Here is a 45,042-nt window from a genome sequence, read left to right on the forward strand (position 1 = left end):
GGGGTTCCGGGCCGCGGGGGCGCGGGGCTGCGCCCTGCCCCGCCGCCCGCCGCGCGGGGTCGCCGCGGTGTGTGGTGCGGGGTGGGGGGCGGGCTCGCCGCCCCCCGACCCCACCCGAGAATTAGCAGTACAGACGACGACATAGGGGACAGAGTGCTCGACGTCAACTTCTTCGACGAGCTGCGCATTGGTCTCGCCACCGCCGACGACATCCGTCAGTGGTCGCACGGCGAGGTCAAGAAGCCTGAGACGATCAACTACCGCACCCTGAAGCCGGAGAAGGACGGACTCTTCTGCGAGAAGATCTTCGGTCCGCAGCGGGACTGGGAGTGCTACTGCGGTAAGTACAAGCGCGTCCGGTTCAAGGGCATCATCTGTGAGCGCTGCGGCGTCGAGGTGACTCGCTCCAAGGTCCGTCGTGAGCGGATGGGGCACATCGAGCTCGCCGCTCCGGTGACCCACATCTGGTACTTCAAGGGCGTTCCGAGCCGGCTGGGTTACCTGCTGGACCTCGCCCCGAAGGACCTCGAAAAGATCATCTACTTCGCCTCGTACGTCGTGACGAGCGTGGACGCCGAGTCGCGTCACCGTGACATCTCGACGATCGAGAACGAGATCCTGGCCGAGAAGCGGCAGTCCGAGAACAGCCGCGACTCGGAGATCGAGAAGCGGGCCGCCAAGCTCGAGGCCGACCTGGCCGAGCTGGAGGCCGAGGGTGCCAAGGCGGACGTCCGGCGCAAGGTCAAGGAGGGCGGAGAGCGCGAGATGCGCCAGATCCGCGACCGGGCCCAGCGCGAGATCGACCGCCTGGACGAGGTGCTTGACACCTTCCGCAAGCTGGAGCCGAAGCAGCTGGTCACCGACGAGCTGCTCTACCGCGAGCTGCGCGACCGGTTCGGTGAGTACTTCACCGGTTCCATGGGCGCCGAGGCGATCAAGGCGCTGGTCCAGAACATGGACCTCGACGCCGAGGCTGAGAGCCTGCGGGAGACCATCCGGTCCGGCAAGGGCCAGCGGAAGATCCGGGCGCTCAAGCGGCTCAAGGTCGTGGCGGCGTTCCTGAACACCCGCAACTCGCCGCTCGGCATGGTGCTGGACTGCGTCCCGGTCATCCCGCCGGACCTGCGCCCGATGGTGCAGCTCGACGGTGGCCGCTTCGCGACCTCGGACCTGAACGACCTGTACCGCCGCGTGATCAACCGGAACAACCGCCTCAAGCGGCTGATCGACCTCGGTGCTCCCGAGATCATCGTCAACAACGAGAAGCGGATGCTCCAGGAGGCCGTCGACGCGCTGTTCGACAACGGCCGCCGCGGCCGGCCGGTCACCGGTCCGGGTAACCGCCCGCTCAAGTCGCTGTCCGACATGCTCAAGGGCAAGCAGGGGCGATTCCGCCAGAACCTGCTGGGCAAGCGCGTCGACTACTCCGGCCGTTCGGTCATCGTGGTCGGCCCGAAGCTCAAGCTGCACCAGTGTGGTCTGCCCAAGCAGATGGCGCTGGAGCTGTTCAAGCCGTTCGTGATGAAGCGGCTGGTGGACCTCAACCACGCGCAGAACATCAAGTCCGCCAAGCGGATGGTCGAGCGTCAGCGCCCGGTCGTGTGGGACGTGCTGGAAGAGGTCATCGGCGAGCACCCGGTGCTGCTCAACCGCGCGCCGACCCTGCACCGTCTGGGCATCCAGGCCTTCGAGCCGCAGCTGGTCGAGGGCAAGGCCATCCAGATCCACCCGTTGGTCTGCACCGCGTTCAACGCCGACTTCGACGGTGACCAGATGGCGGTGCACGTGCCGCTGTCCGCCGAGGCCCAGGCCGAGGCACGGATCCTGATGCTGTCGTCGAACAACATCCTCAAGCCGGCCGACGGCAAGCCGGTCACCATGCCCACGCAGGACATGGTCATCGGCCTCTACCACCTCACCCACCTCACCCCCGGTGAGAAGGGCGAGGGCCGGGCGTTCAGCTCGGACGCCGAGGCGCGGATGGCGTTCGACAACGGCGAGCTGCACCTGCAGGCGCCGGTGAAGATCCGCTTGCGCAACGTGGTCGGTGTCGACAACGGCGCTGGCGCCGAGGCGTGGACCGCCCCGGAAGGCTGGGTCGAGGGTGACCCGCTGACCGTGGAGACCACCCTGGGCCGGGTGCTGTTCAACGAGACGCTGCCGCAGGGCTACCGCTTCGTGAACTACGAGATCCGCAAGGGTCAGCTCTCCGCGATCGTCAACGACCTCGCCGAGCGCTTCCCCAAGGTGGCGCTGGCCGCCACCCTGGACGGGCTCAAGGAGGCCGGTTTCCACTGGGCCACCTGGTCCGGCGTGACGATCGGCATGGAGGACGTCATCGCTCCGCCGCGCAAGGCGGAGATCCTGGCGAAGTACGAGAAGGAAGCCGACCGGATCGACAAGCAGTACCAGCGTGGTCTGATGACCGCCGAGGAGCGTCGCGGCGAACTCATCGAGATCTGGACCAAGGCGACCAACGAGGTCGCCAAGGAGATGGACACCGCGCTGCCGCAGGAGAACCCACTGTGGAAGATGATCAACTCGGGTGCCCGCGGTAACCTGCTCCAGCTCCGGCAGATCGCGGCGATCCGTGGTCTGGTGGCCAACCCGAAGGGCGAGATCATCCCGCGGCCGATCAAGGCCAGCTACCGGGAGGGTCTGTCCGTGCTGGAGTACTTCATCTCCACGCACGGTGCCCGTAAGGGTCTCGCCGACACCGCGCTGCGGACCGCCGACTCGGGTTACCTGACCCGTCGTCTGGTGGACGTCTCCCAGGACGTGATCATCCGCGAGGAGGACTGCGGCACCGACCGGGCGATCCCGATGCAGATCGGCGAGAAGCTGGACGGCAAGCTCGTCGTCCACACCCACGCCGAGACCAGCGTGCACGCCCGGACCCTGGCCGACGACATCAAGGGGCCGGACGGCACCGTGGTCGCCGAGCGTGGCCAGGACATCAACTCCATCGGTGTCGACAAGATCGTCGCCGCCGGGGTGGAGACGGTCCGGGTGCGCAGCGTGCTCACCTGCGAGTCGAAGCTGGGCGTCTGCGCTGCCTGCTACGGCCGCTCGCTGCCGACCGGCAAGTCGGTCGACATCGGTGAGGCCGTCGGCATCATCGCCGCCCAGTCCATCGGTGAGCCCGGTACGCAGCTGACGATGCGTACCTTCCACACCGGTGGTGTCGCGGGTGAGGACATCACCCAGGGTCTGCCGCGTGTCCAGGAAATCTTCGAGGCTCGGGTCCCGAAGGGTAAGGCGCCCATCGCCGACACCCCGGGTCGGATCCGGATCGAGGACGGCGAGCGCTCGCGGAAGATCATCGTGGTGCCGGACGACGGCAGCGAAGAGATCGTCTACGACAAGATCTCGAAGCGCGTCAAGCTCCGTACCCACGACGGCGGTCACGTCGCGGTCGGCGAGAAGCTCACCGAGGGCACCATCGACCCGCACGAGCTGCTGCGGATCATGGGTCCGCGGGCGGTCCAGGTCCACCTGACCAGTGAGGTCCAGGAGGTCTACCGCTCGCAGGGCGTGCTCATCCACGACAAGCACATCGAGATCATCATCCGCCAGATGCTCAAGCGGGTGACGGTCATCGACTCCGGCTCGACGGAGTTCCTGCCGGGTGTGCTCGTCGACCGGGCGCTGTTCGAGTCGGAGAACCGCCGACTCGTGTCGGAGGGTGGCGAGCCCGCCGCCGGCCGTCCGGTGCTGATGGGTATCACCAAGGCCTCGCTGGCCACCGACTCCTGGCTCTCCGCGGCCTCCTTCCAGGAGACCACCCGGGTGCTGACCGACGCTGCGATCAACTCGCGCAGCGACTCGCTGGTCGGCCTCAAGGAGAACGTGATCATCGGTAAGCTCATCCCGGCCGGTACGGGCATCAGCAAGTACCGCAACGTCCGGGTCGAGCCGACCGAGGAGGCCAAGGCCAAGGTCTACTCGATGACCGGCTACCCGGAGACCGACTACGGGTTCGGGCCGGCCAGCGGGCAGGCTGTTCCGCTGGACGACTTCGACTTCGGGTCGTACCGCTAAGCACCGACACCGACGAGGCCCCCGGCACCTGCCGGGGGCCTCGTCGTGTCCGGACCGACCCGGCGGTCGACCGGGTTGGGCATGATGGAGGCATGACGACCGCACCCGGACAGGTGTCCGTCGCGTCCCAGGGGCTGCGCCACCCGCTGGACCCGGACCCGGCCCGTGCCACGAAGGCGCGGGCGGTCTTCGCGCTGGGGCTGCTCGGCATGCTGACCGGACTGTTCATCGGCGGGGTGGTGCCGGCGACTGTCGCGTTGCAACTGGCCCGGCAGGCCCGCCGGGAGGCGTACGCCTCGGGGGGTTTCCTGACCGGCGGTGTCTGGTTGCGCAGGGGCGAACGGTTGGCCTGGACCGGCCTGGTGCTGGTTGCGGTCAGCGTGGTCGTCGCCGTGGTGATCGGCGTGGTCCGGCTGGCCGGTGTGCCGTTCGGCCACGACTACCCGGCGAACATGGACTGACAGTTCCATCGGCCACGCCCGGCGCGGACGGCGCCGCTTTCGGCGGTAGCCTGGCCGGTGTCCGCCGCTCGGCGGCGGCGGCCCTGTCGACAGGAGGACCTCGTGACGGAACCGGCGCGGCCCCCGGCGGACGAACCGGCCGGGAATCCTGGCGCGCCGGCCGCGGGCCCGGCCCCCTCCGCGTCGAACGACTGGGCACGACCCGATCCGGACGGGCAGCCGACTGCACCCGCCGAGACCTCCGATCCGGGTACGCCGCCGTCGGGTTGGGGTACGCCGCCGTCGGGTTGGGGGGCGCCGCCGCCCGGGTGGGGTCCGCCCGCGGCCGAGGGGGGCGGGGCCGTTCCGCCCGGACAGGGCCAACCCCATCCCGCGTCCGGTGCGCCGCTGCCGCAGGGTTGGGGCCAGCCGCCATCGGGGCCTGCCCCCGCCTGGGGTCACCCGGCGTCGGGACCGGCGGCTGCCCCTGGCTGGAGCCAGCCGCCATCGGGGCCCGCGAGTGCCCCCGGTTGGGGTCAGCCGCCGGCGGGCCCCGGGGTTCCGCACGGTTGGGGTCAGCCGCCGTCCGGGCCCGGTGCGCCGGCGGGCTGGGGGCAGCCTGCTTCGGGGCCGGCCGCGCCTGGGGGTTGGGGTCAGCCGGCGGGGCCTGGTGCGCCGGCGGGCTGGGGTCAGCCGGCGTCGCCCGGGTGGGGTGTGGCTGCCGCTCGGCCGGTGCCGCCGCCCACCGACGACAAGCGGCGACCGCCGAAGCGGGTGGAGGCGGTCCCGGGCACGCCGTTCGGCGTGGTGCACCTGGACGTGGCGCCGGTCACCTCCGGCCTGGCGACCGGGGCGCTGGTGGCGGGAATCGCGTCGATCCTGGTCTCGCTCCTGGTGATCTGCTTCGGGGTGGCGTTCGGGAACGACGGCGGCGTCTGGGCCTCCGGCGCCTTCACGGTGCTGGGGGTGCTGGCGGGAGTGGCGGCGATCGTCACCGGTCTGCTCGGTCGGCGGCAGATCGGCCGGCCGGCCGCGCCGTCGGCGGTCCGGTTCACCGGGCGCGGACTGGCGGTGGCGGGCATCAGTTGCGGTGCGGCGGGTGCGCTGCTCAGCCTGCTGGGTCTGGGTCTGGCGTTGCTGATCACCCTGACGTGACGCCGCGCACCGCTTCGGCGGTGCCGGGGCGCCGGATCCGCAGTGCCTCCCTGGGGGCGACGGGTGGTCCGGCGGGGAAGCCGGTACACTTGTGTCTGTAGGTGCCCATCGCGGGCGACGAGGCGGGACGAGATCCGGCCGGCGGGTGTGAGACGGTCGCCGACCCATTCCGTTTTGACCTGGACGGCTGTGGTAGGTACTCTTTCCCCTTGTGCCCGGGCGTGCCCGGGCAACTCGTGCGTGCGCTGGATCCGGAGTCCGGACGGCGGCACGACAAGCCAGAGATCCGGGGCGGGGCAATCCGCGCGCCGGTGACAGAAAACCCCGGTACGCCTGCGAAAGCGTCCGCACCGGGACCGTGAGCTGGGCGACACGCCCGACCGCGGGTGCCGGGACCTCCGCAAGGTGGCCCTGGTCGGAATGTAGGAGAGCCGGTCATCAGGCCGGCTAACGAGCAGACGGCGCGGCCGCGTACAGCGGCCGAAGGGAGCGGAGAAACCCGGTGCCCACCATTCAGCAGCTGGTCCGAAAGGGCCGTCAGGCCAAGACGACCAAGACCAAGACCCCGGCGCTCAAGGGGTCTCCCCAGCGGCGCGGCGTGTGCACCCGCGTGTACACCACCACCCCCAAGAAGCCGAACTCCGCGCTGCGCAAGGTCGCTCGTGTGAAGCTCAGCAGCCAGATCGAGGTGACCGCCTACATCCCGGGCGTCGGTCACAACCTGCAGGAGCACTCGATCGTGCTCGTTCGCGGCGGCCGGGTGAAGGACCTCCCCGGCGTGCGTTACAAGATCGTCCGCGGCTCGCTGGACACCCAGGGTGTCCGCAACCGCAAGCAGGCGCGCAGCCGTTACGGCGCGAAGAAGGAGAAGAGCTGACATGCCGCGTAAGGGACCCGCTCCGCGGCGGCCACTGGTCGCTGACCCGGTGTACAACTCGCCGCTGGTCACCCAGCTGGTGAACAAGATCCTGCTGCGCGGCAAGCGCCAGCTCGCCGAGACCATCGTGTACGCGGCCCTCGAGGGCTGCCGCGAGAAGTCCGGCACCGACCCGGTCGTCACCCTCAAGCGGGCGATGGACAACGTCAAGCCGACCCTCGAGGTGCGTAGCCGTCGTGTCGGTGGCGCCACCTACCAGGTTCCGGTCGAGGTCCGCCCCACCCGGGCGACCACCCTGGGCCTGCGTTGGCTGGTCACCTACTCCCGCGCCCGGCGTGAGAAGACCATGGTCGAGCGGCTGATGAACGAGCTGCTGGACGCGAGCAACGGCCTCGGTGCCGCCGTCAAGCGGCGCGAGGACACGCACAAGATGGCCGAGTCCAACAAGGCCTTCGCGCACTACCGCTGGTAACACCCTGGTTCCGGCGCCCCCACCGGGCGCCGGAACCGCCGCCAGTTGAGTCGAGACGACGATAAGTAGGGATTGAAGTGGCCGCCGCAGACGCGCTCGCCAACGTACGCAACATCGGCATCATGGCGCACATCGATGCCGGTAAGACCACGACCACCGAGCGAATCCTGTTCTACACCGGCATCACGTACAAGATCGGTGAGGTCCACGAGGGCGCTGCCGTCATGGACTGGATGGAGCAGGAGCAGGAGCGTGGTATCACCATCACCTCCGCTGCTACCAAGTGTGAGTGGAAGGGCCACACGATCCAGATCATCGACACGCCCGGTCACGTCGACTTCACGGTCGAGGTCGAGCGGTCGCTGCGTGTGCTGGATGGTGCGGTCGCGGTCTACGACGGTGTCGCCGGCGTGGAGCCCCAGACCGAGAACGTCTGGCGGCAGGCCGACAAGTACAACGTCCCGCGGATGTGCTTCGTCAACAAGCTCGACCGGACCGGCGCCGACTTCTTCCGCTGCGTGCAGATGATGATCGACCGGCTGAACGCCACCCCGCTGGTGCTCCAGATCCCGATCGGGCTCGAGGGCGACCACATCGGCGTCGTCGACCTGATCGGCATGCGCGCCCTCACCTGGCGCGGGGAGACCCAGAAGGGTGAGGACTACGCGATCGAGGAGATCCCGGCCGACCTGGTCGACTCCGCGACCGAGTGGCGCGAGAAGCTGATGGAGACCCTCGCCGACGTCGACGACTCGGTGATGGAGAAGTACCTGGAGGGCGAGGAGGTCTCCCCCGAGGAGATCAAGGCCGCCATCAGGCGTGCCACCATCGCCGGCAAGGCCAACCCGGTGCTGTGCGGCTCGGCGTTCAAGAACAAGGGCGTCCAGCCCATGCTCGACGCCGTGGTCGACTTCCTGCCGTCGCCGCTGGACGTTCCGGCGATCGAGGGTACGGCCCCCGACGGCGAGACTCCGCTGCTGCGGAAGCCGTCGAACTCGGAGCCCTTCTCCGGCCTGGCCTTCAAGATCCAGACGGACAAGCACCTCGGCAAGCTCACCTACGTGCGGGTCTACTCCGGCACGCTCGATTCCGGTTCCCAGGTGGTCAACTCCACCAAGGACCGCAAGGAGCGGATCGGCAAGATCTACCAGATGCACGCCAACAAGCGGGAAGAGCGTCCGTCGGCGCGGGCCGGCGACATCATCGCCGTCCAGGGTCTCAAGCAGACCACCACCGGTGACACGCTCTCCGACCCGGCGAACCCGGTCATCCTGGAGTCGATGACCTTCCCGGAGCCGGTCATCTCGGTGGCGATCGAGCCGAAGACCAAGTCCGACCAGGAGAAGCTGGGTACGGCCATCCAGCGCCTGGCCGAGGAGGACCCGACCTTCCGCGTCCAGTTGGACGAGGAGACCGGTCAGACGGTCATCTCCGGCATGGGTGAGCTGCACCTGGACATCCTGGTCGACCGGATGCGCCGCGAGTTCAACGTCGAGGCGAACGTCGGCAAGCCCCAGGTGGCGTACCGCGAGACCATCCGCCGCAAGGTGGACAAGGTCGAGTACACCCACAAGAAGCAGACCGGTGGTTCCGGCCAGTACGCCCGCGTCATCGTGAGCGTCGAGCCGCTGCCTCTGGACAACGACTCGCCGACCTACGAGTTCGCCAACGCCGTCAGTGGCGGCCGCATCCCCCGGGAGTTCATCCCGTCGGTGGATGCCGGTGCGCAGGACGCGCTGCAGTACGGCATCCTGGCGGGCTTCCCGCTGGTCGGCGTGAAGCTGACCCTGCTGGACGGCCAGTACCACGAGGTCGACTCGTCGGAAATGGCATTCAAGATCGCCGGCTCCATGGTGATGAAGGACGCGGCCCGCAAGGCCGATCCGGCGTTGCTCGAGCCGATGATGGCCGTTGAAGTCACCACTCCTGAGGAGAACATGGGTGACGTCATCGGTGACCTCAACTCCCGCCGCGGCATCATCCAGGCGATGGAGGAGCGCAGCGGCGCCCGCATCGTCAGGGCTCTGGTGCCGTTGTCGGAGATGTTCGGCTACGTCGGCGACCTGCGGTCGAAGACCCAGGGCCGGGCTAGCTACAGCATGCAGTTCGACTCCTACGCCGAGGTTCCGCAGAGCGTCGCGAAGGAGATCATCGCCAAGGCAACGGGCGAGTAACGCCCCGAGCAGGTGATTCGTGGTCGGTCGTGGGTGGTTTCACCCGCCCGCGGCCACCACGATCGGATCGCGTGAGACCGGGCCTGTAGGCTTCATCGCCGCAGAACCCACAAAGGCTCTCCGGCCGTTCGGCCGGAAAGGCTGTCGACAGAGTCCTAAGCGCCGACCGGCGCGCCGGGCGTACGAACCAAGAAGTCCACAGGAGGACACCAGTGGCGAAGGCTAAGTTCGAGCGGACTAAGCCGCACGTCAACATCGGCACCATTGGTCACATCGACCACGGTAAGACGACGCTGACGGCGGCCATCACCAAGGTCCTGCACGACCAGTACCCGGACCTGAACCCCTACACGCCGTTCGACGAGATCGACAAGGCGCCGGAGGAGAAGGCCCGCGGCATCACGATCTCGATCGCGCACGTCGAGTACCAGACCGAGTCGCGGCACTACGCGCACGTCGACTGCCCTGGGCACGCCGACTACATCAAGAACATGATCACCGGTGCCGCGCAGATGGACGGCGCGATCCTGGTGGTCGCGGCGACCGACGGCCCGATGCCGCAGACCCGTGAGCACGTGCTGCTCGCGCGTCAGGTTGGCGTGCCGTACATCGTCGTGGCGCTCAACAAGAGCGACATGGTCGACGACGAGGAGCTCCTGGAGCTCGTCGAGCTCGAGGTCCGTGAGCTGCTCTCCTCGCAGGAGTACCCGGGTGACGACCTGCCGGTCGTTCGGGTTTCGGCGCTGAAGGCCCTCGAGGGTGACCCCGAGTGGACCGGCAAGCTCCTGGACCTGATGAACGCGGTCGACACCTCGATCCCGCAGCCGGACCGCGAGGTTGACAAGCCGTTCCTGATGCCGGTTGAGGACGTCTTCACGATCACCGGTCGTGGCACCGTCGTCACCGGTCGTGTGGAGCGCGGCGTTCTCCTGCCGAACGAGGATGTTGAGCTCGTCGGTATCAAGGAGAAGAGCTTCAAGACCAAGGTCACCGCGATCGAGATGTTCCGGAAGACCCTGGACGACGCCCGCGCAGGCGAGAACGTCGGTCTGCTGCTGCGCGGCACCAAGCGCGACGAGGTCGAGCGCGGCATGGTCGTCGTGAAGCCGGGCTCGAACACCCCGCACACGGAGTTCGAGGCGACGGTCTACATCCTCTCCAAGGAGGAGGGCGGCCGGCACACCCCGTTCTTCCAGAACTACCGCCCGCAGTTCTACTTCCGGACCACGGACGTCACCGGTGTCGTCACCCTCCCCGAGGGCACCGAGATGGTCATGCCGGGCGACAACACCACCATGTCGGTGAAGCTGATCCAGCCCATCGCCATGGAGGAGAACCTCAAGTTCGCGATCCGCGAGGGTGGCCGCACCGTCGGCGCCGGGTTCGTCACCAAGATCATCAAGTGAGCTAGGTAACCCCGATTAGACCCGCCGCCGGTCGTGCGGCATACTAGTCAGGTTGCGTAACGACAGTTCGTCGCCTGTGTTCGGCTTTCGCTGAACCTCCGGGTGGCGAGACAGTCGAGCGTAGGGTGGTTGGCGGCCCAGTCGCCAACCACCCTCGCACGGCGTTCAGGTCGCGGTAACGCGATCGGCGCCTTGACCCACCGCGCGGTCAGCACCACTCCGGAACCACGGGGCGGAGCCCGGCCCGAGGGCGCGACACGCCCGACCGCGGGGGTCGGCGAAGTGGGCCTGTGCCAGCCGGTACAGGCGCCCGCAACACAGCGGCATCGAGAGAAGGAACAGAAGCCACCATGGCGGGACAGAAGATCCGCATCCGGCTCAAGGCCTATGACCACGAGGTCGTCGACTCCTCGGCTCGGAAGATCGTCGAGACGGTGACGCGCACCGGGGCGCAGGTCGCGGGCCCGGTGCCGCTGCCCACGGAGATCAACCGTTTCTGCGTTATCCGCTCGCCGCACAAGTACAAGGACTCGCGCGAGCACTTCGAGATGCGCACGCACAAGCGGCTGATCGACATCATCGACCCGACCCCGAAGACGGTCGACTCGCTCATGCGCCTCGACCTGCCGGCTGGCGTCGACATCGAGATCAAGCTGTAGGGACCGGACAAATGGACAGGCAAGTCAAGGGGATCCTGGGCGCCAAGCTCGGCATGACCCAGGTCTGGGACAACAACCGCGTTGTTCCCGTGACCGTGGTCGAGGCCGGCCCGTGCGTCATCAGCCAGGTTCGTAGCGCCGAGAAGGACGGTTACTCCGCGGTCCAGCTCGCGTACGGCACGATCGACCCGCGCAAGGTCAAGAAGCCGGTCAGCGGGCACTACGCGAAGGCGGACGTGGCGCCGCGCCGGCACATCGTCGAGCTGCGCACCACGGACGCTGGGGAATACTCGCTCGGCCAGGAGGTCACGGTCGAGGAGTTCCCGGCCGGCCTCACGATCGACGTCACCGGCAAGACCAAGGGCAAGGGCTACGCCGGCCCGATGAAGCGGCACGGCTTCCACGGTCTGCGCGCCAGCCACGGTGTCGAGCGCAAGCACCGCTCGCCCGGTTCCATCGGCGCCTGCGCCACCCCGGGTCGTGTCTTCAAGGGCACCCGGATGGCCGGCCGCATGGGTGGCGTGCGCTACACCGTGCAGAACCTCACCGTCCAGGCGGTCGACACCGAGAACAACCTGCTGCTCGTCCGGGGTGCCATTCCTGGCCCCAAGGGCGCGTTGGTTCTGGTCCGTACCGCGGCCAAGAGCAAGGTGAAGAAGGGCGGTGCGGCCAAGTGACCACCGTTGACGTACGCACCGTCGAAGGCACCACCAGCAGCTCGGTCGAGCTGCCGGCGGACATCTTCGACGTGCAGGCCAACGTCGCGCTGATGCACCAGGTCGTGGTGGCCCAGCTCGCGGCGGCCCGACAGGGCACGCACAAGGCCAAGACCCGCGGCGAGGTCGCCGGTGGCGGCAAGAAGCCGTACAAGCAGAAGGGCACCGGTCGCGCCCGGCAGGGCTCGATCCGCGCGCCGCAGTTCGCCGGCGGTGGCGTGGTGCACGGTCCCGTGCCGCGCGACTACAGCCAGCGGACCCCGAAGAAGATGAAGGCCGCCGCGCTCCGCGGTGCCCTCTCGGACCGGGCACGCGCCGGGCAGGTGCACGTCGTCGAGGCATTCGTCTCGGGCGAGAAGCCGTCGACCAAGGCCGCGCTGGCCACGCTGACCAAGCTCACCGAGGCCCGTCGGGTTCTCGTCGTGCTGAGCAGCACCGACGAGCTGAACTGGGTGTCGCTGCGCAACGAGCCGCGCGTGCACCTGATCGAGTCCGGCCAGCTGAACACGTACGACGTGCTGGTGGCCGACGACGTGGTCTTCACCAAGGACGCCCTGGACGAGTTCCTGGGCGTGCCCGCCGAGACCACCGAGGAGGGTGGCAAGTGAGCACGATCGCCGACCCGCGCGACATCATCGTGGCGCCGGTCGTCTCGGAGAAGAGCTACAGCGAGCTGAACCGGAACTGGTACACCTTCCTGGTGCACCCGGACGCGAACAAGACCGAGATCAAGATCGCTATCCAGCAGATCTTCGACGTCCGCGTCCTGACGGTCAACACGCTCAACCGCCAGGGTAAGCGCAAGCGCACCAAGACCGGCTTCGGTCAGCGCAAGGCGACCAAGCGGGCGATCGTGAAGCTGGCTGACGGTGACCGTATCGAGGCCTTCGGCGGCCCGGTCAGCTGAGGGGTGTAGACAATGGCTATCCGTAAGTACAAGCCGACGACGCCGGGCCGACGTGGCTCCAGCGTCGCCGACTTCGCCGAGATCACCCGGTCCACGCCGGAGAAGTCGCTGCTGGCTCCGTTGCCGAAGAAGGGCGGGCGTAACGCCCACGGCCGGATCACCACGCGGCACCACGGTGGCGGTCACAAGCGCCAGTACCGTCTGATCGACTTCAAGCGGGTCGACAAGGACGGCGTGCCGGCGAAGGTCGCTCACATCGAGTACGACCCGAACCGCACGGCGCGTATCGCGCTGCTGCACTACGCCGACGGCGAGAAGCGGTACATCATCGCGCCGAAGGACATGAAGCAGGGCGACCGCGTCGAGTCCGGTCCGGGCGCCGACATCAAGCCGGGTAACAACCTGCCGCTGCGCAACATCCCGGTCGGTACCACGATCCACAACGTGGAGCTGCGTCCGGGCGGCGGGGCCAAGCTGGCCCGTTCCGCAGGCGTCGGCATCCAGCTGCTCGGCCGCGAGGGCGCGTACGCGACCCTGCGTATGCCGTCCGGCGAGATCCGGCGGGTGGACGTGCGCTGCCGCGCGAGCGTCGGCGAGATCGGCAACGCCGACCAGTCGAACATCAACTGGGGTAAGGCCGGCCGTATGCGGTGGAAGGGCAAGCGCCCGACCGTCCGTGGTGTCGCCATGAACCCGGTCGACCACCCGCACGGTGGTGGTGAGGGTAAGACCTCCGGTGGTCGCCACCCGGTCAACCCGCAGGGTAAGCCCGAGGGCCGCACCCGCCGTAAGGGCCAGCCGAGCGACAAGCTGATCGTCCGCCGCCGCTACGCCACGCGTAAGCGCGGCTGAGGGAGATAAGACATGCCTCGCAGCCTCAAGAAGGGCCCGTTCGTAGACGACCACCTGCTCAAGAAGGTGGAAGTACAGAACGACAAGGGCTCGAAGAACGTGATCAAGACCTGGTCGCGGCGCTCGACGATCATCCCGGAGATGCTCGGGCACACGATCGCCGTGCATGACGGACGCAAGCACGTCCCGGTGTTCGTGACCGAGGCGATGGTCGGGCACAAGCTCGGCGAGTTCGCGCTGACCCGCACGTTCAAGGGTCACGAGAAGGACGACCGGAAGAGCCGTCGGCGCTGACGCCGCGGGCATACGGATAGAGGGAACAAGGGGTTACAGCGATGCCAGGAAAGGGCGACGCTCCGGTGCTTCCGGGCGCGCGGGCGGTTGCGCGGCACGTGCGCATCTCGCCGATGAAGGCGCGCCGGGTGGTCAACCTCGTCCGCGGCCTGCCCGCGAAGGAGGCTCTCACGGTGCTGCAGTTCGCGCCGCAGGCTGCGAGTGAGCAGGTGTACAAGGTGCTCGCTAGCGCGATCGCGAACGCGGAGAACAACGAGCGGCTGGACCCTGACGCGCTGCTCGTCAGCGAGGCGTTCGTGGACGAGGGCCCGACGATGAAGCGGTTCCAGCCGCGGGCGCAGGGCCGGGCGTACCGGATCCGCAAGCGCACCTGCCACATCACCGTGGCAGTCGAGGCGGTCGCGCCGGCAGCGCCGAGGAAGGCCGCGGCGAAGAAGGCCGCCCCGGCCACGGAGGCCGCACCGGCCGAAGCGCAGAGCAAGACGGAGGACGCCGAGTAATGGGTCAGAAGGTTCACCCCACTGGGTTCCGGCTCGGCATCTCGACCGACTGGAAGTCCCGCTGGTTCGCAGACAAGCTCTACAAGGACTACATCGGCGAGGATGTCAAGATCCGCCGCATGATGTCCAAGGGCCTCGAGCGTGCCGGGATCTCCAAGGTCGACATCGAGCGCACCCGCGACCGCGTCCGCGTCGACATCCACACCGCCCGGCCGGGCATCGTCATCGGCCGTAAGGGTGCGGAGGCCGACCGGATCCGCGGCGAGCTCGAGAAGCTCACCGGCAAGCAGGTCCAGCTGAACATCATCGAGGTGAAGAACCCCGAGTCGGACGCTCAGCTCGTCGCGCAGGGCGTGGCCGAGCAGCTGTCCAGCCGGGTCAGCTTCCGTCGGGCGATGCGCAAGGCCATGCAGTCGGCCATGAAGAACCCGGTCTGCAAGGGCATCCGGGTTCAGGTCTCGGGTCGCCTCGGCGGCGCCGAGATGAGCCGGACCGAGTTCTACCGCGAGGGCCGGGTTCCGCTGCACACGCTGCGGGCCAACATCGAGTACGGCTTCTTCGAGGCCCGTACGACCTTCGGCCGGATCGGCGTGAAGGTCTGGATCTACAAGGGTGACGCGGTTCCGGGCCGGGAGGCTCCGGCCGAGGCCGGTCCGTCGCGCCCGCGTCGTGGTGAGCGCGGCGACCGTCCCGAGCGTCCGCGCCGTGGCCGGTCCGGTTCGTCCGGCACGACCGCTGGTGGCACCGAGGCCGGTCGGGCTGCTGCGACCACCATCGCGCAGCAGGCCGAGACGCCGAGTGGCGAGCCGGTCGACAGCGCTGCTGTCGCGGCCGCGGCTGCTCCGGCAGAAACGCAGCAGGAGGGCTGACAGATGCTGATGCCGCGCAAGCCCCCGAAGGGCTTCCGCAAGCCGCACCACCCGGACCGCAGTGGCGCGTCCAAGGGTGGTAACCGGGTGGTGTTCGGCGAGTTCGGGATCCAGGCTCTCGAGCCGGCGTACGTGACGAACCGGCAGATCGAGTCGGCACGTATCGCGATGACTCGCCACATCAAGCGTGGTGGCAAGGTCTGGATCACGATCTTCCCGGACCAGGCCCTCACCAAGAAGCCTGCCGAGACCCGGATGGGTTCCGGTAAGGGTTCGCCCGAGTGGTGGGTCGCCAACGTCAAGCCGGGGCGGGTTCTCTTCGAGATGTCCTTCCCCAACGAGCAGACCGCGCGAGAGGCTATGCGTCGCGCGATTCACAAGCTCCCGATGAAGTGCCGCATTGTTACGCGCGAAGTGGGTGAATCCTGATGGCAGCGGGCGTTAAGGCGACCGAGCTGCGTGAGCTCTCCGAAGAGGAGCTGGTCACGAAGCTGCGGGAGGCCAAGGCGGAGCTGTTCAACCTCCGCGTGCAGGCCGCAACCGGGCAGCTGGACAACAACCGGCGGTTGCAGGTCATCCGTCGGGAGATCGCCCGGATCTACACGATCATGCGTGAGCGCGAGCTGGGGCTCTCGGCCGCGCCGACTGAGGTGACTGCATCATGACCGAAGAGACCGCCACCGCCGCCGCGCGGTCGCGCCGCAAGGTCCGCGAGGGCCTGGTGATCAGCGACAAGATGGACAAGACCGTCGTCGTCGAGGTCGAGGACCGGGTTCGGCACGCGCTGTACGGCAAGATCATGCGCCGTACGGCCAAGCTGAAGGTGCACGACGAGCAGAACGCCGCTGGCACCGGTGACCGGGTTCTCATCATGGAGACCCGGCCGCTGAGCGCCACCAAGCGTTGGCGGATCGTGGAGATCCTGGAAAAGGCCAAGTAGCGAAGGCTCGAGCTCGCCCGGCGATGCGTCGGGCGTAGGTTCCGCCAGGCTCCGGCCGGCCGCGACGGCGGCCGGAGAACCGGCAGACATAGGAGATAGACGTGATTCAGCAGGAGTCGCGACTGCGCGTCGCCGACAACACGGGTGCTCGGGAGATCCTGTGCATCCGGGTTCTCGGTGGCTCCGGTCGGCGCTACGCGAGCATCGGCGACGTCATCGTGGCCACGGTCAAGGACGCGATCCCGGGTGCCGGTGTGAAGAAGGGCGACGTCGTCAAGGCAGTCGTCGTTCGCACGGCCAAGGAGAAGCGCCGGCCGGACGGCTCGTACATCCGCTTCGACGAGAACGCCGCCGTCATCATCAAGGACGGCGGGGACCCGCGTGGAACCCGCATCTTCGGCCCGGTGGGTCGGGAGCTGCGGGACAAGCGGTTCATGAAGATCATTTCCCTCGCGCCGGAGGTGTTGTGACCGTGAAGGTCAAGAAGGGCGACACGGTCGTCATCATCGCCGGCAAGGACAAGGGTGCCAAGGGCAAGGTCATCGCGGCCTACCCGCGGCAGGACAAGGTCCTGGTCGAGGGCGTGAACCGGGTCAAGAAGCACACCCGCATCAGCACCACCCAGCGTGGCGCCAAGACCGGCGGCATCGTCACTCAGGAGGCCCCGATCCACGTCTCGAACGTGCAGGTCCTGGACTCCGACGGCAAGCCGACCCGCGTCGGTTACCGCTTCGACGACAACGGCCAGAAGGTCCGCATCGCGCGTAGCACCGGTAAGGACCTGTGATGACCACGGCTACCGAAAAGACCCTGCCGCGCCTCAAGGAGCGGTACCGCAACGAGATCGTGGCCCAGCTGCGTGAGCAGAACAGCTACGGCAACCCCATGCAGGTGCCGCGGCTGGTCAAGATCGTCGTCAACATGGGTGTCGGCGAGGCTGCTCGCGACGCCAAGCTGATCGACGGCGCGGTCCGCGACCTCGCCACGATCACCGGCCAGAAGCCGCAGGTGCGGCGGGCGACCAAGTCCATCGCGCAGTTCAAGCTCCGCGAGGGCATGCCGATCGGCGCGAAGGTGACCCTCCGCGGCGACCGGATGTGGGAGTTCCTGGACCGGCTGCTGTCCATCGCGCTGCCGCGTATCCGCGACTTCCGCGGTCTGGACGGGCGCAAGCTGGACGGGCACGGCAACTACACGTTCGGTCTGACCGAGCAGTCCGTGTTCCACGAGATCGACCAGGACCGGATCGATCGCCAGCGGGGCATGGACATCACGGTGGTCACCACCGCCACGACCGACGACGAGGGCCGGGCGCTGCTCAAGCTCCTGGGCTTCCCGTTCAAGGAGAACTGAGATGGCCAAGAAGGCGCTGATCATCAAGGCGGCCGCGAAGCCGAAGTTCTCGGTTCGCGCGTACACCCGCTGCCAGCGGTGCGGGCGTCCGAAGGCGGTCTACCGCAAGTTCGGGCTCTGCCGGGTCTGCATCCGGGAGATGGCCCACCGCGGTGAGCTGCCGGGTGTGTCCAAGGCTTCCTGGTAAGGGCGACCGCGTCCCGGCTGTCAGCCGGGAACTCCTGCACCGATTAGGTATTGCTCTTCGCCGTAGGCCCGGGGCTGATGCCCCGGGAACCCCGGCGAGAAAGGCTGACGAAATCCATGACGATGACCGACCCGATCGCAGACATGCTCACGCGTCTGCGTAACGCCAACCAGGCGTACCACGATCAGGTGAAGATGCCCTACTCCAAGATCAAGGCGAACATCGCCGAGGTCCTGAAGGCCGAGGGTTACATCGCCACCTGGTCGGTCGAGGAGCCCGAGGAGGGTGCCGTCGGCAAGCGACTGGTCGTCGAGCTGAAGTACGGCCAGAACCGCGAGCGGAGCCTGGCCGGCATCAAGCGCGTGTCCAAGCCCGGTCTCCGGGTGTACGCCAAGTCGGACGGGCTCCCGCGGGTGCTCGGTGGGCTGGGCGTGGCGATCATTTCGACGTCCCAGGGGCTGCTGACCGACCGGCAGGCCCGCAAGCGGAGTGTTGGCGGGGAAGTCCTCGCCTTCGTCTGGTAACGGGAGACTGGTAGAAATGTCGCGAATTGGACGTAAGTCGATCCCGGTACCAGCCGGCGTCGACATCACGATCGACGGGCAGACCGTCAAGGTCAAGGGCCCGAAGGGCGAGCTGCAGCACACGATCGCCGACCCGATCACGGTCGAGCGCGCGGAGGACGGGCAGCTGAACGTCAACCGCCCGAACGACGAGCGCAAGGCCAAGGAGCTGCACGGCCTGAGCCGTACCCTGGTCGCCAACATGATCGTCGGCGTGACCGAGGGCTACCGCAAGAGCCTGGAGATCGCCGGCACCGGTTACCGGGTCACCGCCAAGGGTTCGGACCTCGAGTTCGCGCTCGGGTTCTCGCACCCGGTGGTCGTTCCCGCGCCGGCGGGCATCACCTTCACGGTGGAGCGGCCGACCCTGTTCCACGTGGCCGGCATCGACAAGCAGCAGGTCGGTGAGGTCGCCGCCAACATCCGGAAGATCCGTCCGCCGGAGCCCTACAAGGGCAAGGGCGTGAAGTACCAGGGCGAGGTCATCCGCCGCAAGGCTGGAAAGGCAGGTAAGAAGTGAGCGCCACGCTGCTCAAGCGCCGCCGCGGCGTCGCCGCCAAGCGCGCCGTTGGGCGTGCGCGTCGGCACTTCCGCGTCCGCAAGAACGTCACCGGTACGGCCGAGCGTCCGCGCCTGGTCGTCACCCGTTCGCTGCGGCACATGGTTGCCCAGATCGTCGACGACACCAAGGGTCACACCCTGGCGTCGGCGTCGACCCTGGACTCCTCGCTGCGCGGTACGGAGGGCGACAAGAGCGCCCTCGCCGGCAAGGTGGGCGCCCTGCTCGCCGAGCGGGCCAAGGCCGCCGGCGTCTCCAAGGTCGTCTTCGACCGCGGCGGCAACCGGTACGCGGGGCGAGTCGCCGCGCTTGCCGACGCCGCCCGCGAAGCCGGGCTCGAGTTCTAACAACCCCGTCACGAGAGATAAGGAAGGCTGCTGATGCCAGGTCAACAGCGCCGTGGCGGCGGGTCCGGTGGCAACGAGGGTGGTCGCCGCGACAACCGCCGTGAGGGCGGCCGCGGAAACGCGCCCGTCGAAAAGACCCCGCACCTTGAGCGGGTCGTCGCGATCAACCGCGTCGCCAAGGTCGTGAAGGGTGGTCGTCGCTTCAGCTTCACCGCCCTGGTGATCGTGGGCGACGGCGACGGCACGGTCGGCGTGGGCTACGGAAAGGCCAAGGAGGTGCCCGCGGCCATCGCCAAGGGTGTCGAGGAGGCCAAGAAGCACTTCTTCAAGGTTCCGCGGATCGGTCAGTCGATCCCGCACCCGGTGACGGGTGAGGACGCCGCTGGCGTCGTGCTGCTCAAGCCGGCCTCGGCCGGTACGGGTGTCATCGCCGGTGGTCCGGTGCGCGCCGTGCTGGAGTGCGCCGGGATCCACGACGTGCTCTCCAAGAGCCTCGGCTCGTCGAACCCGATCAACATCGTGCACGCCACCGTGGCGGCCCTGAAGGGGCTTGAGTCCCCCGAGCAGGTCGCGGCGCGTCGTGGCCTGCCGGTGGAGGACGTCGCGCCGGCCGCCATGCTGGCGTCGCGTGCGGGGGTGGCGCGCTGATGGCACGCCTGAAGGTCACCCAGCTCCGGTCCGGTATCGGGACCAAGCACAACCAGCGTGAGTCGCTGCGTTCGCTCGGTCTCAAGCGGATCAACGACGTGGTGGTCAAGGAGGACCGGCCCGAGATCCGCGGCATGATCTTCACTGTGAGCCACCTCGTGAAGGTCGAGGAGGTCGAGTAATGACGATCAAGGTGCATCACCTGCGCCCGGCGCCCGGTTCCAAGACCGCGAAGACCCGTGTGGGTCGTGGTGAGGGTTCCAAGGGCAAGACCGCTGGTCGCGGTACGAAGGGCTCCAAGGCCCGCAAGAACATCTCGGCGGCGTTCGAGGGTGGGCAGATGCCCATCCACATGCGCCTGCCGAAGATGAAGGGCTTCAAGAACAAGTTCAAGGTGGTCTTCCAGGTGGTCAACCTGGACCGGCTCGCCGAGCTGTTCCCGAACGGTGGCCAGGTTGGCCCGCTCGAGCTGGTCGAGGCCGGAGCGGTCCGCAAGGGCCAGCCGGTCAAGGTCCTCGGCACCGGGGACCTTGGCGGGGTGGCGCTCCAGGTGTCGGCGCACGCGTTCAGCGCGTCGGCCAAGGAGAAGATCGCCGCCGCCGGTGGCTCCGCCACCGAGCTGTAAGGCGTACGACCTCGGCGCCCGTCGGTTGTGAGCAACTGGCGGGCGCCTAGGTCTGCCTGGGCCGTGTGCGCCCGGTAATATCGGATTCGGTTTATGTAGCCGGGCACACCTGCCCGGAGCGGGACAGGGCTGTTAGAGTCCCATCCCAGCCATGGATTGCGGGCACTCGCCCGTGATCCACCCCCACCCGCCAGGGTTCACCGGCGGCCCGCCTCGCGCAGGAGGAAGAAGTTGCTGTCCGCCTTTCTCAGTGCGTTCCGTACGCCTGACCTGCGCAAGAAGCTGCTGTTCACAGTAGGCATCATCGCGGTCTACCGGCTGGGTGCCACGCTCCCCAGCCCGGGCGTCTCGTACGGCAACGTGCAGAAGTGCCTCGACTCCATCTCGGGTGACACGACGGGCCCGCTGAATCTGCTCAACCTCTTCTCCGGCGGGGCGCTGCTACAGCTCTCGGTCTTCGCGCTGGGCATCATGCCCTACATCACCGCGTCGATCATCCTGCAGCTGCTGACCGTCGTGATTCCGCGCCTGGAGCAGCTCCGCAAGGAGGGCCAGGCCGGTCAGGCGAAGATCACGCAGTACACCCGCTACCTGACCCTCGGTCTCGGCGTGCTGCAGGCCTCGGCGTTCGTGGCGCTGGCCCGCTCGGGTCAGCTGTTCCAGAACCGCTGCGACCAGTTCCCGATCATCCCCGAGAACACCGGCATCCCGGACTGGCTGACCCTGGCCGTCCTGGTGATCACCATGACCGCCGGCACCGGCATGGTCATGTGGCTCGGTGAGCTGATCACCGACCGGGGCGTCGGCAACGGCATGTCCGTGCTGATCTTCACCTCGATCGCGGCGCGGCTGCCCGGCGAGGGCTGGCAGATCAAGACCCAACAGGGCTGGGGCAAGTTCGCCCTCGTCATCGCGCTGGTTCTGGTGGTCATCACCGCGGTCACGTTCATCGAGCAGGCGCAGCGCCGGATCCCGGTGCAGTACGCCAAGCGGATGATCGGCCGGCGGATGTACGGCGGCACCTCGACCTACATCCCGCTGAAGGTCAACCAGGCGGGTGTCATCCCGGTCATCTTCGGCTCGTCGCTGCTCTACCTCCCGCAGTTGGCCCTGCAGTTCTTCGACCAGAACGATCCGGGCAAGGTCCAGGCGTGGATCCAGAACAACCTGGTCGCACCGAACAGCCCGATCTACATCTCGGTCTACTTCCTGCTGATCATCTTCTTCACGTACTTCTACGTCTCGATCACGTTCAACCCGACCGAGGTCGCGGACAACATGAAGAAGTACGGCGGGTTCGTGCCGGGTATCCGGCCGGGCAAGCCGACGGCCGACTACCTGGACTTCATCCTCAGCCGGATCACCCTGCCGGGCGCGCTCTACCTCGGCATCATCTCGATCCTGCCGAACTTCTTCTTCATCTGGCTAGACAGCCAGCAGTACCAGAACTTCCCGTTCGGTGGCACCGCTGTGCTCATCATGGTCGGCGTCGGTCTGGAGACCGTGAAGCAGATCGAGAGCCAACTCATGCAGCGGAACTACGAAGGGTTCCTGCGGTAGATGAGACTAGTTCTGGTTGGCCCGCCGGGTGCGGGTAAGGGCACGCAGGCAGAGTTCGTTGCCGCGCACCTGTCGGTACCCAAGATCTCGACCGGAGACATCTTCCGCTCGAACGTCACCCAGGGCACGCCGCTCGGCGTCGAGGCGAAGCGGTACATGGACGCAGGCGAGCTGGTTCCGGACGAGGTCACCATCAACATGGTCCGGGACCGGCTGGCCGAGCCCGACGCCAGCGAGGGCTTCCTGCTCGACGGCTTCCCGCGGACCACTCCGCAGGCCGCCGCTCTGGACAAGCTCCTCGCCGATCTGGGCACCGCCCTGGATCTGGTCCTGGAGCTGGTGGTCGACGACGACGAGGTGATCCGGCGGCTCTCCGGCCGGCGTACCTGCCGGGGTTGCGGCAAGATCTGGCACGTCGAGTTCGACGCCACCACCCGGCCGGGCATCTGTGACAGGTGTGGCGCCGAGCTGTTCCAGCGCGACGACGACAAGCCGGAGACCATCGCCACCCGCCTGCGGGAGTACAGCGAGAAGACCGCGCCCCTGGTCGACTACTACGGCGCCCAGGGCAAGCTGGTCGGGATCGACGCCACCGGCCCGGTGGAGGACGTCACCACAAGGGCCATCGACGCTCTGCGGTCGTACGGCGGCTGAGGTCCTCGCCGCACCGCGGCGGATAGAGTGCGAAGAGCGGGGTACGCGCGACGTGCCCCGCTTTTCGGCAACGAAAGGTAACCGCTCCATGCGTCGTCCCCAGCTGGACATCCAGCTGAAGACCCCTGACCAGATCGACAAGATGCGCGCGGCCGGGCTCGTGGTCGCCGAGGCTCTGCGCCGGATACGCGAGGCGGTGGCCCCCGGCGTGAGCACGGCCGATCTGGACGCCATCGCCGAGTCGACGATCCGCGAGGCGGGCGCCGTCCCGTCCTTCAAGGGCTACCACGGCTTCCCGGCGTCGATCTGCTCCTCGGTCAACGAGCAGATCGTGCACGCCATCCCGTCGCCGCAGCAGGTGCTCTCCGAGGGAGACCTCATCTCGATCGACTGCGGTGCGGTGCTCAACGGGTGGCACGGCGACTCCGCCATCACCGTCGGGGTCGGCGACGTCGACCCGGCGCTGCTCAAGATGGCCGAGGTCGCCGAGGACGCGATGTGGGCGGGCATCGCCGCCGCTGCGCGCGGTGCGGCCAGCGGCAAGGGCCGGCTCACCGACATCTCGCACGCGGTGGAGACGGCGGTCCGCAAGGGCGGCCGGTACGGCATCGTCGACGGCTACGGTGGCCACGGCATCGGCACCGAGATGCACCAGGACCCGCACGTGCTCAACCACGGTAGGCCGGGCAAGGGGCCACGTCTGGTCCCCGGCATGGCGCTCGCGATCGAGCCCATGATCACCATGGCGTCGCCGCGTACTGTCGAACTGGCCGACGGTTGGACGGTCGTCACCCGGGACGGGTCGGTCGCCGCGCACGTCGAGCACTCGATGGCGCTGCTGCCTGACGGCGTGTGGGTGCTCACGGCCTTCGACGGCGGCCGTGCCCGCCTCGGCGACCTGGTAACCGCGCGCCAACCCGCCACCACCCCCTAACCCCCACCCCCCGCTCGTCGATCATGAAGTTATTGCCCTGACACGCCGGTGAAGCTGGCAATAACTTCATGATCAACGCATGTCGGCGAGCGGGCGAGCGGGACGGGCGGGCGGGACGGGACTGGCGTGGCGGTGGCATGCTTGCCGGCATGGACGGGCGCGACGGGATGCGGGCCGCGGACGCGGACCGTGAGGTGGTTGCCGACCGGCTACGGGTCGCCCTCGGCGAGGGCCGGTTGGACCTGCACGAGTACGACGAGCGGGTGCAGCGGGCCTACGCGGCGCGCACGTACGCCGAGCTGGACGCCCTGCTCACCGATCTGCCGCCGGTGGCGCCCCCGGAGCATTCGGCCCTGCGGCCGGCCAGCGCGCCGGCCGAGCCGCCCGTCGGTCGGCCCACCCCGGTCGTGCACGGCCACGTCGGCCGTTGGCTGGCCGAGGTGTGGCTGCCGTACCTGAAGGTGGTCGCCATCGTGGTGACGATCTGGGGCGTGACCTCGCTGCTGAGCCAGGAACTGCTCTATTTCTGGCCGGGCTGGGTGGCCGGCCCGTGGGGCGCGGTGTTGGTGCTCCGGACGGTCGGCGGGCTGGCCGGGGGAGAGCCCCGCCGCCAGGCGATCCAGCGGGAGCGCCGGCGTGAGCGCAGGCGGGCCAAGCGCGAGCGCCGCCGCGAGCTGCACACCAACGACCCAGAAGACCCCAAACCCGAAACCTGACCCAGCGACCCCACCGGGCCGACCCACCTCACCGAACCACCGGTGATCATGGAGTTGACGAGGTCGGCGGCCCCGTGTGGACCCGTCAATCTCATGATCAACCGTCGATGCGGGGCGCGGTTTGCGGAGATCATCGGAGGGCCGGGCGGGGGCGCCAGGGGCGACGCGGGGATGGGGTGGGTGGCCGGTTTGGCGACGGCGCGCAGGCCGGCGTACACTTTCTGTTCGGCGCACAGCGTCCACTCCGGCATGCCCACCCTGCGCTTCGGTGGGACCTGGAGCCGCGGCTGGCGCGGTCTTCTGATTCTGATCAGATTTCCGTGTAAGACGTTGTGGGCCGCCCGGAGCAATCGACGTCAGGACAGCGGAGGACATGCCGAAAAAAGACGGAGCCATTGAGATCGAGGGTCGGGTCATCGAGCCCCTGCCGAACGCCATGTTCCGGGTGGAGCTCGCGAACGGCCACAAGGTGTTGGCTCACATCAGCGGCAAGATGCGGCAGCACTACATCCGCATCCTGCCGGAGGACCGGGTCGTCGTCGAACTCTCGCCGTACGACCTGACCCGCGGGCGCATCGTCTACCGCTACAAGTAGTCCTGACGGCGGCCGGGAAGTCCCGTGTCCGTCTTCGACGTCCGGTCTCGCGTATCGCGCGTTCCCGGGCCAGATGGGAAGTAAGGCAACCGTGAAGGTCAAGCCGAGCGTCAAGAGGATCTGCCAGAAGTGCCGGGTTATCCGCCGGCACGGCCGGGTCATGGTCATCTGCAGCGACCCGCGCCACAAGCAGCGCCAGGGCTGACTCAGCCCGTTCGGCCGTGACAACGGCCGGGTGGCGTTGGTCCGGGCAGATCCCCTGCGACACACACATCACACATGCTCGTCCCAGCCGCGAGCGGTACGCGAGACGTACTCCTACGTGGCTGACCCCCGGTCGGAGGCCGGGGCCCGCTTGGGCAGCGACCGATCCCGGTCGCCGGCGCTGACAGCGTCGGAAAGACGGGACGGCCGGTAGCGGGGTGGGACGGGTCCACACCTCCGCCACATATCACGAGGAGTACGCCCGCACATGGCACGTCTAGTCGGCGTGGATCTCCCCCGCGAGAAGCGGATGGAGATCGCGCTCACCTACATCTTCGGGGTCGGTCGCACCCGCGCCCTGGAGACACTCGCCGCCACCGGCATCTCGCCGGACAAGCGCGCTCGGGACCTCACGGACGAGGAGCTCGTGCAGCTCCGCGACCACATCGAGGGCAACTACAAGGTTGAAGGCGACCTGCGCCGCGAGGTCGCCGCTGACATCCGCCGCAAGGTCGAGATCGGCTGCTACGCCGGCATCCGGCACCGCCGGGGCCTGCCCGTGCGTGGCCAGCGGACCAAGACCAATGCACGGACCCGCAAGGGCCCGAAGCGGACCGTCGCCGGCAAGAAGAAGCCCGGCAAGAAGTAATAGGAGCGCAGAAGACTTATGCCACCGAAGGCTCGTGCCGGAGCCGCTGTCAAGAAGGTCCGGCGCAAGGAACGCAAGAACGTCGCCCACGGGCAGGCGCACATCAAGAGCACCTTCAACAACACCATCGTGTCCATCACGGACCCGACCGGTGCGGTCATCTCCTGGGCCTCCGCTGGCCAGGTGGGCTTCAAGGGCTCCCGCAAGTCGACTCCGTTCGCCGCGCAGCTGGCCGCCGAGGCTGCCGCGCGTCGCGCCATGGAGCACGGCATGCGCAAGGTCGACGTGTTCGTCAAGGGCCCCGGCTCCGGCCGGGAAACCGCCATCCGTTCGCTGCAGGCCGTGGGCCTCGAGGTCGGGCAGATCGCCGACGTCACCCCGCAGCCGCACAACGGGTGCCGTCCGCCGAAGCGTCGCCGGGTCTGAGAGGTAGAGAGAGATGGCTCGTTACACCGGTGCAGACTGCCGCCGTTGCCGGCGGGAGAAGATGAAGCTGTTCCTCAAGGGCAGCAAGTGCGATGGTCCGAAGTGCCCGTTCGAGTCCCGGCCGTTCCCGCCCGGGCAGCACGGCCGCGGCCGCACCAAGGAGACGGAGTACCTGCTCCAGCTCCGCGAGAAGCAGAAGGCCCGTCGTGTCTACGGCGTGCTGGAGAAGCAGTTCCGTGGCTACTACGAGGAAGCCGTTGGCAAGCAGGCCAAGACCGGTGAGGTCCTCCTGCAGATCCTCGAGTCGCGGCTGGACAACGTCGTTTACCGGGCCGGCTACGCCCACTCGCGGGACATGGCCCGCCAGCTGGTCAAGCACGGTCACTTCACGGTGAACGGCAAGAAGGTCGACATCCCGTCGTACCGCGTCAAGGAGCACGACATCATCGAGGTCCGGGGCAAGAGCAAGGAGCTCACCCCGTTCGTGGTGGCGCAGGCTCAGGCCGGTTCGAAGACGGTGCCGGCCTGGCTGGAGGCAATCCCCAGCCAGATGAAGGTGCTCGTGCACTCCCTCCCGGCCCGGCAGGTCATTGACACGCAGGTCCAGGAGCAGCTGATCGTCGAGCTCTACTCCAAGTAGTCGGGCTCGTTGCGGTGGTCCGCCCTCCGGGGCGGGCCACCGGAACAGTTTGTGTCGTGGACGTCAAATAGCGGGCGTCCCGGAAGAGAAGAGACAACATGCTCATCAGCCAGCGACCCTCCCTCTCCGAGGAGTCGATCAACGAGACCCGGTCGCGGTTCGCCATCGAGCCGCTCGAGCCGGGCTTCGGCTACACCCTGGGCAACTCGCTGCGGCGCACGCTGCTGTCGTCGATCCCGGGTGCGGCGGTCACCTCGATCAAGATCGACGGCGTGCTGCACGAGTTCACCACGATCCCCGGTGTCAAGGAGGACGTGGTCGAGCTCGTCATGAACATCAAGGAGCTGTGCGTCAGCTCCGAGCACGACGAGCCGGTCAGCATGTACCTGCGCAAGCAGGGCCCGGGCGACGTGACGGCGGGCGACATCCAGCCCCCGGCTGGCGTCTCGGTGCACAACCCGGACCTCAAGCTCGCGACCCTCAACGGCAAGGGCCGGCTCGACATGGAGCTGACCGTCGAGCGGGGCCGGGGCTACGTGACGGCTGCACAGAACAAGCAGTCCGGCGCCGAGATCGGCCGGATCCCTGTCGACTCGATCTACTCGCCGGTGCTGAAGGTGACGTACCGCGTCGAGGCGACCCGCGTCGAGCAGCGCACCGACTTCGACCGGCTCATCATCGACGTCGAGACCAAGCCGTCGATGGGCCCGCGTACCGCGCTGGCCTCCGCCGGTTCGACGCTTGTGGAGCTGTTCGGGCTGGCTCGTGAGCTGGACGAGACCGCCGAGGGCATCGACATCGGGCCGTCCCCGCAGGACGCCCAGCTGGCGGCGGACCTCGCTCTGCCGATCGAGGAGCTGGACCTCACCGTCCGCTCCTACAACTGCCTCAAGCGCGAGGGCATCAACTCCGTTGGTGAGCTCATCGGGCGTACCGAGGCCGACCTCCTCGACATTCGCAACTTCGGTCAGAAGTCGATCGACGAGGTCAAGATGAAGCTCGCCGGGATGGGTCTCGGGCTGAAGGACTCGGCTCCGAACTTCGACCCGGCGCACGTCGTGGACACCTTCGGCGAGGCCGACTACGACACCGACGACTACCGCGAGACCGAGCAGCTCTAGTCCGCGCTGCCGCCACAACTGAGGAGCACCAAAAATGCCCACGCCCACCAAGGGCCCCCGCCTCGGCGGCAGCCCCTCGCACGAGCGGCTGATGCTCGCCAACCTGGCGACCGCGCTGTTCCAGCACGGCAAGATCCAGACCACCGAGACGAAGGCCCGTCGGCTGCGTCCGCTGGCCGAGCAGCTCATCACCAAGGCCAAGCGCGGTGACCTCGCCTCGCGGCGGCGGGTGCTGGGTGTCGTCAAGGACAAGGACGTGGTGTACGCCCTGTTCGACCAGATCGCGCCCCGGTACTCGAACCGCCCCGGCGGTTACACCCGGATCGTGAAGACCGGTCCGCGCAAGGGTGACAACGCGCCGATGGCCATCATCGAGCTGGTGGAAGAGCTTCAGGTCGCCGAGCCCAAGGTGAACAAGAAGACCGCCGCCCGCAAGGCCGCGCAGCAGGACAAGGTCGAGGCGCTCGCCCCGGCCGACGAGACCCCGCAGTCGGCCCCGGCCGACCAGGACTCCGAGGCGCCGGTGTCGGCATCAGGTGACACCGCCGAGGCGCGCGAGGACAGCGACCTCGCCACCGAGGAGAACAAGGCCTGACCTCGGGCATCGTTTCCGGGCCCGGCACCCCTCACGGGGTGTCGGGCCCGACCCGTAACAGGAGGTACGAGGTGGACGAGCGGATCCGGCTGCGGCTGGACGTCTCGTACGACGGCGCCGGTTTCTCCGGCTGGGCGCCCCAGCCGACCCGGCGGACCGTCGCCGGGGTGCTCGTCGAGACCCTGGACCTGGTCCTCGGCGTGGGCACGGCGACCGGTCTGACCGTCGCGGGTCGCACCGACGCGGGGGTGCACGCCACCGGGCAGGTCTGCCATCTGGACCTCCCCGCCGAGGTGTGGCGCGAGCACGAGGGAAGGTTGCTGCGCCGTCTCGCGCGGCTGCTCCCCACCGACGTGCGGGTCCGGGCGATGTCGGAGGTGCCGGCCGACTTCGACGCCCGCTTCTCGGCCACCTTCCGGCGCTACGAGTACCGGGTGACCGACGCCCCGTACGGCGCCGAGCCGTTGCGCCGACACGAGGTGCTGGCCTGGCCGCGACCGCTGGACCTGGCCGCCCTGAACGCCGCCGCGGCGGGCCTGGTGGGGGAGCACGACTTCGCCGCGTACTGCCGGCGCAAGGAGAACGCGACGACGCTGCGCGAGGTGACCCGGCTGGACTGGCGACGCGACCCGGACGGCATCCTGGTCGCCACCGTGCAGGCGGACGCGTTCTGCCAGGCCATGGTCCGCAGCCTCGTGGGGGCGATGCTGGCGGCCGGCGACGGTCGCCGGACGGTCGAGTGGCCGGGAAGCCTGCTCGACAGGCAGGAGCGCTCCAGTGAGGTGACTGTGGCCCCGGCGCACGGCCTCACCCTGGTCGCGGTCGGCTATCCGGCGGACCCGGCCGACTACGCCCGTCGCGCGGACCTGACGCGCCGCCTGCGCGTGCCCGTCGAGGGCTGACGACCGCGGACTCGTCGTGGCTGACGACTGCGGACTCGTCGTGGGCTGATGACGGCGGTCGCGGGTGTACCCGTCGTGGGCTGACGACTGCGGTCGCGCACGCCGCCGGGTGTGCCACCCGTCGGCGGCACACCCGGCGGGCGGAGTCGCGGATCAGTCTCCTGGCAGGTCGCCGTCGTCGGTGCTGCCGCTCTGGCTGCCGTTGCCCCCGGTCGGCGCCGCCGTTGGTTGTCCAGCCGTGCCGGTGTCGGCCCGCCGTTGCAGCACGCCTCGACTGAGGTGTACCTCGATCATGTCGTACAGGACGTCCCGGATCTTCGCGTCGCCGGACTTGACCGCCGCACCGTCCGCGCGGACCACAAGCGCGTACGCCAGGTAGTGGCCGCGGGCCTGCCAGCCGACCCGCGCCGGGGCGCTGGTCAGGACGTCGGCGTCGTCACCGGCGCTCAGCCCCCGGAACCGGCCCTGCCGCTCGTCGAGGATGTGCCGGATCTGGTCCCGGACGCGTTCGGCGCTGACCTTGTCGGTGAGGTTGAACAGGCCGGCGGTGACCAGGTAGTCGCCGCCGGGTGCCCGTAGCGTCGCCCGGACGACCTGGTTGCAGCCGAGCCGGAGGAGCAGGTCGGCCACCTCGTCGGTGGCGGCGACGGCGCAACTGCCGCTGGAGTGAGTCTTGAGCACCTGGTAGGCGGGTTGGCCGTCGGCGAGTTTCAACTCCTTGGCGGGAAAGAGCTCCTTCGCGGTGAGCGGCGCCTGGTCGGTGTCCCGCGAGTCGAGGTCCTGCCGCTGCGCGGGAGCGGACGCGGCGACGTTCGGCTGGCTCGTCGCGGTGGCCTGTGGCGCCGGGTCGTCGTCCACGAGCAGTGCGGCCGCGCCTAGGCCGCAGAGCGCGAGTAGGACGAGGACTGCCGCGCCGCCGATCAGCACCTGCCAGAGCCGGCCGCCGCCACGCCGTGTGGGCGACTCCACGGCCTGCGCCGAGGTGTAGACCTGGCTGCGCGGGGCCGCGACCGAGGTGTTGCCGCGGGTGACCGGCGGCGCCGGGGTCGGCGCCTGGTTCCGTGACTCCTGGTTCCGTGGCGCCTGGGTCGACGGCAGCAGCAGCTGGTTCGGCCGGGGCAGCGACGGGGCGGGGAAGCGTGACGGTGAGGGGCCGGCCGGCGGAGGCGGACCGGCGCCGAGCACGGCCAGGTCGGACCCGGGCTCCGGGTCCTCGAATGCGTCCTCATCGGACTCGTACCGATACACCATGTCGCCCAGAGTAGGAGCCATTGTCCCTTTAGGGGGTAATATTGGGAAATGCGGCTGTGGGCCGTGTCATGGCCCGCCCCGGCCGGTGCGAGAATTGCCGGCGTGACCGGCGACCACTACTTCACCGCTCAACCCGCCAGCGACGCACCGGCGCGCGAGGTCGAGTTCTCCGTCGCCGACCGCGACTACCAGCTCGTCTCGGCCGGCGGCGTCTTCTCCGCCAGCCGCCTCGACCCCGGCACCGCCGTACTCCTGCGCAAGGCCGAGCTGCCCGCCCCCGACACCGTCGGTGACCTGCTCGACCTCGGCTGCGGGTTCGGCCCGATCGCCTGCGTGCTCGCCGACGTGGCGCCGACGAGCACCGTCTGGGCGGTCGACGTCAACGCCCGCGCCCGCGAGCTGACCGCCGCCAACGCCGCGCGGATCGGCGCCGCCGACCGGGTCCGGGTCAGCGCCCCCGACGACGTGCCGGCGGACCTCCGGTTCGCCCAACTCTGGTCCAACCCGCCCATCCGCATCGGCAAGGACGAGCTGCACGAGCTGTTGCTGCGGTGGCTGCCCCGACTCGCACCGGACGGCGTCGGCTGGCTCGTCGTCGCCCGCCACCTCGGCGGCGACTCGCTGCAGCGCTGGATCATCGACCAGGGATGGCAGGTCGAGCGGCACGCCAGCCAGAAGGGCTTCCGGGTGCTGCGGGTCACCCGGTAATTGGATGTCCCTCCCGGCCCTCGCTGGGGCAGGATCCCCGCGTGGGATACGTGGACGTGGCAGCGGTCGGGCACATTCTGCCCGACGGTCGGGAACTCTTCGCCGACGTGTCGTTCCGGGTCGGGGAGGGCAGCAAGGTCGCCCTGGTCGGGCCGAACGGCGCGGGAAAGACGACACTGCTGCGGATGGTCGCCGGTGACCTGCCGGTGCGTACCGGCACCGTCGCGCGGGCCGGCGGGCTGGGCGTGATGCGCCAGTTCATCGGCATGATCGGCGACGAGACGACACTTGCCGACCTGGCGCTGTCGCTGGCCCCACCGCCGCTGCGCGCCGCCGGCAGCCGGCTCGCCGAGACCGAGACGGCCATGCGGGCCGCCGAGGTCCGCGGCAAGTTCAGCAGCGCCGCCGGCAAGGCCCAACTGGCGTACGCCGACGCGCTCGGCGCCTGGGGCGAGGCCGGCGGGTACGACGCCGAGGTGCTCTTCGACACCGTCGCGACAATCGTGCTCCACCAGCCCTGGGACGCCGTCCGGGACCGGCCGGTGCGGACCCTGTCCGGCGGCCAGCAGAAGCGCTTCGCCCTGGAGCTGCTGCTGCGCGGCCCCGACGAGGTGCTGCTGCTCGACGAGCCGGACAACTTCCTCGACGTGCCCGGCAAACGCTGGCTGGAGGCGCGACTGCGCGAGTCGACGAAGTCGGTGCTCTACGTCTCGCACGACCGCGAGCTGCTTGCCCAGAGCGCCGACCGGGTGGTCGCCGTGGAGGGGGGTAGCGCCTGGGTGCACCCCGGTGGCTTCGCCAGTTGGCACGAGGCGCGGGTGGCCCGGCACGCCCGCCTCGACGAGCTGCGTCGACGCTGGGACGAGGAGCACCAGAAGCTGCGCGAGCTGATGCTGATGTACAAGCAGAAGGCCGCGTACAACGACGGGTTGGCCTCGCGCTACCAGGCCGCGCAGACCCGGTTGCGCAAGTTCGAGGAGGCCGGGCCGCCGCCCGTACCGCCGAAGGACCAGGACATCCGGATGCGGCTGACCGGCGGGCGGACCGGCAAGCGCGCGGTCGTCTGCGACCAGCTGGAGCTCGACGGCCTGACATTCCCCTTCGACCTGGAGATCTGGTACGGCGACCGGGTGGCGGTGCTCGGTGCCAACGGCACCGGCAAGTCGCACTTCCTACGGCTGCTGGCCCGGGGCGGCACCGATCCCGACCCGGCGAACGGGCCTGTCGACGGGGCGGGCGCGCTCGCCCCGGTGACGCACGACGGCACGGCCCGGCTCGGCGCCCGGGTCCGACCCGGTCACTTCTCCCAGACCCACGACCGGCCGGAGCTGATGGCGAAGACGCTCGTCGAGATCCTGTGGCGGGGTGACGAACACCGCCAGGGGATGGACCGGCACGCGGCGATGGGCGTGCTCAGCCGCTACGAGCTGGCCGGGCAGGGCGACCAGCGCTTCGGCACCCTCTCCGGCGGGCAGCAGGCCAGGTTCCTGGTGCTGTTGCTGGAGTTGTCCGGGGCGACCCTGCTGCTGCTCGACGAACCCACCGACAACCTCGACCTGGCCAGCGCGGAGGCCCTCGAAGCGGGCCTGAACGCGTTCGAGGGGACGGTGGTGGCTGTCACCCACGACAGGTGGTTCACCCGATCCTTCGACCGTTTCGTGCTGTTCCGGGGCGACAACGAGGTGGTGGAGACCCCAGAGCCGGTCTGGGACGTGGGCTGAGCCGTCTCCGGGCAGCGGTGCTTTCGGCCGGCATAGGGTGGATCTCGTGACTGAGATGACCTATCGCCGGTTGGGCGACTCCGGGCTCGTGGTGTCCGTCGTCGGAATCGGCTGCAACAACTTCGGCCGCAAGCTCGACCTCGACGGCACCCGGGCGGTGGTGGACGCCGCCCTGGAAGCCGGGATCAACCTGTTCGACACCGCCGACATCTACGGCGAGCCGCAGGGCGCTTCCGAGGAGCTGCTCGGGCAGGCGCTCAAGGGACGCCGGGACGACGTGGTGGTGGCCACCAAGTTCGGCATGGACATGTTCGGCCTGAACGGGCCGGACTACGGCGCGCGCGGTGCGCGGCGCTACATTGCCCGCGCGGTGGAGGCGTCGCTGCGCCGGCTCGGCACCGACCACATCGACCTGTACCAGATGCACGAGCCCGACCCGGGCACCCCGATCGACGAGACCCTCGCGGCCCTGGACGACCTGGTCCGCGACGGCAAGGTCCGCTACCTGGGCAACTCCAACTTCGCCGGCTGGCAGATCGCCGACGCCGACTGGGTGGCCTCGTCCAACGGCCGGTCCCGCTTCATCAGCGCGCAGAACCACTACAGCCTGCTGGAGCGGTCAGTGGAGACCGAGGTGATCCCGGCCTGCGAGCGGTTCGGTCTCGGCATGCTGCCGTTCTTCCCGCTCGCCAACGGCCTGCTCACCGGAAAGTACAAGCGGGACGGGCAGCCGCCGGCCGGCAGCCGGCTCTCCGGCGGTGGCCGGTACGCGGAGCGGCTCGCGGCGGCCGACTGGGACACCATCGAGGCGATCGAGGCGTACGCGGCCGAGCGGGATCTGACCATGCTCCAGGTGGCGATCGGCGGGCTGGCCGCCCAGCCGGCGGTGACCTCGGTGATCGCCGGTGCGACCACGCCCGAGCAGGTGCACGCGAACGCCGCCGCCGGCACCTGGGAGCCCAGCGACGAGGATCTGGCGGCGCTGCGCGCCATCCTCTGAGCGCGGCGGCCGGTCGGCGCGGCGGCCGGTCGGCGCGTGGTGATCCACTCGCGTTTCCTGAAAACGGGGTGACCTGCGGTCGGGGATGCCCCGACTTCAAGGAACACGAGTCGATCATCAGCCGGCCGGACGACAAACGGGCCGGGCCGCTCGTCGCGGCCCGGCCCGGTCGTCGATGGCGCTGGAGCGCCGGTCGGTCGGTGGATGGCGCTGGCGCGCCGGTAGATCAGTCGTTCGGCGTCGAGGGGCGGCGGCGGCCCCACAGCATGGCCACTCCCATCGCCGCGGCGACGACCACGAGGCCGGCCGCCGCGAACGGCCACCAGCCGCCCGCCCCGCCGTCGTCCGTCGGCCTTGTCACCGCGACCGGCGCGGGCACCGGCGGAGACTGTGCCGCCTTCGCCTGCACCGTGGCGGTGGCCTTGCCCGCCAGGGGAGCGGGGGAGTTCACAGTCACCTTCCACGTGCCGGTGGAGAGCACCGGGCCGCTGCTGTAGAAGCCCTGCCCCTCGGGCTGCGGCTCCAACTGCACCGGCCCGACCCGCTGTCCGTCCGGGCCGGTGGCGGTGAGCACCAACCGCACCACCTGGTCCAGCCGGCGACCATCGGCGTGGGTGGCCTGGATGGTGACCCCCTGCGCGCCGTCACCGGCCACCGTCAGCTTGATCTTGTCGGCCTGTGCTGCCGCCGGGGCAGCGCAGAGCAGGGTCAGGACCAGTCCGGCGAACACGGCGGCCACCACCTTGCGGATACCCGTCACGGACATCTCCTCACTACTGATGAGGGAGGCCCCTCCCCGACACCTGAGCGTCGGGGAGGGGCCTCGATCGGATCAGAGCTGGCGACCGGGTGCCAGCCGGGTGGCGTCGCCACCGAGCCGTCCGGTGCCCTTGACGGGTTCGCCGTCGTTCGCCTTGACCCCGGCCTTGCTGGCCGTGCCACCGAGCCGAACGATCATGGCGTCGGCGTCCCGGATCAGGACGTCCCGAACCTCGGCCTCCGGCACCAGTGTGGCGTCGGCGGCGAGGTCACGGAATGCGGTCAACTGCTTGATCGCCTTGTTGTCGTTGCCGGCCGCCTCGGCCTGACGGGCCGCGTCGAGCTTCGCCGTCAACTGCTTGTGCGCCTTGGCCGAGAGCCGCCCCGTCGCCTTGAACCGGTCCAGCAGGTTCTGCATGTCCCGGAACGAGGTGGTGACGAAGAACCGGACCGCCGAGGTCGTCGTGTTGCCCGCCTTGTCGGTCGCGGTGACGGTCAGCTCGTGCAGGCCGAGCGGAAGCTCGTACATGGCCTGCAGGGTGCCGCTGACGTACGCCTTTCCGTCCAGCTCGCCCACCACTGACGCGATGCCCGAGGTCGGGTCGACGGCCTGCCAGGACACCCGAACGTCCTGGCTGTCCCCGTAGAGCTGGCCGTCGGCGATCCCGGACACCAGCAGCGTCGGCTTGGTGCCGTCGATGCGCAGCACCGCCGACTTGAGCGTCTCGGCGTTGCCCGCCTTGTCGGTCGACCGGAACAGCAACTCGTGCTGCCCGTCACCGGTCACGGAGACCGGCGCCGTGTACGGCGTCCACGCGCCGCCATCCAGCGACCACTCGACCGTCTTGACGCCGGAACCGGCGTCGGTAGAGGTCAGCACCACCGGGATGGTCCCGTTGTGCCAGCCCGCGTCGTTCGCCGGAGCGAACGTCGCCGTGGTGACCGGAGCGGTGGCGTCGATCTTGACCGAGACGGTCTTCGTCGACTCCACGTTGCCGGCCTTGTCGGTCGAGCGGTACCGCAGCTCGTGCTCGCCGTCGCCGCTCACCGCCACGCCGGCGGTGTACGGCGTCCAGGTGGTCGCCCCGTCGAGCTGGTACTCCGTGCCGGCCAACCCGCTGCCGCCGGCCTCGTCGGCGGCGGTCAGGGTGACAGTCACCGGGCCGGTGTACCAACCCTCGGTGGGCGTGCCGGACACCGCCGCCGTCGTGACCGGAGCGGTCTCGTCGGCGACAGTCGTGCTCAGCCGGAAGTAGTCGAACGAGGCGGTCTTCGACGCCGTCTGGTTGGCGCCGAGGGTGAACAGACCGACCTTCGGGGTGGCCCCGACCGCGCTGTTGGTAAGCGCCTCCAGCGTGGTCCAGGTCGTCCCGTCGGCCGAGTACGACGCCGTGAAGGTGTCGCCCGTGCGGGCCAGCCGCAGGTGCCACACCGCCGAGGTGAGGCTTGTCGCCTCCGGCTGCGGGTTCTGGACGACGCCGCCGATCTCGCTGCGGAACTCGATCCGCCGCGTCACCGTCTGGCCGGCCTGGTTGTCCGCGATGAAGTCGAACTTCAGGTAGTTGTCGTCGTCCGCCTGCACGAGCAGACCCGCCTGCTGGTACTGCTCGTTCAGCAGGCTGCCGTCGACCTTCGTCTCCAGGGTCCAGTCGCCCGAGGGCGCGGTCTGGAGGATGAAGTTCTTCGGCCCGGTGTTGTCGGTGCCGTAGATGTCACCGTTGGGCACGTCGATCCGCAACGCTCCACCGGTGACCCGGTAACCATTCGGGTCCTCCCGCGTCACGGCGTCCCACCGGCACTTGTCCAACGTGTCACCGGTGAACTCGTCCGACGGGTCGACCGGGCCGGCCGGGGCGTCCGGCGTGACCACGAACGAGTCGAACGCGGCGTCGACCACTGGCGCCTCGGTGCCTCCGTTGAGCGCGAAGACCCCGATCCGCGGGTTGGTGATGCCGGCGAGCGCAGCCGAACGGCCGACCGGGGTGAACGTCTGCCCGTCGCCCGAGGCGGCCGCGGTCAGGTTCGTCCCGTCGCTGGTGATCCGCAGGTACACGGTGTCACCCGCCGGTGCGTTCGTGGCGTCGGCGGCGTCGTTGCGCGGCGTGGCGGCCGTCTCCCGGATGAACTCCACCCGGCGGCTGCCGTTGTAGAGCAGATCCACCTTGGCGTAGTTGTCGTCGTCGCCGTACACCAGCAGGCCCGCCTGCTGGTAGTTGGCCGTCACCGGCAAAGTGACCTTGGTGGTCATCTCCCAGGCGCCGGTCGGCGCCGCCTGGAGCACCAGGTTGGTGGCGTCGTTGCGCGCGCCGTAGAGGTCACCCACCCCGGTGGGCAGCCGCAGCGCGCCACCCGACACCGAGTAGAGCTGGTTCTCCCGGACCACGCTGGTCCACCGGCCCTTGTCGAGGCTGGTGCCGTTGAAGTCGTCCGAACGCGCCCCGAAGCAGGACGTGTCCGGCGCGTTCACCCGCACCGGCACCGTGGCGTACGACTTGGCGCCCTTGCTGTCGGTCACCGTGAGGGTGGCCGTGAAGGCACCCACACTCGTGTACGTGTGGCTGGCGTCCAGGGTGGACGCCGTACCGCCGTCACCGAAGTCCCAGGCGTACGTCAGCGGGGTGTCGCCCTCGGCGTCGGTGGCCGTGCCGTCGAACTCGACGGTGACCGGCGCGGTGCCGGTGGCCGGGGTCGCGGTGGCGGTGACCACCGGCGGCCCGTTCTCGGTGACGCCGCGGCCGACGAAGTCCATCCAGTTGACGTTGAACAGCGAACCGGTTCCGCCGCTCGGATCGCGGGCCACGAAGTACAGCGATCCGCTCGCGGCACCTGTCACCGGCGCGCTCACGTCCGTGTACGTCTGCCACGCGCCTGTCGTCGGAACGGTGGCCGTGGCCACTACCGGTCCGTCGACGGCGCCCGCGTGGACCTCGATCCGACCGCCGGCGCCGGCCGAGGCGGCCCGGAACCGGATCTCGGTGATGTTCGTCAGGTCCGCCGGGACGACCGACCACCAGTCGCCGTCCTCGATGAACGCGATGCTCTGGCCGCCACCGGCGGTGTCGGCCCCGGCCTCGCGCTGCACGCCGGCGTCTCCGCCGCCGGTGCCGCCCGGCACCCGCCCGGTGGCCGTGAAGTACTCGGCCTGCTTCTGCTTGGGCTGCAGGATCTCGATGTCCCGGCCGGTGAGCGCGCCCGCGCCGCCGGCACCACCGTCGTCGGTGTAGGTGGCCTCGAAGACCGCGAAGACGTTCGCCTCGGCGCCGTGCCCGGAGGCGAGCGACGTCTGGACCGTGCCGGTGCAGCCGGTGTGCTGCTCCAGCGGGTGGGCGTGCTCGTCGTGACCGAGCAGCACCTGGAGGTTCACCCGGTCGCAGTCGATCTGCCCGTCCTCGGGGTCGGTCACCTTGACCGTGTAGCGGACCTGGTCACCCCAGTTGAAGAAGCCACCGTCCGGCGGGAACTCGATGCTCACCGTCGGTGCGGTGTTGCCCACGGTGACCGGCACGTTGGCCACCGCGGTACGGCCCTTCGGGTTTGTCACGGTGAGCTGGGCGGTGTAGTTGCCCGCCGTGGCGTACGTGTGCGTCGGGTTGGCCTCGGTGGAGGTCTGCCCGTCGCCGAAGGTCCAGGCGTAGGTGAGCGCGCCGCCGTCCGGGTCCCGGGAGCCGGCGCTGGAGAAGGTGACGGTCAGCGGCGCCGGGCCCGAGGTCGGGTTGGCGGCCGCCGCGGCGATCGGTGCGAGGTCACCGGCGGTGTAGTCGATCCGGTAGATGCCGGAGTCGTCGTTGTTACCGCCGAACCCGGTGCCCCACTCGATCAGGTAGAGCGCGCCGTCCGGGCCGAACTCGAAGTCCATCGGCCGGATCATCCTCATGCCGGCGAGCAGCTGGTTGATGTCCACCAACGACTTGCCGTCGGCGGTCATCTGCATCGTGTACATCTTGTTCTGGTTCCACTCGCCCAGCAGCGCCTTGCCGTCGTAGTAGGCCGGCCACTTGCGGGGGGAGTCGAGGTCGGCGTCGTACCGGTAGGCCGGTCCGCCCATCGGGGCGCCACCGCCACCGATCTCCGGGTACCGCGCGTCACCGGCGTAGCCGTAGTCGACGGTGGCCGGGACGACCGGCGGGAGGTTGGTCAGGCCCGTGTTGTTTGGCGAGTTGTTCACCGGCGCGGCGCAGTCGAACTTCGGCCCGCTCGGGCCGGACGGGAACGTGTAGTCGTTGTACGCCTCGTTCGTCCCCGTGCAGTACGGCCAGCCGTAGTTGCCGGGGGTCACGACGTTCCACTCGACCAGGCCCCGGGGGCCCCGGTCCGGGTTGTTCGCGTTGGCGTCCGGCCCGTAGTCCCCGACGTACAGCGTGTCGGTCTTCGGGTCGGTGCCGATCCGGAACGGGTTGCGGAAGCCCATCGCGAAGATCTCGGGACGGGTCTTCGCCGTGCCCGGCGCGAAGAGGTTGCCCGTCGGAACGGTGTACGTCCCGTCGTCCTCCGGGTGGATCCGGATCACCTTGCCGCGCAGGTCGTTCGTGTTGGCGGCGCTGCGCTGCGAGTCGTAGTCCTGACGGCCCGGCCGCTCGTCCAACGGTGCGTACGCGTTCGACTCGAACGGGTTGGTGTTGTCGCCGGTGGCCAGGTAGAGGTTGCCGGCGCTGTCGAAGGTCATGCTGCCGCCCGCGTGGCAGCAGGTGTTGCGCTGGGTGTCGACCCGCAGCACCTGCTTCTCGCTCGCCGGGTCGATGGTGTCGCCGGTCACCGTGAACCGGGACAGCAGGTTGCGCGTGACGCCGTCGTTCGGGGCGTAGTAGAGATACACCCACTTGTTGGTGGCGAAGTCCGGGTCGAGCCGGATGCCGATGAGGCCGTCCTCGTTGCCGGTGAAGACGTCCAGGTCGACGGCGGTGACGGTGCTGCCGGTGTCCGGCTTGATGATCTGCACCCGGCCGTCGCGCTCGATGTAGAAGACCCGGCCGTCGGGCGCGATGTCCAGCTCCATCGGATTACTGGTGTTGCTGTCCAGGGTGATCTTCTCGAAGCTGGAGGTCTTCGAGGCGCCGCAGTCGGCGTCGACCACGCCGGCCGCCGTCTGGATGCCGCCGAGCAGGTGCTTGAGGAACTCGGGCTCGGCGTACGACTCCCGGGTGTGCCCGCCGCCCGTGTACCAGGAGCGGCCACCGTCGAAGTCCTGGCACCACGCGGTCGGGTGGTCGGCGCCCATCGCGCCGGCGCCCGGGGTGTAGCTCTTCTCGTCCAGGCTGGCCAGCACGTGCACGTCCGGCCGGGGGTTGGTCTGGAAGTTGTACCACTCGTCGAACCGGGACCAGCGGTCCGGAAGTCCGGCGGTGGACGGGTGCGCGGGGTCCTCCACCTTGACGGTGGCCTGCTGGTTCTGCGGGTGGTTGGCGAAGTACGCGCCGACCAGGTCGCCGTACCAGGCCCAGCTGTACTCGGTGTCCGAGGCGGCGTGGACGCCTGCGTAACCGCCGCCGGCCTTCACGTACCGCTCGAAGGCCGCCTGCTGGTCGGCGTCGAGGACGTCACCGGTGGTGGAGAGCCAGATCACGGCCTTGTACTTGGCGAGGTTGGCGTCGTTGAACGCGGCGCCGTCCTCGGTGGTGTCCACGGTGAACCCGTTGGCCGCGCCGAGTTGCTGGATGGCGGCGATGCCGGTGGGGATGGCGTCGTGCCGGAAGCCTGCGGTCTTCGAGAAGACCAGGACGGAGTAGGGGTCGGCCGCTGCGGCCTTCGGTGCCTTCGGCACCACCTGGGTGACCGGAGCCGCGGCCTGCGCGTCTCGCGGGGGGACCTGCGCTGCGGCCGGAGCCGCCTGCGCCGGCGACCCGAGCAGGGTCGTCGAGGCGAGCGCTAGGGAGAGCAGGGTAGCGGTGAGGGGTAAACGGGCACGACGAGAACGGGACACGCCGCCTCCAATGTCGCGGTGGACAGGAATCGCGGGGGCCGGCTCGCCGAAGACCGTCCCGGATGGAGCCGGTCGGGACACCGTGCCAGGGCGTCCACGCCGGCATTTTGTCGAATCGCTGAACAAATTAATTCTGGTGTATTGATGTCGGGCAAGATGCCGGCGGGTAACGGTTCTGCAACGGCGGGAGACATTCCGAACAGGACCGGAGAAAGTGCCCAACTGTTTCCGCCGCGTCCCCTTCCCTTGGCAGGCCGGCGGATCTGTCGTACGGTGACACGCAAGTAACCCACGGGAGCCCGGTGTACCGGGCTGAGAGGGGGGCTGACAGCCCCCGACCGTCGAACCTGATCCGGGTAATGCCGGCGCAGGGAGGAGCGTTGCCGTGCCGTCCCTTGGACGACTGCATCTGATCACCGACACCCGACCCGGGCGCGATCCACTCACAGTGGTCCGGGCCGCCCTCACGGCGGCCCGCGCTGACCTCGTCGTGCAGGTCCGGGTGGAGGACTCCGCTACCGACCGCGAGGCGTACGACCTGGCCGGCCGGGTGCTGGCGCTCTGCACCCCGTACGGAGCGACCTGCCTGGTCAACGACCGGCTGCACGTGGCGCTCGCGGTGGGCGCCGCCGGCGGGCACGTCGGGGCCGACGACCTGCCGGTCGCCGCCGCCCGGCACGTGCTCGGCCCGACCGGTGTGCTCGGCGCCACCGCACGCGCACCCCAGACGGCTGTCGCGGCGGTCACCGCAGGGGCCAGCTACCTGGGCGTCGGCCCGTGCCACGCCACCGACACCAAGGACGGCCTGCCGGATCCCATCGGGCCCGCGGGCGTACGCGCCGTCGCCGACGCCGTCGACGTGCCGGTCATCGCGATCGGCGGGGTGACCGCCGACCGGGTGCCGGCGCTGCGGGCCGCCGGGGCGTACGGGGTGGCGGTGGTCGCTGCGCTCTCCGCCGCCGCCGACCCGGCCGGTGCCACCGCCGAGCTGCTCCGGGCCCTGGCGTGACGGGATCGGCCACCCCCGCCGTGGACGTGGCGGTGGTGGGCGGCGGGCCGATCGGGCTCGCGATCGCCTGGCGCTGCGCCACGCGCGGACTACGGGTGGCGGTGCACGACCCGGCCCCCGGGTCGGGGGCGTCGGCAGTCGCCGCCGGAATGCTCTCCCCTGTCGCCGAGGCGTACTTCGGTGAGCGGCGACTGACCGAGCTGCTGGTCGCGTCCGCCGCTCGCTGGCCCGGGTTCGCCGCCGAGCTGACCGAGGCGAGCGGCGCCGAGATCGGCTACCGCACCGAGGGCACCCTGATGGTCGGGCTGACAGGCGACGACCTGGCCGAGGCGCGCCGGCTGTGGGCGTACCAACAGGGGTTGGGTCTGCCCGTGACGCCGCTGCGCCCCAGCGAGCTGCGCGACCGCGAGCCGGCGCTCGCCCCTCGGGTGCGCGGCGGCGCGCTCGCGCCCACCGACCACCAGGTCGACCCCCGGCTGCTGGTGCCGGCGCTGCGCACGGCCGCGCAGCGGGCCGGCGCGGCGTTCGTGCCACGGCCGGTCCGTCGACTGTCGGACGTGGACGCCCGGGTCACCGTTGTCGCCGCTGGCTGCGGGGCTGCCGCCCTCACCGGCCTGCCCGTGCGGCCGGTGAAGGGCCAGATCCTGCGGCTGCGCGCGCCCGGCGGCGTCGCGCCGGGCTTCCGGCACGTGATCCGGGGGTACGTCGACGGCGAGCACGTCTACCTGGTGCCCCGCGCCGACGGCGAGGTGGTCCTCGGCGCGACTGTCGAGGAGCGCTCCGACACCACCGTCACCGCCGGGGCCGTGCAGCGGCTGCTGCGCGCCGGCGTCGACCTGCTGCCCGAGCTGACCGAGTACGACCTGGTCGAGGCGGTCGCCGGTCTGCGGCCCGGCACCCCGGACAACGCGCCGATCCTCGGGCCGCTGCCCGGCCGGCCGGACGTCCTGGCCGCCACCGGGCACCACCGGCACGGCATCGTGCTCACCCCGATCACCGCCGAGACGATCGCCGACCTGGTGACCACAGGCGTGCCCGACCCGCTGCTCGCACCCTTCGGCGCGGACCGGTTCCCCGACGCGCCACCGGCCCGCCCCGGTGACGTGGCGATGCCCGGCGCGGCGCGGTTCACCGACGCGCCATCGTTCCGTCCCGGCGACGTGGCACGGCCCGACGCCAGCGACCTGAGCGGACGCGCGTGCACCGTCGCGTCGTCGGCCCGGACCGGCGACGTGACGCCGGCTGGCGCGGGGGATCCGAGCGGACCCGAACGGACGACCGAGGAGGACCTGTGGAGTTGACGGTGAACGGGACCGGGCGCAGCGTCCCCGGTGGCGCGTCGGTCGCCGACGTGGTCCGCGACGTAGCCCCACACCAGCGTGGCGTCGCGGTCGCAGTCAACGGCGAGGTGGTTCCCCGGGCCGGCTGGCCGGCGACCGTGCTGCGCGACGGTGACCGCGTCGAGGTGCTCACCGCCGCGCAGGGCGGGTGAGCGGCGTGTCGTTCGAACTGGGTGGGGAGCCCTTCACGTCGCGGCTGATCCTCGGCACCGGCGGGGCCGCGAACCTGCACGTTCTGGAACAGGCGATCCGCGCGTCCGGCACGGAGCTGGTCACGCTGGCGCTGCGCCGGGTGGACACCGCCCCGGGCACCGCCGGAGGGCTGCTCGACCTGCTGGACCGGTGCGGGGTGCGGCTGCTGCCGAACACCGCCGGCTGCCACACCGCCACCGAGGCGGTGAAGGTGGCCCGGCTGGCACGTGACGCGTTCGACACCGACTGGGTCAAGCTGGAGGTGATCGGCGACGAACGGACGCTGCTGCCCGACGGCGTGGAACTGCTCCGCGCCGCCGAGGAGTTGGTCGCCGACGGCTTCACGGTGCTGCCGTACACAAGTGACGACCCGGTGCTCGCCCGCCGCCTCGCCGACGTGGGCTGCGCCGCGGTGATGCCGGCCGGCGCGCCGATCGGCTCGGGGCTCGGCATCGGCAACCCGCACCACATCCGGCTGATCCGCCAGAGCGTGGACGTACCCGTGATCCTGGACGCCGGCATCGGGACGGCGTCCGACGCGGCCCTGGCCATGGAGCTGGGCTGCGACGCGGTCCTGCTGGCCAGCGCGGTGACCCGTGCCGCCGACCCGGTGGCGATGGCGACGGCGATGCGGTACGCCGTCGAGGCCGGCCGGCTGGCCGCCGGTGCTGGTCGGATCGCCCGTCGCTTCCACGCCCTCGCGTCCACCCCCGACGAGGGAAGACCAGACCTGTGACCGGGCTGCCGCCGTCGACCGGGCCGGCGGGCTCGACGGCTCCGGATCTTGGTACGAAACGGCCCCTGGAGGGGCGTTCTCTCACCAAGATCTCGGCGATCGGGGGGATCGTCGTGCTGACCGACCGCCGGCAGGCACGGCGACCACTTGTGGAGGTCGTGGCGGCGGCCGTGGCCGGGGGAGTGCGCGCCGTTCTGCTGCGCGAGAAGGACCTGCCCCGAGCGGAGCGCACCGCCCTCGCCGCCGACCTGCGCCCGATCCTCACGGAGGCGGGCGGGACGCTTATCGTGGCCGGCCCGGATCCGCTCGACGGCGACGCCGTGCACCTGCCGGCCGCCGGCCCCTACCCGCCAACGCTGTGCGGCCTCGTCGGCCGCTCCTGCCACGACGAGGCGGAGTTGCTCCGACTCACCAGCGAGGACTACGCGACCCTGTCGCCCGTCTTCCCGAGCCGCAGCAAACCCGGCTATGGCCCACCCCTGCGACCCGACGGTCTCGCGAGCCTGATCCGACGCAGCCCCGTGCCCGTCCTGGCGCTCGGCGGCATAGAAGCCCCGCACCACGTAACCGCCTGTGTAGGGGCGGGCGCCGCCGGAGTGGCAGTGCTGGGCGCGATCATGCGAGCAGAGAACCCCACCGAAACAGCAGCCGAACTCCGCACCGCCTTCCAAGAGGCGGTCACCCCGAAGCCACCCGAAAGCTGGCACGGGCGCATGGAGGTCTCCCGGTCAGGGCTGCGGCCGACCGTGCCCACCCCGGGGGGCACCCGGGGCCCCCCGGGGGGGGCCGGGGCGGCGGACCCCCCCACCCGCACCCCAGAGGGCGCCGG

At 69.6% G+C, this 45,042-nt stretch carries 51 protein-coding genes and 1 riboswitch; of the genes, 48 read left to right on the forward strand and 3 right to left on the reverse strand.

Features of this window, described 5'->3' with window-relative positions:
- Positions 1-153: 153 nt before the first annotated feature.
- From ACLQ26_RS03335 to truA, 40 genes are all read left to right on the forward strand, one after another.
- Positions 154-4,041 carry a DNA-directed RNA polymerase subunit beta' gene (locus tag ACLQ26_RS03335; protein ID WP_425743038.1) on the forward strand — a complete coding sequence of 1,296 codons (3,888 nt, stop codon included), beginning with the start codon at positions 154-156 and terminating at the stop codon, positions 4,039-4,041.
- A gap of 92 nt (positions 4,042-4,133) precedes the next feature.
- Positions 4,134-4,502, forward strand: coding sequence for a hypothetical protein (locus ACLQ26_RS03340; protein ID WP_425743039.1), 369 nt, complete (start codon positions 4,134-4,136; stop codon positions 4,500-4,502).
- Between the two features lie 753 nt (positions 4,503-5,255).
- On the forward strand, positions 5,256-5,636 hold the full coding sequence (locus ACLQ26_RS03345; protein WP_425743140.1) for a hypothetical protein: 381 nt from the start codon (positions 5,256-5,258) through the stop codon (positions 5,634-5,636).
- A 502-nt stretch (positions 5,637-6,138) separates the two neighbouring features.
- Positions 6,139-6,513, forward strand: coding sequence for a 30S ribosomal protein S12 (gene rpsL, locus ACLQ26_RS03350; protein ID WP_007465318.1), 375 nt, complete (start codon positions 6,139-6,141; stop codon positions 6,511-6,513).
- Between the two features lies 1 nt (position 6,514).
- On the forward strand, positions 6,515-6,985 hold the full coding sequence (gene rpsG / locus ACLQ26_RS03355; RefSeq protein ID WP_030489583.1) for a 30S ribosomal protein S7: 471 nt from the start codon (positions 6,515-6,517) through the stop codon (positions 6,983-6,985).
- A 77-nt stretch (positions 6,986-7,062) separates the two neighbouring features.
- A complete protein-coding gene (fusA, locus tag ACLQ26_RS03360) occupies positions 7,063-9,159 on the forward strand; it encodes an elongation factor G (RefSeq protein WP_425743041.1) in 2,097 nt (698 codons plus the stop codon).
- 212 nt (positions 9,160-9,371) lie between these two features.
- Positions 9,372-10,565, forward strand: coding sequence for an elongation factor Tu (tuf, locus tag ACLQ26_RS03365; RefSeq protein WP_393300542.1), 1,194 nt, complete (start codon positions 9,372-9,374; stop codon positions 10,563-10,565).
- Between the two features lie 350 nt (positions 10,566-10,915).
- Positions 10,916-11,224 (forward strand): 30S ribosomal protein S10, encoded by a 309-nt coding sequence (gene rpsJ / locus ACLQ26_RS03370; RefSeq protein ID WP_007073037.1) that lies wholly within the window; start codon positions 10,916-10,918, stop codon positions 11,222-11,224.
- A gap of 11 nt (positions 11,225-11,235) precedes the next feature.
- On the forward strand, positions 11,236-11,901 hold the full coding sequence (gene rplC / locus ACLQ26_RS03375) for a 50S ribosomal protein L3 (RefSeq protein ID WP_266246328.1): 666 nt from the start codon (positions 11,236-11,238) through the stop codon (positions 11,899-11,901).
- A complete protein-coding gene (gene rplD, locus ACLQ26_RS03380) occupies positions 11,898-12,548 on the forward strand; it encodes a 50S ribosomal protein L4 (protein ID WP_007465305.1) in 651 nt (216 codons plus the stop codon). Before rplC ends, rplD begins: the two co-directional genes overlap by 4 nt.
- Complete coding sequence (gene rplW, locus ACLQ26_RS03385) at positions 12,545-12,847, forward strand: 50S ribosomal protein L23 (RefSeq protein WP_088998352.1); 303 nt, start codon at positions 12,545-12,547, stop codon at positions 12,845-12,847. The genes rplD and rplW overlap by 4 nt, the downstream gene beginning before the upstream one ends.
- 12 nt (positions 12,848-12,859) lie before the next feature.
- Positions 12,860-13,699, forward strand: coding sequence for a 50S ribosomal protein L2 (rplB, locus tag ACLQ26_RS03390; RefSeq protein WP_007465301.1), 840 nt, complete (start codon positions 12,860-12,862; stop codon positions 13,697-13,699).
- Positions 13,700-13,711: 12 nt separating this feature from the next.
- Positions 13,712-13,993 carry a 30S ribosomal protein S19 gene (gene rpsS, locus ACLQ26_RS03395; protein WP_007465299.1) on the forward strand — a complete coding sequence of 94 codons (282 nt, stop codon included), beginning with the start codon at positions 13,712-13,714 and terminating at the stop codon, positions 13,991-13,993.
- A gap of 41 nt (positions 13,994-14,034) precedes the next feature.
- Entirely contained in the window at positions 14,035-14,493 is a 459-nt protein-coding gene (rplV, locus tag ACLQ26_RS03400) for a 50S ribosomal protein L22 (RefSeq protein ID WP_007465297.1), read from the forward strand.
- The gene (rpsC, locus tag ACLQ26_RS03405) at positions 14,493-15,362 is read left to right on the forward strand and encodes a 30S ribosomal protein S3 (RefSeq protein WP_007465294.1); all 870 of its coding nucleotides are present in this window, start codon (positions 14,493-14,495) and stop codon (positions 15,360-15,362) included. Before rplV ends, rpsC begins: the two co-directional genes overlap by 1 nt.
- Before the next feature lie 3 nt (positions 15,363-15,365).
- Positions 15,366-15,791: a 50S ribosomal protein L16 gene (rplP, locus tag ACLQ26_RS03410; protein ID WP_053653940.1), complete on the forward strand. Its 426-nt coding sequence runs from the start codon at positions 15,366-15,368 to the stop codon at positions 15,789-15,791.
- Positions 15,791-16,027: a 50S ribosomal protein L29 gene (gene rpmC, locus ACLQ26_RS03415; RefSeq protein ID WP_007465283.1), complete on the forward strand. Its 237-nt coding sequence runs from the start codon at positions 15,791-15,793 to the stop codon at positions 16,025-16,027. The genes rplP and rpmC overlap by 1 nt, the downstream gene beginning before the upstream one ends.
- Positions 16,024-16,302 carry a 30S ribosomal protein S17 gene (gene rpsQ / locus ACLQ26_RS03420; RefSeq protein WP_030489590.1) on the forward strand — a complete coding sequence of 93 codons (279 nt, stop codon included), beginning with the start codon at positions 16,024-16,026 and terminating at the stop codon, positions 16,300-16,302. The genes rpmC and rpsQ overlap by 4 nt, the downstream gene beginning before the upstream one ends.
- A 101-nt stretch (positions 16,303-16,403) precedes the next feature.
- Positions 16,404-16,772, forward strand: a complete 369-nt coding sequence (gene rplN, locus ACLQ26_RS03425) for a 50S ribosomal protein L14 (protein ID WP_007073026.1) — start codon at positions 16,404-16,406, stop codon at positions 16,770-16,772.
- The gene (gene rplX / locus ACLQ26_RS03430; protein ID WP_030489591.1) at positions 16,769-17,089 is read left to right on the forward strand and encodes a 50S ribosomal protein L24; all 321 of its coding nucleotides are present in this window, start codon (positions 16,769-16,771) and stop codon (positions 17,087-17,089) included. The genes rplN and rplX overlap by 4 nt, the downstream gene beginning before the upstream one ends.
- The gene (gene rplE, locus ACLQ26_RS03435) at positions 17,089-17,655 is read left to right on the forward strand and encodes a 50S ribosomal protein L5 (RefSeq protein WP_124776994.1); all 567 of its coding nucleotides are present in this window, start codon (positions 17,089-17,091) and stop codon (positions 17,653-17,655) included. The genes rplX and rplE overlap by 1 nt, the downstream gene beginning before the upstream one ends.
- Before the next feature lies 1 nt (position 17,656).
- On the forward strand, positions 17,657-17,842 hold the full coding sequence (locus ACLQ26_RS03440; RefSeq protein ID WP_007465272.1) for a type Z 30S ribosomal protein S14: 186 nt from the start codon (positions 17,657-17,659) through the stop codon (positions 17,840-17,842).
- Positions 17,843-17,958: 116 nt separating this feature from the next.
- A complete protein-coding gene (rpsH, locus tag ACLQ26_RS03445) occupies positions 17,959-18,366 on the forward strand; it encodes a 30S ribosomal protein S8 (protein ID WP_007465270.1) in 408 nt (135 codons plus the stop codon).
- Positions 18,367-18,382: 16 nt separating this feature from the next.
- On the forward strand, positions 18,383-18,925 hold the full coding sequence (rplF, locus tag ACLQ26_RS03450; RefSeq protein ID WP_007465267.1) for a 50S ribosomal protein L6: 543 nt from the start codon (positions 18,383-18,385) through the stop codon (positions 18,923-18,925).
- Complete coding sequence (gene rplR / locus ACLQ26_RS03455; RefSeq protein ID WP_425743042.1) at positions 18,922-19,311, forward strand: 50S ribosomal protein L18; 390 nt, start codon at positions 18,922-18,924, stop codon at positions 19,309-19,311. Before rplF ends, rplR begins: the two co-directional genes overlap by 4 nt.
- 33 nt (positions 19,312-19,344) lie before the next feature.
- Positions 19,345-19,959: a 30S ribosomal protein S5 gene (gene rpsE / locus ACLQ26_RS03460; RefSeq protein WP_007465263.1), complete on the forward strand. Its 615-nt coding sequence runs from the start codon at positions 19,345-19,347 to the stop codon at positions 19,957-19,959.
- Positions 19,959-20,141, forward strand: a complete 183-nt coding sequence (gene rpmD, locus ACLQ26_RS03465; RefSeq protein ID WP_007465262.1) for a 50S ribosomal protein L30 — start codon at positions 19,959-19,961, stop codon at positions 20,139-20,141. Before rpsE ends, rpmD begins: the two co-directional genes overlap by 1 nt.
- Positions 20,141-20,584: a 50S ribosomal protein L15 gene (gene rplO, locus ACLQ26_RS03470; RefSeq protein ID WP_007465260.1), complete on the forward strand. Its 444-nt coding sequence runs from the start codon at positions 20,141-20,143 to the stop codon at positions 20,582-20,584. Before rpmD ends, rplO begins: the two co-directional genes overlap by 1 nt.
- 231 nt (positions 20,585-20,815) lie before the next feature.
- Positions 20,816-22,144 carry a preprotein translocase subunit SecY gene (gene secY, locus ACLQ26_RS03475; RefSeq protein ID WP_363680453.1) on the forward strand — a complete coding sequence of 443 codons (1,329 nt, stop codon included), beginning with the start codon at positions 20,816-20,818 and terminating at the stop codon, positions 22,142-22,144.
- Entirely contained in the window at positions 22,145-22,798 is a 654-nt protein-coding gene (locus ACLQ26_RS03480; RefSeq protein ID WP_007465256.1) for an adenylate kinase, read from the forward strand. It abuts the gene before it with no gap.
- An 88-nt stretch (positions 22,799-22,886) separates the two neighbouring features.
- Positions 22,887-23,732: a type I methionyl aminopeptidase gene (gene map / locus ACLQ26_RS03485; protein ID WP_425743043.1), complete on the forward strand. Its 846-nt coding sequence runs from the start codon at positions 22,887-22,889 to the stop codon at positions 23,730-23,732.
- Between the two features lie 167 nt (positions 23,733-23,899).
- Positions 23,900-24,448, forward strand: a complete 549-nt coding sequence (locus ACLQ26_RS03490; RefSeq protein ID WP_425743141.1) for a DUF1707 SHOCT-like domain-containing protein — start codon at positions 23,900-23,902, stop codon at positions 24,446-24,448.
- Between the two features lie 373 nt (positions 24,449-24,821).
- Complete coding sequence (gene infA, locus ACLQ26_RS03495) at positions 24,822-25,043, forward strand: translation initiation factor IF-1 (RefSeq protein WP_007073013.1); 222 nt, start codon at positions 24,822-24,824, stop codon at positions 25,041-25,043.
- Between the two features lie 91 nt (positions 25,044-25,134).
- Positions 25,135-25,248 carry a 50S ribosomal protein L36 gene (gene rpmJ, locus ACLQ26_RS03500; RefSeq protein ID WP_088952025.1) on the forward strand — a complete coding sequence of 38 codons (114 nt, stop codon included), beginning with the start codon at positions 25,135-25,137 and terminating at the stop codon, positions 25,246-25,248.
- Between the two features lie 267 nt (positions 25,249-25,515).
- Complete coding sequence (gene rpsM, locus ACLQ26_RS03505) at positions 25,516-25,896, forward strand: 30S ribosomal protein S13 (RefSeq protein ID WP_007465236.1); 381 nt, start codon at positions 25,516-25,518, stop codon at positions 25,894-25,896.
- Between the two features lie 18 nt (positions 25,897-25,914).
- A complete protein-coding gene (rpsK, locus tag ACLQ26_RS03510; protein WP_030329919.1) occupies positions 25,915-26,322 on the forward strand; it encodes a 30S ribosomal protein S11 in 408 nt (135 codons plus the stop codon).
- A 13-nt stretch (positions 26,323-26,335) separates the two neighbouring features.
- Complete coding sequence (rpsD, locus tag ACLQ26_RS03515; RefSeq protein ID WP_007465229.1) at positions 26,336-26,962, forward strand: 30S ribosomal protein S4; 627 nt, start codon at positions 26,336-26,338, stop codon at positions 26,960-26,962.
- Between the two features lie 98 nt (positions 26,963-27,060).
- Positions 27,061-28,083, forward strand: a complete 1,023-nt coding sequence (locus ACLQ26_RS03520; protein ID WP_007465227.1) for a DNA-directed RNA polymerase subunit alpha — start codon at positions 27,061-27,063, stop codon at positions 28,081-28,083.
- A gap of 34 nt (positions 28,084-28,117) precedes the next feature.
- Positions 28,118-28,678 (forward strand): 50S ribosomal protein L17, encoded by a 561-nt coding sequence (gene rplQ, locus ACLQ26_RS03525; protein ID WP_363680449.1) that lies wholly within the window; start codon positions 28,118-28,120, stop codon positions 28,676-28,678.
- A 71-nt stretch (positions 28,679-28,749) separates the two neighbouring features.
- Entirely contained in the window at positions 28,750-29,580 is an 831-nt protein-coding gene (gene truA, locus ACLQ26_RS03530) for a tRNA pseudouridine(38-40) synthase TruA (protein ID WP_425743044.1), read from the forward strand.
- 153 nt (positions 29,581-29,733) lie between these two features.
- On the opposite strand, the gene ACLQ26_RS03535 is transcribed toward truA, so the two are convergent.
- Positions 29,734-30,831, reverse strand: a complete 1,098-nt coding sequence (locus ACLQ26_RS03535; protein ID WP_425743045.1) for a hypothetical protein — start codon at positions 30,829-30,831, stop codon at positions 29,734-29,736.
- 102 nt (positions 30,832-30,933) lie between these two features.
- Between ACLQ26_RS03535 and ACLQ26_RS03540 the strand changes: the two genes are divergently transcribed.
- Genes ACLQ26_RS03540 through ACLQ26_RS03550 form a run of 3 tightly spaced genes read left to right on the forward strand, consistent with a single transcriptional unit; the run spans position 30,934 to position 34,260 of the window.
- Positions 30,934-31,539, forward strand: a complete 606-nt coding sequence (locus ACLQ26_RS03540) for a class I SAM-dependent methyltransferase (RefSeq protein ID WP_425743046.1) — start codon at positions 30,934-30,936, stop codon at positions 31,537-31,539.
- Positions 31,540-31,580: 41 nt separating this feature from the next.
- Positions 31,581-33,260 (forward strand): ABC-F family ATP-binding cassette domain-containing protein, encoded by a 1,680-nt coding sequence (locus ACLQ26_RS03545; RefSeq protein WP_425743047.1) that lies wholly within the window; start codon positions 31,581-31,583, stop codon positions 33,258-33,260.
- 37 nt (positions 33,261-33,297) lie between these two features.
- Positions 33,298-34,260, forward strand: a complete 963-nt coding sequence (locus ACLQ26_RS03550; RefSeq protein WP_425743048.1) for an aldo/keto reductase — start codon at positions 33,298-33,300, stop codon at positions 34,258-34,260.
- A 226-nt stretch (positions 34,261-34,486) separates the two neighbouring features.
- On the opposite strand, the gene ACLQ26_RS03555 is transcribed toward ACLQ26_RS03550, so the two are convergent.
- Together ACLQ26_RS03555 and ACLQ26_RS03560 are read right to left on the reverse strand one after the other, a co-directional pair.
- Positions 34,487-35,020 carry a hypothetical protein gene (locus ACLQ26_RS03555; protein WP_425743049.1) on the reverse strand — a complete coding sequence of 178 codons (534 nt, stop codon included), beginning with the start codon at positions 35,018-35,020 and terminating at the stop codon, positions 34,487-34,489.
- A gap of 72 nt (positions 35,021-35,092) precedes the next feature.
- Entirely contained in the window at positions 35,093-40,936 is a 5,844-nt protein-coding gene (locus ACLQ26_RS03560; RefSeq protein ID WP_425743050.1) for a ThuA domain-containing protein, read from the reverse strand.
- Between the two features lie 281 nt (positions 40,937-41,217).
- Positions 41,218-41,327, forward strand: a riboswitch (TPP riboswitch).
- Between ACLQ26_RS03560 and thiE the strand changes: the two genes are divergently transcribed.
- From thiE to ACLQ26_RS03585, 5 genes are all read left to right on the forward strand, one after another.
- Positions 41,322-41,945, forward strand: a complete 624-nt coding sequence (gene thiE / locus ACLQ26_RS03565; protein ID WP_425743052.1) for a thiamine phosphate synthase — start codon at positions 41,322-41,324, stop codon at positions 41,943-41,945. (Overlaps the previous riboswitch by 6 nt.)
- A complete protein-coding gene (gene thiO / locus ACLQ26_RS03570) occupies positions 41,942-43,246 on the forward strand; it encodes a glycine oxidase ThiO (RefSeq protein ID WP_425743053.1) in 1,305 nt (434 codons plus the stop codon). Before thiE ends, thiO begins: the two co-directional genes overlap by 4 nt.
- On the forward strand, positions 43,237-43,437 hold the full coding sequence (gene thiS / locus ACLQ26_RS03575; protein ID WP_007465206.1) for a sulfur carrier protein ThiS: 201 nt from the start codon (positions 43,237-43,239) through the stop codon (positions 43,435-43,437). The genes thiO and thiS overlap by 10 nt, the downstream gene beginning before the upstream one ends.
- On the forward strand, positions 43,434-44,213 hold the full coding sequence (locus ACLQ26_RS03580; protein ID WP_425743054.1) for a thiazole synthase: 780 nt from the start codon (positions 43,434-43,436) through the stop codon (positions 44,211-44,213). Before thiS ends, ACLQ26_RS03580 begins: the two co-directional genes overlap by 4 nt.
- Positions 44,214-44,302: 89 nt before the next feature.
- Positions 44,303-45,042: thiamine phosphate synthase (locus ACLQ26_RS03585; protein ID WP_425743142.1), on the forward strand; the 740-nt coding region annotated here is incomplete at its 3' end.

Origin of the sequence: Micromonospora sp. DT43 (assembly GCF_049841645.1) — a bacterium.
Classification (GTDB): domain Bacteria; phylum Actinomycetota; class Actinomycetes; order Mycobacteriales; family Micromonosporaceae; genus Micromonospora.

What these genes read in the sequence shown, in the direction of transcription:
- ACLQ26_RS03340 (WP_425743039.1), top strand. Translation starts at nt 4,134, where the DNA reads ATGACGACCGCACCCGGACAGGTGTCCGTCGCGTCCCAGGGGCTGCGC.
- rpsG (WP_030489583.1), top strand. Translation starts at nt 6,515, where the DNA reads ATGCCGCGTAAGGGACCCGCTCCGCGGCGGCCACTGGTCGCTGACCCG.
- rpsJ (WP_007073037.1), top strand. Translation starts at nt 10,916, where the DNA reads ATGGCGGGACAGAAGATCCGCATCCGGCTCAAGGCCTATGACCACGAG.
- rplC (WP_266246328.1), top strand. Translation starts at nt 11,236, where the DNA reads ATGGACAGGCAAGTCAAGGGGATCCTGGGCGCCAAGCTCGGCATGACC.
- rplB (WP_007465301.1), top strand. Translation starts at nt 12,860, where the DNA reads ATGGCTATCCGTAAGTACAAGCCGACGACGCCGGGCCGACGTGGCTCC.
- rpsS (WP_007465299.1), top strand. Translation starts at nt 13,712, where the DNA reads ATGCCTCGCAGCCTCAAGAAGGGCCCGTTCGTAGACGACCACCTGCTC.
- rplV (WP_007465297.1), top strand. Translation starts at nt 14,035, where the DNA reads ATGCCAGGAAAGGGCGACGCTCCGGTGCTTCCGGGCGCGCGGGCGGTT.
- rpsC (WP_007465294.1), top strand. Translation starts at nt 14,493, where the DNA reads ATGGGTCAGAAGGTTCACCCCACTGGGTTCCGGCTCGGCATCTCGACC.
- rplP (WP_053653940.1), top strand. Translation starts at nt 15,366, where the DNA reads ATGCTGATGCCGCGCAAGCCCCCGAAGGGCTTCCGCAAGCCGCACCAC.
- rpmC (WP_007465283.1), top strand. Translation starts at nt 15,791, where the DNA reads ATGGCAGCGGGCGTTAAGGCGACCGAGCTGCGTGAGCTCTCCGAAGAG.
- rpsQ (WP_030489590.1), top strand. Translation starts at nt 16,024, where the DNA reads ATGACCGAAGAGACCGCCACCGCCGCCGCGCGGTCGCGCCGCAAGGTC.
- rplE (WP_124776994.1), top strand. Translation starts at nt 17,089, where the DNA reads ATGACCACGGCTACCGAAAAGACCCTGCCGCGCCTCAAGGAGCGGTAC.
- ACLQ26_RS03440 (WP_007465272.1), top strand. Translation starts at nt 17,657, where the DNA reads ATGGCCAAGAAGGCGCTGATCATCAAGGCGGCCGCGAAGCCGAAGTTC.
- rpsH (WP_007465270.1), top strand. Translation starts at nt 17,959, where the DNA reads ATGACGATGACCGACCCGATCGCAGACATGCTCACGCGTCTGCGTAAC.
- rplF (WP_007465267.1), top strand. Translation starts at nt 18,383, where the DNA reads ATGTCGCGAATTGGACGTAAGTCGATCCCGGTACCAGCCGGCGTCGAC.
- rpsE (WP_007465263.1), top strand. Translation starts at nt 19,345, where the DNA reads ATGCCAGGTCAACAGCGCCGTGGCGGCGGGTCCGGTGGCAACGAGGGT.
- rpmD (WP_007465262.1), top strand. Translation starts at nt 19,959, where the DNA reads ATGGCACGCCTGAAGGTCACCCAGCTCCGGTCCGGTATCGGGACCAAG.
- rplO (WP_007465260.1), top strand. Translation starts at nt 20,141, where the DNA reads ATGACGATCAAGGTGCATCACCTGCGCCCGGCGCCCGGTTCCAAGACC.
- ACLQ26_RS03480 (WP_007465256.1), top strand. Translation starts at nt 22,145, where the DNA reads ATGAGACTAGTTCTGGTTGGCCCGCCGGGTGCGGGTAAGGGCACGCAG.
- map (WP_425743043.1), top strand. Translation starts at nt 22,887, where the DNA reads ATGCGTCGTCCCCAGCTGGACATCCAGCTGAAGACCCCTGACCAGATC.
- ACLQ26_RS03490 (WP_425743141.1), top strand. Translation starts at nt 23,900, where the DNA reads ATGCGGGCCGCGGACGCGGACCGTGAGGTGGTTGCCGACCGGCTACGG.
- infA (WP_007073013.1), top strand. Translation starts at nt 24,822, where the DNA reads ATGCCGAAAAAAGACGGAGCCATTGAGATCGAGGGTCGGGTCATCGAG.
- rpsM (WP_007465236.1), top strand. Translation starts at nt 25,516, where the DNA reads ATGGCACGTCTAGTCGGCGTGGATCTCCCCCGCGAGAAGCGGATGGAG.
- rpsK (WP_030329919.1), top strand. Translation starts at nt 25,915, where the DNA reads ATGCCACCGAAGGCTCGTGCCGGAGCCGCTGTCAAGAAGGTCCGGCGC.
- rpsD (WP_007465229.1), top strand. Translation starts at nt 26,336, where the DNA reads ATGGCTCGTTACACCGGTGCAGACTGCCGCCGTTGCCGGCGGGAGAAG.
- ACLQ26_RS03520 (WP_007465227.1), top strand. Translation starts at nt 27,061, where the DNA reads ATGCTCATCAGCCAGCGACCCTCCCTCTCCGAGGAGTCGATCAACGAG.
- rplQ (WP_363680449.1), top strand. Translation starts at nt 28,118, where the DNA reads ATGCCCACGCCCACCAAGGGCCCCCGCCTCGGCGGCAGCCCCTCGCAC.
- ACLQ26_RS03535 (WP_425743045.1), bottom strand. Translation starts at nt 30,831, where the DNA reads ATGGTGTATCGGTACGAGTCCGATGAGGACGCATTCGAGGACCCGGAG.